Annotated in this window: 58 protein-coding genes and 1 pseudogene; 33 read left to right on the plus strand and 26 right to left on the minus strand. The window is 65.7% G+C overall.

From position 1 onward, the window contains the following. Positions 1–264 precede the first annotated feature (264 nt). Positions 265–810: a P-loop nucleotide/nucleoside kinase family protein gene (locus H7J73_RS33880; protein ID WP_353962007.1), complete on the minus strand. Its 546-nt coding sequence runs from the start codon at positions 808–810 to the stop codon at positions 265–267. Positions 811–1,088: 278 nt separating this feature from the next. Here H7J73_RS33880 and dapB point away from each other — a divergent pair, with 278 nt between their 5' ends. Genes dapB through H7J73_RS22920 form a run of 3 tightly spaced genes read left to right on the plus strand, consistent with a single transcriptional unit; the run spans position 1,089 to position 2,756 of the window. After that, positions 1,089–1,823, plus strand: coding sequence for a 4-hydroxy-tetrahydrodipicolinate reductase (gene dapB, locus H7J73_RS22910; RefSeq protein ID WP_264070010.1), 735 nt, complete (start codon positions 1,089–1,091; stop codon positions 1,821–1,823). Positions 1,824–1,854: 31 nt separating this feature from the next. Further along, positions 1,855–2,307: a hypothetical protein gene (locus H7J73_RS22915; protein WP_264070011.1), complete on the plus strand. Its 453-nt coding sequence runs from the start codon at positions 1,855–1,857 to the stop codon at positions 2,305–2,307. Beyond that, on the plus strand, positions 2,304–2,756 hold the full coding sequence (locus H7J73_RS22920; RefSeq protein ID WP_264070012.1) for a flavodoxin family protein: 453 nt from the start codon (positions 2,304–2,306) through the stop codon (positions 2,754–2,756). The genes H7J73_RS22915 and H7J73_RS22920 overlap by 4 nt, the downstream gene beginning before the upstream one ends. Before the next feature lie 106 nt (positions 2,757–2,862). Here H7J73_RS22920 and H7J73_RS22925 read toward each other — a convergent pair whose 3' ends face one another. Then, positions 2,863–3,903, minus strand: coding sequence for an NAD(P)/FAD-dependent oxidoreductase (locus H7J73_RS22925; protein WP_264070013.1), 1,041 nt, complete (start codon positions 3,901–3,903; stop codon positions 2,863–2,865). 230 nt (positions 3,904–4,133) lie between these two features. On the opposite strand from H7J73_RS22925, the gene H7J73_RS22930 reads away from it, so the two are divergent. Continuing rightward, positions 4,134–4,589: a hypothetical protein gene (locus H7J73_RS22930; RefSeq protein WP_264070015.1), complete on the plus strand. Its 456-nt coding sequence runs from the start codon at positions 4,134–4,136 to the stop codon at positions 4,587–4,589. On the opposite strand, the gene H7J73_RS22935 is transcribed toward H7J73_RS22930, so the two are convergent. After that, complete coding sequence (locus H7J73_RS22935) at positions 4,583–5,500, minus strand: HpcH/HpaI aldolase/citrate lyase family protein (RefSeq protein ID WP_264070016.1); 918 nt, start codon at positions 5,498–5,500, stop codon at positions 4,583–4,585. The genes H7J73_RS22930 and H7J73_RS22935 overlap by 7 nt on opposite strands. A 12-nt stretch (positions 5,501–5,512) precedes the next feature. Then, positions 5,513–6,253 carry an alpha/beta fold hydrolase gene (locus H7J73_RS22940; protein ID WP_264070017.1) on the minus strand — a complete coding sequence of 247 codons (741 nt, stop codon included), beginning with the start codon at positions 6,251–6,253 and terminating at the stop codon, positions 5,513–5,515. 42 nt (positions 6,254–6,295) lie between these two features. On the opposite strand from H7J73_RS22940, the gene H7J73_RS22945 reads away from it, so the two are divergent. Genes H7J73_RS22945 through H7J73_RS22955 form a run of 3 tightly spaced genes read left to right on the plus strand, consistent with a single transcriptional unit; the run spans position 6,296 to position 8,789 of the window. Next, positions 6,296–7,096 (plus strand): thymidylate synthase, encoded by an 801-nt coding sequence (locus H7J73_RS22945; protein WP_264070018.1) that lies wholly within the window; start codon positions 6,296–6,298, stop codon positions 7,094–7,096. Further along, the gene (locus H7J73_RS22950) at positions 7,093–7,572 is read left to right on the plus strand and encodes a dihydrofolate reductase (RefSeq protein ID WP_264070019.1); all 480 of its coding nucleotides are present in this window, start codon (positions 7,093–7,095) and stop codon (positions 7,570–7,572) included. The genes H7J73_RS22945 and H7J73_RS22950 overlap by 4 nt, the downstream gene beginning before the upstream one ends. After that, positions 7,569–8,789, plus strand: a complete 1,221-nt coding sequence (locus H7J73_RS22955; protein ID WP_264070020.1) for a winged helix-turn-helix domain-containing protein — start codon at positions 7,569–7,571, stop codon at positions 8,787–8,789. The genes H7J73_RS22950 and H7J73_RS22955 overlap by 4 nt, the downstream gene beginning before the upstream one ends. Positions 8,790–8,795: 6 nt before the next feature. On the opposite strand, the gene H7J73_RS22960 is transcribed toward H7J73_RS22955, so the two are convergent. Together H7J73_RS22960 and H7J73_RS22965 are read right to left on the minus strand one after the other, a co-directional pair. Continuing rightward, positions 8,796–10,193 (minus strand): APC family permease, encoded by a 1,398-nt coding sequence (locus H7J73_RS22960; protein WP_264070021.1) that lies wholly within the window; start codon positions 10,191–10,193, stop codon positions 8,796–8,798. 23 nt (positions 10,194–10,216) lie between these two features. Next, positions 10,217–11,113 carry a proline iminopeptidase-family hydrolase gene (locus H7J73_RS22965; RefSeq protein WP_264070022.1) on the minus strand — a complete coding sequence of 299 codons (897 nt, stop codon included), beginning with the start codon at positions 11,111–11,113 and terminating at the stop codon, positions 10,217–10,219. 84 nt (positions 11,114–11,197) lie between these two features. Between H7J73_RS22965 and H7J73_RS22970 the strand changes: the two genes are divergently transcribed. Further along, entirely contained in the window at positions 11,198–11,989 is a 792-nt protein-coding gene (locus tag H7J73_RS22970; protein ID WP_264070023.1) for a FadR/GntR family transcriptional regulator, read from the plus strand. 46 nt (positions 11,990–12,035) lie between these two features. Here the strand turns inward: H7J73_RS22970 and H7J73_RS33885 are convergent. Both H7J73_RS33885 and H7J73_RS22975 read right to left on the minus strand, forming a co-directional pair. Then, a pseudogene (locus tag H7J73_RS33885) lies at positions 12,036–12,167 on the minus strand (hypothetical protein); the annotation flags it as partial. 250 nt (positions 12,168–12,417) lie between these two features. Then, entirely contained in the window at positions 12,418–12,702 is a 285-nt protein-coding gene (locus tag H7J73_RS22975) for a hypothetical protein (RefSeq protein WP_264070024.1), read from the minus strand. 144 nt (positions 12,703–12,846) lie between these two features. On the opposite strand from H7J73_RS22975, the gene thyX reads away from it, so the two are divergent. The 3 genes from thyX (at position 12,847) to H7J73_RS22990 (ending at position 16,265) form a co-directional block, all read left to right on the plus strand. Next, positions 12,847–13,599, plus strand: a complete 753-nt coding sequence (gene thyX, locus H7J73_RS22980; protein WP_264070025.1) for an FAD-dependent thymidylate synthase — start codon at positions 12,847–12,849, stop codon at positions 13,597–13,599. Positions 13,600–13,740: 141 nt separating this feature from the next. Next, positions 13,741–14,589 carry a 4-hydroxy-tetrahydrodipicolinate synthase gene (gene dapA / locus H7J73_RS22985; RefSeq protein ID WP_264070133.1) on the plus strand — a complete coding sequence of 283 codons (849 nt, stop codon included), beginning with the start codon at positions 13,741–13,743 and terminating at the stop codon, positions 14,587–14,589. Further along, entirely contained in the window at positions 14,586–16,265 is a 1,680-nt protein-coding gene (locus H7J73_RS22990; protein WP_264070026.1) for a ribonuclease J, read from the plus strand. Before dapA ends, H7J73_RS22990 begins: the two co-directional genes overlap by 4 nt. Before the next feature lie 3 nt (positions 16,266–16,268). On the opposite strand, the gene H7J73_RS22995 is transcribed toward H7J73_RS22990, so the two are convergent. Beyond that, positions 16,269–17,474, minus strand: coding sequence for a cytochrome P450 (locus H7J73_RS22995; RefSeq protein ID WP_264070027.1), 1,206 nt, complete (start codon positions 17,472–17,474; stop codon positions 16,269–16,271). Between the two features lie 106 nt (positions 17,475–17,580). Here H7J73_RS22995 and H7J73_RS23000 point away from each other — a divergent pair, with 106 nt between their 5' ends. Continuing rightward, positions 17,581–18,207: a TetR/AcrR family transcriptional regulator gene (locus tag H7J73_RS23000; RefSeq protein ID WP_264070028.1), complete on the plus strand. Its 627-nt coding sequence runs from the start codon at positions 17,581–17,583 to the stop codon at positions 18,205–18,207. A gap of 24 nt (positions 18,208–18,231) precedes the next feature. Here H7J73_RS23000 and H7J73_RS23005 read toward each other — a convergent pair whose 3' ends face one another. Together H7J73_RS23005 and H7J73_RS23010 are read right to left on the minus strand one after the other, a co-directional pair. Continuing rightward, positions 18,232–19,035, minus strand: a complete 804-nt coding sequence (locus H7J73_RS23005) for a mycofactocin-coupled SDR family oxidoreductase (protein ID WP_264070029.1) — start codon at positions 19,033–19,035, stop codon at positions 18,232–18,234. A 1-nt stretch (position 19,036) separates the two neighbouring features. Continuing rightward, entirely contained in the window at positions 19,037–19,351 is a 315-nt protein-coding gene (locus tag H7J73_RS23010; RefSeq protein WP_264070030.1) for a putative quinol monooxygenase, read from the minus strand. A 210-nt stretch (positions 19,352–19,561) separates the two neighbouring features. On the opposite strand from H7J73_RS23010, the gene H7J73_RS23015 reads away from it, so the two are divergent. After that, on the plus strand, positions 19,562–22,123 hold the full coding sequence (locus tag H7J73_RS23015; RefSeq protein WP_264070031.1) for an FtsK/SpoIIIE family DNA translocase: 2,562 nt from the start codon (positions 19,562–19,564) through the stop codon (positions 22,121–22,123). Positions 22,124–22,181: 58 nt separating this feature from the next. Here H7J73_RS23015 and H7J73_RS23020 read toward each other — a convergent pair whose 3' ends face one another. After that, positions 22,182–23,075: an endonuclease domain-containing protein gene (locus H7J73_RS23020; RefSeq protein WP_264070032.1), complete on the minus strand. Its 894-nt coding sequence runs from the start codon at positions 23,073–23,075 to the stop codon at positions 22,182–22,184. 80 nt (positions 23,076–23,155) lie between these two features. Beyond that, complete coding sequence (locus H7J73_RS23025; RefSeq protein WP_264070033.1) at positions 23,156–23,677, minus strand: amino-acid N-acetyltransferase; 522 nt, start codon at positions 23,675–23,677, stop codon at positions 23,156–23,158. A gap of 54 nt (positions 23,678–23,731) precedes the next feature. Between H7J73_RS23025 and pgsA the strand changes: the two genes are divergently transcribed. The 5 genes from pgsA to pspM all read left to right on the plus strand — a co-directional run bounded on the left by pgsA (position 23,732) and on the right by pspM (position 26,991). After that, on the plus strand, positions 23,732–24,340 hold the full coding sequence (pgsA, locus tag H7J73_RS23030) for a CDP-diacylglycerol--glycerol-3-phosphate 3-phosphatidyltransferase (protein WP_264070034.1): 609 nt from the start codon (positions 23,732–23,734) through the stop codon (positions 24,338–24,340). Beyond that, positions 24,318–24,815 carry a CinA family protein gene (locus H7J73_RS23035; RefSeq protein WP_264070035.1) on the plus strand — a complete coding sequence of 166 codons (498 nt, stop codon included), beginning with the start codon at positions 24,318–24,320 and terminating at the stop codon, positions 24,813–24,815. The genes pgsA and H7J73_RS23035 overlap by 23 nt, the downstream gene beginning before the upstream one ends. 88 nt (positions 24,816–24,903) lie before the next feature. Next, entirely contained in the window at positions 24,904–25,230 is a 327-nt protein-coding gene (gene clgR, locus H7J73_RS23040; RefSeq protein WP_264070036.1) for a transcriptional regulator ClgR, read from the plus strand. A gap of 115 nt (positions 25,231–25,345) precedes the next feature. Continuing rightward, positions 25,346–26,158 carry a phage shock protein PspA gene (gene pspA / locus H7J73_RS23045; RefSeq protein ID WP_264070037.1) on the plus strand — a complete coding sequence of 271 codons (813 nt, stop codon included), beginning with the start codon at positions 25,346–25,348 and terminating at the stop codon, positions 26,156–26,158. Positions 26,159–26,187: 29 nt separating this feature from the next. Beyond that, entirely contained in the window at positions 26,188–26,991 is an 804-nt protein-coding gene (gene pspM, locus H7J73_RS23050) for a phage shock envelope stress response protein PspM (protein ID WP_264070134.1), read from the plus strand. Between the two features lie 6 nt (positions 26,992–26,997). Here the strand turns inward: pspM and H7J73_RS23055 are convergent, their stop codons facing one another. Continuing rightward, positions 26,998–27,426 carry a DUF5313 domain-containing protein gene (locus H7J73_RS23055; RefSeq protein ID WP_264070038.1) on the minus strand — a complete coding sequence of 143 codons (429 nt, stop codon included), beginning with the start codon at positions 27,424–27,426 and terminating at the stop codon, positions 26,998–27,000. Beyond that, positions 27,426–27,863: a limonene-1,2-epoxide hydrolase family protein gene (locus H7J73_RS23060; protein ID WP_264070039.1), complete on the minus strand. Its 438-nt coding sequence runs from the start codon at positions 27,861–27,863 to the stop codon at positions 27,426–27,428. Before H7J73_RS23060 ends, H7J73_RS23055 begins: the two co-directional genes overlap by 1 nt. A 42-nt stretch (positions 27,864–27,905) precedes the next feature. Between H7J73_RS23060 and H7J73_RS23065 the strand changes: the two genes are divergently transcribed. From H7J73_RS23065 to H7J73_RS23085, 5 genes are all read left to right on the plus strand, one after another. Further along, entirely contained in the window at positions 27,906–29,087 is a 1,182-nt protein-coding gene (locus tag H7J73_RS23065) for a glycosyltransferase (protein WP_264070040.1), read from the plus strand. A 10-nt stretch (positions 29,088–29,097) separates the two neighbouring features. Further along, entirely contained in the window at positions 29,098–29,292 is a 195-nt protein-coding gene (locus tag H7J73_RS23070; protein ID WP_264070041.1) for a DUF3046 domain-containing protein, read from the plus strand. A 168-nt stretch (positions 29,293–29,460) separates the two neighbouring features. Beyond that, positions 29,461–30,510, plus strand: a complete 1,050-nt coding sequence (recA, locus tag H7J73_RS23075; RefSeq protein ID WP_264070042.1) for a recombinase RecA — start codon at positions 29,461–29,463, stop codon at positions 30,508–30,510. After that, the gene (gene recX / locus H7J73_RS23080) at positions 30,479–31,000 is read left to right on the plus strand and encodes a recombination regulator RecX (RefSeq protein ID WP_264070135.1); all 522 of its coding nucleotides are present in this window, start codon (positions 30,479–30,481) and stop codon (positions 30,998–31,000) included. Before recA ends, recX begins: the two co-directional genes overlap by 32 nt. Positions 31,001–31,024: 24 nt before the next feature. Next, positions 31,025–31,849: a TIGR03560 family F420-dependent LLM class oxidoreductase gene (locus H7J73_RS23085; protein WP_264070043.1), complete on the plus strand. Its 825-nt coding sequence runs from the start codon at positions 31,025–31,027 to the stop codon at positions 31,847–31,849. On the opposite strand, the gene H7J73_RS23090 is transcribed toward H7J73_RS23085, so the two are convergent. From H7J73_RS23090 to H7J73_RS23115, 6 genes are read right to left on the minus strand one after another with little or no spacing between them, the layout of a single operon-like run. Beyond that, on the minus strand, positions 31,846–34,578 hold the full coding sequence (locus H7J73_RS23090) for an MGH1-like glycoside hydrolase domain-containing protein (RefSeq protein ID WP_264070044.1): 2,733 nt from the start codon (positions 34,576–34,578) through the stop codon (positions 31,846–31,848). The two genes, H7J73_RS23085 and H7J73_RS23090, sit on opposite strands and share 4 nt — an antisense overlap. Positions 34,579–34,614: 36 nt before the next feature. Continuing rightward, positions 34,615–35,538 carry a 2-hydroxyacid dehydrogenase gene (locus H7J73_RS23095; protein WP_264070045.1) on the minus strand — a complete coding sequence of 308 codons (924 nt, stop codon included), beginning with the start codon at positions 35,536–35,538 and terminating at the stop codon, positions 34,615–34,617. A gap of 17 nt (positions 35,539–35,555) precedes the next feature. Next, positions 35,556–36,446 carry an amino acid ABC transporter permease gene (locus tag H7J73_RS23100; protein WP_264070046.1) on the minus strand — a complete coding sequence of 297 codons (891 nt, stop codon included), beginning with the start codon at positions 36,444–36,446 and terminating at the stop codon, positions 35,556–35,558. Next, the gene (locus tag H7J73_RS23105; RefSeq protein WP_264070047.1) at positions 36,443–37,123 is read right to left on the minus strand and encodes an amino acid ABC transporter permease; all 681 of its coding nucleotides are present in this window, start codon (positions 37,121–37,123) and stop codon (positions 36,443–36,445) included. The genes H7J73_RS23100 and H7J73_RS23105 overlap by 4 nt, the downstream gene beginning before the upstream one ends. Before the next feature lie 21 nt (positions 37,124–37,144). After that, the gene (locus H7J73_RS23110) at positions 37,145–37,972 is read right to left on the minus strand and encodes a glutamate ABC transporter substrate-binding protein (protein WP_276031687.1); all 828 of its coding nucleotides are present in this window, start codon (positions 37,970–37,972) and stop codon (positions 37,145–37,147) included. A gap of 36 nt (positions 37,973–38,008) precedes the next feature. Then, on the minus strand, positions 38,009–38,737 hold the full coding sequence (locus tag H7J73_RS23115; RefSeq protein WP_264070136.1) for an amino acid ABC transporter ATP-binding protein: 729 nt from the start codon (positions 38,735–38,737) through the stop codon (positions 38,009–38,011). A gap of 130 nt (positions 38,738–38,867) precedes the next feature. On the opposite strand from H7J73_RS23115, the gene miaB reads away from it, so the two are divergent. After that, complete coding sequence (miaB, locus tag H7J73_RS23120) at positions 38,868–40,418, plus strand: tRNA (N6-isopentenyl adenosine(37)-C2)-methylthiotransferase MiaB (protein WP_435405564.1); 1,551 nt, start codon at positions 38,868–38,870, stop codon at positions 40,416–40,418. Further along, a complete protein-coding gene (locus H7J73_RS23125; protein WP_264070049.1) occupies positions 40,415–41,068 on the plus strand; it encodes an Rv2732c family membrane protein in 654 nt (217 codons plus the stop codon). The genes miaB and H7J73_RS23125 overlap by 4 nt, the downstream gene beginning before the upstream one ends. Positions 41,069–41,071: 3 nt before the next feature. Here the strand turns inward: H7J73_RS23125 and H7J73_RS23130 are convergent, their stop codons facing one another. Next, the gene (locus H7J73_RS23130; protein ID WP_264070050.1) at positions 41,072–42,442 is read right to left on the minus strand and encodes a DUF349 domain-containing protein; all 1,371 of its coding nucleotides are present in this window, start codon (positions 42,440–42,442) and stop codon (positions 41,072–41,074) included. A 224-nt stretch (positions 42,443–42,666) separates the two neighbouring features. Here H7J73_RS23130 and H7J73_RS23135 point away from each other — a divergent pair, with 224 nt between their 5' ends. The 5 genes from H7J73_RS23135 to hflX are packed head-to-tail and all read left to right on the plus strand — an operon-like array spanning position 42,667 to position 47,520. Continuing rightward, complete coding sequence (locus tag H7J73_RS23135; protein ID WP_264070051.1) at positions 42,667–43,563, plus strand: DMT family transporter; 897 nt, start codon at positions 42,667–42,669, stop codon at positions 43,561–43,563. Positions 43,564–43,574: 11 nt separating this feature from the next. Then, on the plus strand, positions 43,575–44,249 hold the full coding sequence (locus tag H7J73_RS23140; protein WP_264070052.1) for a class III extradiol ring-cleavage dioxygenase family protein: 675 nt from the start codon (positions 43,575–43,577) through the stop codon (positions 44,247–44,249). After that, complete coding sequence (gene miaA, locus H7J73_RS23145) at positions 44,249–45,175, plus strand: tRNA (adenosine(37)-N6)-dimethylallyltransferase MiaA (protein ID WP_264070138.1); 927 nt, start codon at positions 44,249–44,251, stop codon at positions 45,173–45,175. Before H7J73_RS23140 ends, miaA begins: the two co-directional genes overlap by 1 nt. A gap of 4 nt (positions 45,176–45,179) precedes the next feature. Beyond that, a complete protein-coding gene (gene dapF / locus H7J73_RS23150; protein WP_264070053.1) occupies positions 45,180–46,061 on the plus strand; it encodes a diaminopimelate epimerase in 882 nt (293 codons plus the stop codon). Positions 46,062–46,110: 49 nt separating this feature from the next. Beyond that, positions 46,111–47,520: a GTPase HflX gene (gene hflX, locus H7J73_RS23155; protein WP_264070054.1), complete on the plus strand. Its 1,410-nt coding sequence runs from the start codon at positions 46,111–46,113 to the stop codon at positions 47,518–47,520. A gap of 19 nt (positions 47,521–47,539) precedes the next feature. Here hflX and H7J73_RS23160 read toward each other — a convergent pair whose 3' ends face one another. Beyond that, entirely contained in the window at positions 47,540–47,698 is a 159-nt protein-coding gene (locus H7J73_RS23160) for a DUF6307 family protein (protein ID WP_264070055.1), read from the minus strand. Then, positions 47,695–48,879: a N(5)-(carboxyethyl)ornithine synthase gene (locus H7J73_RS23165; protein ID WP_264070056.1), complete on the minus strand. Its 1,185-nt coding sequence runs from the start codon at positions 48,877–48,879 to the stop codon at positions 47,695–47,697. Before H7J73_RS23165 ends, H7J73_RS23160 begins: the two co-directional genes overlap by 4 nt. 193 nt (positions 48,880–49,072) lie before the next feature. Here H7J73_RS23165 and H7J73_RS23170 point away from each other — a divergent pair, with 193 nt between their 5' ends. Then, positions 49,073–49,204 carry a hypothetical protein gene (locus H7J73_RS23170; RefSeq protein WP_264070057.1) on the plus strand — a complete coding sequence of 44 codons (132 nt, stop codon included), beginning with the start codon at positions 49,073–49,075 and terminating at the stop codon, positions 49,202–49,204. Positions 49,205–49,228: 24 nt separating this feature from the next. Here the strand turns inward: H7J73_RS23170 and H7J73_RS23175 are convergent, their stop codons facing one another. Continuing rightward, a complete protein-coding gene (locus H7J73_RS23175; protein ID WP_264070058.1) occupies positions 49,229–51,517 on the minus strand; it encodes a molybdopterin-dependent oxidoreductase in 2,289 nt (762 codons plus the stop codon). A gap of 150 nt (positions 51,518–51,667) precedes the next feature. Between H7J73_RS23175 and H7J73_RS23180 the strand changes: the two genes are divergently transcribed. Together H7J73_RS23180 and H7J73_RS23185 are read left to right on the plus strand one after the other, a co-directional pair. Then, entirely contained in the window at positions 51,668–52,825 is a 1,158-nt protein-coding gene (locus H7J73_RS23180) for an acyl-CoA dehydrogenase family protein (RefSeq protein WP_264070059.1), read from the plus strand. A 205-nt stretch (positions 52,826–53,030) separates the two neighbouring features. After that, positions 53,031–55,175: an LGFP repeat-containing protein gene (locus H7J73_RS23185; protein ID WP_264070060.1), complete on the plus strand. Its 2,145-nt coding sequence runs from the start codon at positions 53,031–53,033 to the stop codon at positions 55,173–55,175. Positions 55,176–55,193: 18 nt separating this feature from the next. Here the strand turns inward: H7J73_RS23185 and lexA are convergent, their stop codons facing one another. Further along, positions 55,194–55,892, minus strand: a complete 699-nt coding sequence (gene lexA, locus H7J73_RS23190) for a transcriptional repressor LexA (RefSeq protein ID WP_264070061.1) — start codon at positions 55,890–55,892, stop codon at positions 55,194–55,196. Positions 55,893–55,964 lie beyond the last annotated feature (72 nt).

A 55,964-nucleotide genomic window follows, 5' to 3' on the forward strand; every position in this document is an offset into this window, starting at 1 on the left:
ACGGCCGCGTCGACAGCATTGAGGGCGGCGAACACCGGATCCTCATGCCTGGTCACCACGATCGACGCCCTACTCGAACACTAGGTCGAACCACCGACATTTAGATTGAGTGAGCCAAGCGCTTCAATCCACCGGCCAGTCACCGCCAGCTTCGAACCTGACGCACCTACCCGACGGCGAGTCCTGATCTCCGGAGAGTGACGTGCGCAGCCCCTACCCCTGGGTCGCGTCATCCAAAAGACACCGGCACCGCGAACACCGGCGTTAGGGGTCAGAGGTGAACCGTGCGCGGATTGCGGCCACAATTTCGTCGGCCGCCTTCTCGGTCCCCGAAGCGGTGTCCACCCGCAGGACTGGCGCCTCCCACGGTTCATACTCCCGGTCCTGGACCTGTCTCCACGTCGGAACGATCAGCCCTTCCAAGTCCGACGTTCGCGCCTCAACTCTGCCACGGTGACACTCGACGTCGCGGCAAACGACTTCGACGTTCAGAGGTAACGCTCTAGCGCCGGTCGCTACATCCATCCAAGCGCGCCGAGTGATCTGCAGCGGGTTCACGCTATCGGCGATGACAATATGCCCGGCTCGCAACAGGTCAGCCGCGAGCCCGTACGCGACCCGGTAGCCCGCATCTGGGGCGCTGTCCCAACCGCCCGCCGCAGCAACAATTCCCGAATCAACCATCGCGGACTCGATCGTGTCGATCCGAAGATGCACCCCGCCAACGACACCACTCACCCTGCGAGCAACTGTGGTCTTTCCGACCCCAGGAAGCCCAGAAAGGATGACGAGCACACCAGATGCGGCCATCCCCGCATCCTAGGTTGGAATCCGGCCAGCGTTTCTTCAGTCACTTCAGGGCTTCGCCCCGATAGCCCACCCACGCCACGAAGTGCCACCCACCATGGATCCAGCCCAACCCACCTCGGCCAACGATGACCAGAAACCCCCACTGCCGACTCTTGACTCCGCTCAGGAACTCACAAGGCGGATCGCCTATGCGGCGGCCGCAGGCGGCCGGGTCGCCACATGAACGGTCAGTGTGACGCCTTCTCTGTCGGTGTACCCGCCGCGGCTACGCTACTTGCATGCGAGTCGCAGTTCTTGGAGCCAAAGGCAAGGTCGGTCAGACGATGGTCGCAGCGGTGCAGGCCGCCGACGATCTCACCCTGTCCGCGGAGGTGGATGCCGGCGATGCGCTCACCGAGCTGACGAGCAGCGGCACTGAGGTCGTGATCGACTTCACCCACCCGAGCGTCGTGATGGACAACTTGAAGTTCTTGATCGACAACGGGATTCATGCCGTCGTCGGCACCACTGGATTCACCGACGAGCGGCTGGCGCAAGTGCGGGAGTGGTTGGCGGCGAAGCCGGACGTGGCAGTGCTGATCGCGCCGAACTTCGCCATCGGCGCGGTGCTGTCGATGCAGTTCGCCAAGCAGGCGGCTCGCTTCTTCGAGTCCGTCGAGGTCATCGAACTGCACCATCCGCACAAGGCCGACGCCCCTTCGGGCACCGCCGCGCGCACGGCAAGGCTGATCGCGGAGGCTCGAAAAGGCTTGCCGCCCAGCCCCGATGCCACCAGCACGGGTATTGAAGGCGCCCGCGGTGCCGATGTCGACGGGGTGCGCGTGCACTCGGTGCGGTTGGCCGGCCTGATCGCGCACCAGGAAATCCTGTTCGGTACCGAGGGGGAGACCTTGACGATCCGCCACGACAGTCTGGACCGGACGTCGTTCGTGCCCGGTGTGCTGCTCGGGGTGCGCAAGGTGGCCGAGCGGCCGGGGCTGACAGTGGGTATCGAGCCTCTGCTCGACTTCTGATGAGCGCGTGCGCGAAGAGGCGACGGTTCTGATGAAAGCGGTTCGTGTCCAACTGCTGATCGGCCTCATGTGTGCGGCCATGCTCGGCTACTTCGTTCTGCTGGGTCGTGCCGCGGTGGTGATGATCTCCTCGGGCAAGGGTGCCGCGGTCGGGCTCGGTATTGCCGTGCTCATCCTGCCGTTCATCGGATTGTGGGCGATGGTGGCGACGTTGCGCGCAGGCTTCGCTCACCAGCGCCTGGCCCGGTTGGCCGCTGAGCAAGGGATGGACCTCGATGTCAGCGCACTGCCGAGGCGGGCGTCCGGTCGTATCGAGCGGCAAGCCGCCGATGCGCTGTTCGACACGGTGCGCACCGAACTCGACAACGATCCAGACAACTGGGTGCGCTGGTACCGGCTCGCCCGCGCCTACGACTATGCCGGTGACCGCAGCCGAGCGCGCGAAACCATGCGAAAGGCCGTCGCACTGCAGGAGGGCCGGTGAGAACTCTGCTGATCATTCACCACACGCCGTCCCCAGCGACCCATGAGATGTTCGAGGCGGTGCTCGCCGGTGCCACCGACCCGGAGATCGAGGGCGTGGAAGTGCTGCGCCGCCCGGCGCTCACTGTGTCGTCCGTCGAGATGCTGCAGGCCGACGGTTACCTGCTCGGTACGCCGGCCAATCTTGGTTACATGAGCGGTGCCTTGAAGCACGCCTTCGACCAGAGTTACTACCAGCTGCTCGACACCACCCGTGGTCGGCCCTTCGGTCTCTATATTCACGGCAATGAGGGCGCCGAAGGCGCTGAGCGTGGCGTCACCTCTATCACCACGGGGCTGGGCTGGGTCCGAGCTGCCGATCACGTGGTGGTCTCAGGCAAGCCCGGTAAGGCCGACCTGGAGTCCTGCTGGAACCTCGGCGCGACGCTGGCCGCGCAGCTGATGGGTTGAGTCGCGGGATCAGCTGCGATGACTTTCTGCACATCGCGACCTGGGTTCTGTTTCCCCGAGGCGTTGTCTGATCGCTGAGGTGTTCCCCGAACGGCGGCCCTCGGGCTCAGGCGAGGTCGCGGGCCACGCGCGCCCCAACCGCTCCGGCCAGAATGATCGCAGGGTGCGCGGCGGCCAGATAGAGCCCCGACACGCCCTCTGGCTTGCCCAGAAGAGGGCGCCCACCGCGCGGGACGGGACGGCCGGCCACTACCGCGCTGATCAGTTCGACCCGCTCACCACCGGAGAGCTGTTGTCGGATCGCATTCAGGGTGGGCTCGGCAAGTTCTCGAGCGTCGCCCCCGAATCCGAGCGGGACGTCCTCGGCCGCGATCAGCGTCGTGTCGTCCAGTTGCCGGAGCTCAAGATCTGGGGTGGAGAGGATCCCATTCACCAGCGGATGCGGCGTCGAGCAACGGATCAGGCAGCACGGTGAGGATTCGATCTCGGCCACGAGCCCGGCTGACGCTGCGAGCTCGGGGATCGCGGCACCTGCGGCGAGCACTGTGGTCGATCCATAGACCGGTCCATAAGGAGTCGCCACACCGGACACTCGCGTCCCCTCGGTGAGCAGCGAGAGCACAGAGTGCCCGGAATGCACCACGGCGCCGTGCTCCTGGGCACGTCGAAGGAGTGCCATAACGAAGGCGGCCGGATCAACTCCGGCGTCGTCCGACGCATACGCGGCGATCGTCGGGATCTTCCGTAGTCTCGGTTCACGAGCAAGGACCTCCTCCGCGCTCAGGAGCTCGAGCGGATGGCCCAGTAAGCGATGGGCGTTGTAGAACTCCCGCGTCGCCGCATCCGTCTTCTCCCACGTGATCGCGCCGCCGCGGCGCATACCGAAAGGCATAGCGAGATCACGCTGGAGACGGCCAAACTCTTCGGCAGCGCCCCGTCGAAATGGATCGGAGTAGGCCTCGGCCGAACTCTTTGCAAGGCCGACCCAGGCGAGAGAATTGCCGGTCACGCCACCGGCTGCGCAGTGCCGCTCCAACACCGTGACTCGGAGCCCGGCGCGTGCCAGGTGGTACGCGATCGAGGCACCGACGACGCCGGCACCGATCACCAGGATCGAGCCGTCATCTCGATCGTCTAATCGGGACATGTACGAGACGATATCCGGACCACCGTTCCGGCCTGTTGCTGTTTCGGTATCGGTATCGGTATCGCCTCTGCCGCAAGGGATCCTGATATCACCAGATCACGTCGCCGGCCCGCGCCTCCCGATGCTCGGCGTTGTCTGCACTGCGCACGGAACCCCGGGGATGTCTGGTATGGCACCGTGGACACGCTACGGTCATACCGGTGCTTGTGGACACGTAGAGGGGACACGTTATGGCCGGAGTCGCTGAATTCGCCCTTGGCGCCGCGCCGCTGGCCGGAGGCGCGCTGCTGGGTCTGGTCGCCGGCAATCTGCGCGGCCCCGATATCCGGGGGTTGATCAAGCAGGATATGGATCTGTTGGAGCGCATCCCGCCGGAGCAGGTTGAACGGCGAGCCGAACTGCAGCGGGTGATCGACCTGCGCATCGACGATATCGTCGCCTCCGTCGACAAGAATCGATCGCTGCTGGAGGTTGCGCAGTCCTACCGCGGCAACTGGCGCGATATCGTCGTTTTCGTCTGCGCGGTGCTGTTCACCATCGTCTGGTGGAACGTCAGCCACAGCAGGTCCAACTGGGAACTGATGTTCGTGGCGATGATCTTGCTGTCGATCGTCGCGGGCGTCTACGCCGGTCGCGGCATCTTCCGGGCAATCCGCACGATGCTGCGCCCGGACAAGAGTCAGTAGTGGTAGGTGTCGGACGGGGCGGCCACGTGCACCGGATCGTCTTCGAACTCCGACTTTTCGATGCCGTAGGCACGCGCGAGATCGAGGATCTTGTTGGCGCGGGCGATACGCGGTAGGTCCGAGCCGTTGCGGATCTCTCCGCCGTCGCGCTCGTATTCGGCGAAAAATTCTCTGGCCCAAGTGATTTCGTCCTGCGACGGGGACAGTCCTTCGTTGACCGCGGAGCACTGATCCGGGGAAAGGCAGATCTTGCCGGTCATCCCGAATTCGACGGAGACCGCCGACGCCTCGATGAGCTTCAGCGCGCTGGACCCGATGGTCGGCCCGTCGATCGCGCTCGGCAGATGCGCGGCCTTGGCTGCGATCGTGAACCGCGACCGTGCGTAGGCCAGCGTGGCCGGGTTGTCGCCGAACCCGGTATCGCGACGGAAGTCGCCGATTCCGAAGGCGAGCCGGAAGGTGCCCTTGGCCGCGGCGATCTCGGTGATGCGCTCGAGCCCTCGGGCTGTCTCGACGAGCGCCACGATGGGCACGCCAGGCAGACGTTTGGCGGTCTCGGTGATGTGGTCGACCGATTCGGCCATCGCCAGCATCACTCCGCCGACGGTGGAACCGGCCAGCGCATCGAGATCATCGGCCCACCAGGGGGTGCCGAATCCGTTGATCCGCACCCAATCGCTGTTGCCCGCACCCAGCCAGCGCGTCACGTTGTCGCGGGCAGTGACCTTGTCCTTGGGTGCGACGGCATCCTCGATGTCGAGGACGACGATGTCGGCGCGCGAACGCACCGCGGCGGCGAAACGATCTTCCTGCGCACCGTTGACCAGCAGCCAGCTACGGGCGAGAACCGGGTCGATTCGCGTCCCGGCTTCGGTGTGGTCAGGTTCGGCGGCGCTGGCCTGGTCATACATGCGCCTATGTTCTCAGGTGAGGTGCGCCCCGAAGAAATCGTTCATCGCGTTCCAGTGCCGCGCGGCCGCAGCCTCGTCGTATACCGCTTTGTGGTCGGTCACCGCGAACCCGTGGGCCGCGGGATAGAAGACGATCGTGTGCTCGACGCCGGCGGCCGTCAGCGCCTTGTCCAGGGTCTCGGCCGCCTCCGCGGTGAACGATGCGTCGTTTTCCGCGCCGGCCACGTAGACGGCGGCCTGGATCTTGTCCGCCAGCAGGTGCGGGCTGCCGGGGTCGTCGGACGCCAGGCCCCCACCGTGGAACGACATGGCTGCGGCGACGCGATCCGGGACCCGGCCTGCGACGACCAGCGAGGTCCGCCCGCCCATGCAGTACCCCGTCGTCCCGAACTTCTCGCCACTGACCTCGGGCCGCGCGGCCAGGTAGTCGAAGAAAGCCTCCGCGTCGCTGGTCATCTTGTCGGGGGTGACGCTGCCCATGAATGACATGACCCGCTTGCGTTCCTCCGGATCACTGAACGCGGTGTTCAGGTCGAACGGCGTCCACGGTGCATTGCGGTAGTAGATATCCGGTACCAGGACGGCGAAACCGTCGTCGGCCAACTTCTGGGCCATCGCGGTGAACGCTGGGCGCGGCCCGCCGGCGTCGGGGTACATGACAACCCCCGGCCAGGGGCCCGAGCCTTCCGGGGTCGCTAACGTTACGGAACAGGTGCCGTCGGGCGTGGTCACGGTGTCGGTGATGCTCGGCATGGCATCCGTTCTACTCCTCGCCGGTGCACGTAAACTGACGGCGTGCCGATCGACACTCCCTACGAGGACTTGTTACGCCTGGTGCTCGACTCCGGTACCCCGAAATCTGATCGCACCGGGACCGGTACCCGTAGCCTCTTCGGCCACCAGCTGCGTTACGACCTGGCAGCCGGCTTTCCCCTGATCACCACCAAAAAGGTGCACCTGAAGTCGGTCGTGTACGAGCTGCTGTGGTTCCTGCGCGGCGACTCCAACGTCCGCTGGCTGCAGGACCACGGTGTCACCATCTGGGATGAATGGGCCAGTGAGACAGGCGATCTGGGTCCGGTTTACGGCGTGCAGTGGCGGTCGTGGCCGACCCCGTCGGGTGAGCACATCGACCAGATCAGCGCTGCCTTGGAGCTGCTCAAGTCAGACCCGGATTCGCGTCGCAACATCGTCTCGGCGTGGAACGTCGGGGAGATTCCGCAGATGGCGTTGCCGCCGTGTCACGCGTTCTTCCAGTTCTACGTCGCCGACGGCCGGCTGAGCTGTCAGCTGTATCAGCGCAGCGCCGACCTGTTCCTCGGTGTTCCCTTCAACATCGCCAGCTACGCGTTGCTGACGCACATGATGGCTGCGCAGGCCGGTCTCGCTGTGGGGGAGTTCGTCTGGACCGGCGGTGACTGCCATGTCTACGACAACCACGTCGAGCAGGTGAACCTTCAGCTCAGCCGCGATCCCCGCCCATATCCGGAACTTGTTCTCGCGCATCGCGATTCGATCTTCGACTACGCCTACGAGGACATCGAGATCAAGAACTACGACCCGCACCCCGGCATCAAAGCACCTGTCGCGGTATGACGCTCAGTTTGATTTGGGCCCAGTCCTCCTCTGGTGTGATCGGCCGCGACAACACTATTCCCTGGCGCCTCCCCGAGGACATGGCGCGGTTCAAGGACTTCACCATGGGGCACACCGTGATCATGGGCCGGCTGACCTGGGAGTCGCTGCCGGCGAAGTTCCGGCCACTGCCGGGCCGCAGAAATGTCGTAGTGACCCGGCAAGCTGATTACATGGCTGACGGCGCAGAAGTGGTCCATTCGCTGCACGACGCTCCGCTCGACGACGCGTGGGTGATCGGCGGTTCGCAGATCTACGCGATGGCACTGCCGCTGGCCACCCGATGTGAGGTCACCGAGATCGATATCGACCTGCGTAGGGAGGACGACGACGCCCTGGCGCCGGTGCTCGACGAGGCGTGGGCGGGCACGGAGGGTGGCTGGCAGGACAGCACCGGTGGGCTGCGCTACCGGTTCTACAGCTACACACGTCGGTGAAGCTCACCGCGGACCAGGCGCGTCGCGTAGCCGTCGCGGCCCAGGGTTTCGCCGAGGCCAAGCCGAAAGGTGTCGTCGGCCGGTCGCATCTGCGGCGATTGATCTCGCGGATCCAGGTGTTGCAGCTCGATTCGGTGTCCGTCGCAGTGCGCGCACATTACGCGCCCGTGTTCAGCCGACTCGGGCCTTATGACCGTGCGGTACTGGAGCGTGCCGCATGGAGTCACAGCCCCAAATCGCCTCGCCTGCTGGTCGAGTACTGGGCCCACGAAGCCGCGCTGATGGCGGTCGAGGATTGGCCGCTGCTGCGCTGGCGGATGCGCGAATACCAAGGCGGTCGGTGGGGGACCGAAATAGTCAAGAACAACCCGCGCCTCCTCGACGACGTCGTGGCCGCGGTGACGGAGCTGGGGCCGAGCACCGCCGGGCAGATCGAGGCGCACCTGGCTACCGAACAGCGTGGGCGGAAAGGTCCATGGTGGGACCGCAGCGACACCAAATGGGTGGCCGAGGCGCTGTTCGCCGCCGGTGTACTGACCACCGCCACTCGGGTCGGCTTCGCCAGGCACTACGACTTGAGCGAGCGGGTGCTCCCGCCTGAGGTGCTGTCCCGCGAGATCGATGACGACGAGGCGATCCGCGAGTTGACGTTGCGCGCGGCGACCGCGCTCGGCGTGGGCACCGAGGCCGACATCCGTGACTACTTCCGACTCGGGGCAGGGCAGACCAAACCGGCCATCGCCAAGCTGATCGCCGACGGTGAGCTCGAGGCAGTCGAGGTCGACGGTTGGGCTGCACCGGGCTATCTGCGGGTCGGGCAGACGGTGCCGCGGTCCGACCGCGGGACGGCGCTGCTGTGCCCCTTCGACCCGCTGATTTTCTTCCGCGCCCGGATGGAGCGCGTCTTCGGTTTCCATTACCGCATCGAGATTTACACGCCCGAACCCAAGCGGCAGTTCGGCTACTACGTGTGGCCCTTCCTGCTGGACGGCAAGTTGGTCGGCCGGGTGGACATCAAAGCCGAGCGGGCGCGCTCAGACGGATCAACAGCCCTCCACGCGGTGGGTGCGTTCACCGAGGAGGGGGTGGACCGACGTCGCGTGGCGGAGGCGATGGCCACCGAACTACGCAGCATGGCGTCCTGGCTGGACCTGGCCGAGGTCACCGTGGGTGACCGTGGCGACCTGGTCAAGGAGTTGGCGCGGGCGCTGCGGTAGCACTGCTCACGCCTGGCTCTTCTCCTCGCTCAGTTCCGGTACGCCCCGGCCACGAAACACATTGACGCCGAACACAATCGCGCCGAGGACCAGCCACACCAGCCCGCCGATTTTGGCCGCGGGGTCGGCGTTGAACAGTACGTAGCCGATGATCACGAAGCCGAGGGTCGGAACCACCAGGTGCAGCAGGTAGTTCTTGGACTTCTGCTTCACCAGGTAGTACCAGATCACGGAGACGTGCAGCAGGCAGAAACCGAACAGTGCGCCGAAGTTGACCAGTGACGAGATCAGCCCGATCTGACCGACGAAGAACAAGACCAGCACGATGCTCAGTGCGCTGACGGTCAGCAGGGCCGCCTGTGGCACCTTTCTGGGACTGATCTTCGACAGGAAGGCCGGCAGCTGGCGGTCGCGGCTCATCGAGAACAGCAACCGGCTGGTGGCGGCCTGGGCGGCCATCGCATTGGCGAATCCGACAGCGAGGACGTTGACCGCGAAGAACGCGTTCATCCACCCGGTGTTCGATGCTGCCTGCACCAGGGTGAAGAACGCATTGCCCGCTTCGTCGTCGCTGAACGATTCGCGGCCGCCAGCGAGCAGACTGGCCAGCCAGGTCTGCGTCACGAACAGAAAGGCCACTACGAACAGCGCGATGATCATCGCCCGGCCCGCCGGATTGCGTTTACCGGTGGATTCCTCGGCGAGAGTGGAGATCCCGTCGAAGCCGAGGAAACTCAGCACGGCAATCGACAGGGCCGAGGCGATCAGCGGGGCACTGACCAGTTCTGGGTTCCAGATCGGCGTCGTGCTCCAGCCGACATTGGGCAGGCTCGCGCCGCTGATGGCCCGGACGGCGATGACGACAAAGATCACCACGAAAAGCAGTTCGACCGCCAGGAAGACGCGGTTGGCGATCTTCAGCGTGCCGACGCCGAGGAGGTTGATGATCGTGTTGACGATCACGAAGATGATGGCCCACAACCAGCGCGGGGTGCCCGGGAAGAGTCCGATCATGGATTCGGCGGCGAACACATAGAGCAACGTCGGGACCAGCAGGTAATCCAGCAGTATCGCCCAGCCCGCGAAAAATCCTGCGGCGGGGTGGATTCCGCGACCGACATAGGAGAACACCGACCCGGCCAGCGGAAAAGACTTCGCCATCTGCGAATAGGCCAACGCCGTGAACACCATCGCCACCAGCCCGATGACGTACACCAGCGGGACCATGCCCGACGCGCTGTTGTAGACGGTGCCGAAGATCGCCCACGGCGCGATCGGCACCATGAACACCAGCCCGTAGACGAGCAGGTCCAGTGTCGAGACGGAACGGTTGAGTTCCTGTTCGTAGCCGAATGATTCGAGTGTCGGTTGGCCGCCGGCAGCGGTCGACTCGGGTGATGCCATCTCAGATGTCCTCTCGGGGTGGGCTATTCGTGCGCCGCCAGGAATTCCGCGATGACGGCGCGGAACTCCTCGGGCTGCTCGAGGTGGGTGCAGTGGCTGGCGCCGGGAAACACGTGGCTGTGTGCGGCCGGGATCTGTTCGATGAAAGGCGCCCAGGTCGCCGGGGTGGCTTCGTCGAACTCTCCGGCGACCACCAGAGTGGGCGCCGTGATCTGCTGCAACCGGTCGATGACGCTCCAGCTTTGCAGCGTGCCGACGACGTGAAACTCGGTGGGACCGTTCATCGTGTAGTACACCGTCGGGTCTGCCAGCATTTGCTTTTCGGAGTCGACGAAATCCTGCGGCATCGGCTCGACGCGGCACACGTGGCGGCGGTAGAACACCTCGGTGGCCGCCGCATACTCGGGGTCGTCGAGGGTGTCGTTGGTCTCGTGCCGGTCGAGCGCGGCCCGGCTTTCCACGGGAAGCTGAGCACGCAGCTCGGCGGCGGCGGCCATCCACAGCGCCATCGAGGCGGGGGAGTTGCAAATTTCCAGCGATGCCAGCCCGGCGGGTTGCCGCACGGCGATTTCGGCGCCGAGCATCCCACCCCAGGACTGGCCCAGCAGGTGGTACTGCTCGATGCCCAGAGCCTCGCGGACAGTGTGGAATTCATCGACGAACAGCGATGGCACCCAGAAGTCGACGGGGGCCTCGGGCAGGTGGGTACTGCGACCGCAGCCGATCTGGTCGTAGTGGATGACCTGCCTGCCGGTCTCGTTGGCCAGAGCGGCGATGTTACGGACGTAGTCGTGTGCCATCCCGGGCCCGCCGTGCAGGACAAAGAGCGGCAGAGCGCCGGCGCGGGGAGAATCGGGGGTCGTGATCTGGACCCAGGTGTTGTTTCCACGGAACGGCACGAGGCGGGTTTGTTGCTGCACCCGATCAGCATGGGACCATAAAAGGTCTCGCAGCAAGACCATTTAACGCGATTTAACATGACTGTGACGACGGGAGGGACCGCGATGGCTCACATCGGCTCGCCGGCCGGGTTGCCGGTGCCGGCGGGTTTACTCGCCCGACAACTCGACTCACCGACGCGGGTCGACGAGATAGCCGACCGGTTGATCACCGCAATCGCCATCGGCGAGTACCTGCCCGGCACCCGACTACCCGTGGAACGAGAGCTGGCGCAGTCGCTAGGGGTCGGTCGGATGACGGTTCGGGCGGCGTTGGCCCGGCTCGTCGAGCAAGGACTCCTGGAGACCCGCCGCGGGCGGGGCGGGGGCTCCTACGTCGTAGACCAATGGTCGGCATCCTCGACAGGGGCGGTCGTTCGCACGCTGGGTACGCAGATGGGCGAACTACGGGACCGGTGCGACGCGATCTGCCGGTTACAGGGGTCGGTGGCCCGCGCCGCGGCGGAGTGCCGGACCGAAGCTGATGTGCGACTGCTGCGTGCGCGGTTCGAGGATTACCGCACCGCGGCGACGGGCCTGGCTGCACAACAGGCGGACAGCCAGTTCCACCTCGCGATCATGGACGCCGCCCACAACGACGTGCTCAAGCAGGTGCTGCTCGACCTCAAGTCGACGGTCAGCATCGGTGCGCCGGCTCATCTGTGGGGAGATCCGTCGACGATGCGCAGCAGGGAGCTGCGCGCCCTGGGCGACCATTCCGCTCTGGTCGACGCGATCGCCGACGGCCGTGGTGACGACGCCGACGCGCTGTCCCGTGCTCACGGGGCGATCGACTTCGAGGTGATCGTCGAGGCGATTCAGCGCGCGAACACGCGCGCTGAGCATCGTGCGCGCTGAAGGCCCGCACACTTGCGTGCATTCCCTGGGCATGGTCGCCGATGTTCGAGACGAACCGGGGCGATTGTGAGTTCCATTGTGTGACAAGGTCATTGAGGGCACCTGCAGATTCACCTGTCCAGCCCGCCACCGCAGAGGAGATCCTCGTGTTCGCCCTGGCGTGGCTGGTCTCCAGATCGTCACCGTGGCCGGTGACCTTGGTAGCGCACTGTGCGAGGGCGTCAGGATCTACGGAGAAAGTCGATGCGTGGCCCGAGGCGACTCAGGCCCGTTGCGAATGCTCGGTAATTCACCTCATCGGTCCGAATTGCCGAACTGTAGTTGTAGGTGCACGCGATAGCCACCACTCCATCATTCGTCGGGGTGATTTGGAGGACGTGGTTGCGCTAGGTGCCGAACCACCCAGCTATCGGGGAATCTGTCTCCGGTCACAGCGAGTCCTGGCCTGCTGGCGTGGTGAACGGTTGGTTGGGATCGACTGCCTTGGCGAAACCGGGATACAGGTACCGGTCGTCGCCTGTCACCCAGGCCAGCAGGTAGGACTCCATATGCGCCCGTACCGGTACCGCGGGCCCTTCGGTCAGATCGATGCCTGGTTCAGCGCTCCAGGCCATGCTGAAATCGTTCAACTCGGAGTGGTCAGTAACTGCTGAGAACACCGCGTGGATAGCGTCGGCGTCCCATTTGTCCAGATCCGCCAGTGACATGCCCACGGTCAGCGTCCCACCCGATCGTCAATCGAACAGTCTCCTGCCCCCGCAGGCGAGATTCTGGCACCGATGGTGACTCTGATCAGTTCAGCTGTGCCGCCCAACGCCGCGACGTGCTGATGCGGCCGGTCACGTTAGGCTCCACGAGTGGCCGAGACGGCGCCGCTGCGCGTGCAACTGATCGCCAGGACCGAGTTCCTGGCACCGCCTGATGTGCCGTGGAGCACGGACGGCGACGGCGGGGAGGCGCTGGTCGAGTTCGCCGGTCGCGCCTGCTATCAGAGCTGGTCCAAGCCCAATCCGCGCACCGCCACCAATGCCGGCTACATCGACCACATCATTGACGTCGGACATTTCTCCGTGCTCGAGCACGCGTCGGTGTCCTTCTACATCACGGGAATCTCCCGGTCCTGCACGCACGAGCTGATCCGTCACCGGCACTTTTCCTATTCGCAGCTGTCGCAGCGTTACGTGCCCGCCGACGACGCCGAAGTGGTGTTGCCACCCGGCTTCGAGGACGACTCTGAGCTGCAGGAACTCTTCCTGGCCGCCGCCGACGCCAGTCGCTCGGCGTACTTCGAACTGCTGACCAAGCTCGAAGCGAAGTTGGCCGATGTGCCGAATGCGACGCTGCGCCGTAAGCAGGCGCGGCAGGCAGCGCGGGCTGTGCTGCCCAACGCGACCGAGACACGCATCGTGGTCACCGGCAACTATCGGGCCTGGCGGCATTTCATCGCGATGCGCGCCAGCGAACACGCCGACGTGGAAATCCGCCGACTCGCGATCGCCTGCCTGCGGGAACTGACAGGCGTGGCGCCCGCGGTATTCGCCGATTTCGAGATCAACACGATGGCCGACGGTAGTGAAGTGGCGACCAGTCCACTGGCGACCGAAGCCTGAGCCGAGGAACGAGGCGAGGGCTTGCGGGTGCAATAGAGACAGCGACCGAGGCTTAAGCGCTTGGACTCGCGCGGTAACCTTGGGCGCGTGAGTACCAGCGGATTCGACGCCCCAGCACGCCTGGGCACCGTCTTGACGGCCATGGTCACGCCGTTCCACCCGGACGGCTCGCTGGATACAGCCATGGCGAAGAAGGTGGCCAACCATCTCGTCGACTCCGGCTGCGACGGCCTTGTGGTGTCGGGCACCACCGGCGAATCGCCGACCACCACCGATGATGAGAAGCGCGAACTGCTCGCCGCCGTTTTGGATGCCGTCGGCGACCGCGCCCGCGTCATCGCCGGTGCGGGCACCTACGACACTGCGCACAGCGTTCACTTGGCGAAGGCCGCCGCCGCCGAAGGCGCACACGGCCTGCTGGTGGTGACGCCCTACTACTCGCGGCCATCCCAGGCCGGCCTGCTCGCCCATTTCACCACCGTCGCTGACGCTACCGACCTGCCGGTGGTGCTCTACGACATCCCGCCGCGCTCAGTGGTGCCTATCGAGTTCGACACCATCCGGTCCCTGGCCGAGCATCCCAACATCGTCGGCATCAAAGACGCGAAGGGCGACCTGCACGGCGGCGGGCGGATCATCGCCGAGACCGGAATGGTCTACTACTCGGGCGATGACGCGCTGAATCTGCCCTGGCTGGCGATGGGTGCGATCGGATTCATCAGCGTCTGGGGGCATCTCGCCGCCGGCGCACTGCGAGATATGTTGTCGGCATTCGACTCCGGTGATCTGGCGACGGCGCGGAAGATCAACGGCGCCCTTGCGCCCCTCAATGAGGCGCAGACCCGCCTCGGTGGGGTAACCCTGGCGAAAGCGGGGTTGCGGTTGCAGGGCATCGACGTCGGTGATCCGCGGCTTCCCCAGCTACCCGCGACCGAGGCTCAGGCCGACGCGCTGGCCGCGGATTTGCGGGCAGCCGCGGTGCTCCGGTGAGCATCGAGCTCGTCCCGCCGGGGCCGCTGGCTCCCGGCGGGATCCGGGTGACCGCATTAGGCGGCATCAGCGAAATCGGCCGCAATATGACCGTTTTCGAGCATCTTGGTCGACTGCTGATCATCGACTGCGGGGTGCTGTTCCCGGGGCACGACGAACCCGGTGTCGACTTGATCCTGCCGGACCTGCGTCATGTCGAGGACCGGCTCGACGACATCGAGGCGCTAGTTCTCACCCACGCCCATGAGGACCACATCGGGGCGATCCCGCACCTACTCAAGCTGCGTTCCGACATCCCGGTTGTCGGGTCCAAGTTCACGCTGGCGCTCGTCGAGGCCAAATGCCGCGAGCACCGGATCAAGCCGAAGTTCGTGGAAATCGCCGAAGGCCAGAGCAGCAATCACGGCGTCTTCGATTGCGAATACTTCGCCGTCAACCACTCGATTCCGGATGCGGTGGCGATCGCCGTCTACGCGGGTGGTCAGACCATCCTGCACACCGGCGACGTCAAGCTCGACCAGCTGCCCCTCGATGGCCGACCGACCGACCTGCCTGGGATGTCGCGGCTCGGTGATGCTGGTGTGGATCTGTTCATGTGCGATTCCACCAACGCCGAGATCCCCGGAGTGGGCCCGTCCGAGAGCGAGATCGGCCCTAATCTGCATCGGCTGATCCGTTCGGCCGAGGGGCGCGTCATCGTGGCCTGCTTCGCCTCGAATGTCGCTCGCGTGCAACAGATCATCGATGCGTCGGTCGCATTGGGTCGCAAGGTGTCCTTCGTCGGGCGTTCGATGGTGCGCAACATGGGGATCGCCAAGGAACTCGGCTTTCTCACCGTCGCCGATGACGACGTGATCGATATCGGTGCCGCTGAACTGCTGCCCGCCGACCGCGTCACCCTGGTCACCACCGGTACCCAGGGGGAGCCGATGGCCGCGCTGTCGCGGATGTCGCGCGGTGAGCACCGCAGTATCACGCTGACCGACGGCGACCTGATCATCCTGTCCTCGTCGCAGATTCCGGGGAACGAAGAGGCGATCTTCGGTGTCATCGACGCGCTGGCCAAGATCGGCGCCCGCGTCGTCACCAATCAGCAGGTTCGCATCCACGTCTCCGGCCACGCCTATGCCGGGGAATTACTGTTTCTCTATAACGGGGTTCGCCCGCGCAACGTGATGCCTGTGCACGGGACCTGGCGGCATCTGCGTGCAAACGCCGCGTTGGCGGTGCAATCCGGTGTGCCGGCGGAGAACATCGCGCTGGCAGAGAACGGGGTCAGCGTCGACCTGGTTGGCGGTAAGGTGTCGATCGCCGGAGCCGTGCCGGTGGGCAAGATGTTCGTCGACGGTCTGGTGACGGGCGATGTCGGTGACGCCACCCTGGGCGAGCGCCTCGTGCTGTCGTCGGGCTTCATTGCCGTCACCGTGGTGGTGCATCGCGGTACCGGGAAGCTGGCTGCTCCGCCGCTGTTGCATTCCCGCGGCTTCTCGGAGGATCCGAAAGCTCTGGAACCCGCCGCCCAGCGGGTCGGGGCCGACCTGGAAAAGCTTGCGGCCGAACGGGTTACCGATGTCGCACGGATCGCGCAGGCTGCCCGCCGGGCCGTCGGCAAGTGGGTCGGTGAGGCATATCGTCGCCAGCCGATGATCGTCCCGACCGTGATCGAAGTCGACTGACGATTACCAGGTGACCGGCAGCTCCGTGACGCCGTAAATCTCTTTGTTGTTCAGGAAGCTCAGCTGCTGGGCCGGAACCGCCAATCGCAGCCCGGGCAGTCGGCGCGCCAAAGTGGTTAAAGTGACCTGCATTTCGACGCGGGCGAGGTTCGCCCCCAGGCATTGGTGCACGCCGAAGCCGAAGCCGAGATGCCCGCGGGTACCGCGAGTGCTGTCGAACAACTCGGGCCGCTCGACGAATGCCCCGTCATAGTTCCCGGCCGGCAGGTTCATCAGCACTGTCTCGCCGGCCCGGATCAGCTGGCCACCGATGGTCAGGTCTTCGGTGGCCACCCGGTCGATCAGGCTGTGCACGATCGTCAGATATCGCATCAACTCCTCGACCACCGCGGCGACAACCGTCGGGTCATCGGTGTTGCGCAGTCGGTCGAACTCGTCCGGATGATCAAGCAGCGCAAGGGTGCCCAGTGAGATCATGTTCGCCGTCGTCTCATGCCCGGCGGCGAGCATGATCACCCCGTTCATTGCGGCGGTCTCCCGGCTCAGCTGACCGGTGGCGACGTAGTCGGTGATCAACCTGCTCATCATGTCGTCCCCGGGTTCGCGCTCTTTGCGCGCCACCAGTTCGGTCATATACGTGAACAGCGCCAGGCTGGACTCCGCCTTCTGCTGCTCGGTGGCACTCGAATCGAGACTGGTGCTGCTCGCGCGCTGGAAGAAGTCGTGGTCCTGGTACGGCACGCCCAGTAGCAGGCAGATCACCAGCGAGGGCACCGGCAGCGCGAACGAGCGCACCAGGTCGGCAGGCGGTCCCGCGGCGATCATGTCGTCGAGAAATCGATCGACCAGCTCCTGGATCTGCGGTCTCATCGTTTCTGCGCGCCGGAAGGTGAAGTCCCTCGCCATCATTCGGCGCAGGCGATTGTGCTCGGGATCGTCGAGACGCGGGAAGATCGACGGGCTGCTCTGGTCGGCGGTCGTTTCGACGCTGTAGGCCATGGTGTTCGCGGACAGGCGCGGGTCGACCAGGGCATCCCTGATATCGGCGTAGCGGCTGATCATCCATACTTTTTTGCCCTGCCACAGTGCCTGCTGCAGGCCGTCGGATTCTCGCCACACCGCGAATTCGGCGGGGGGTGCCAGTGGGCAGCCCGCGGCGCGCGGAGCGGGGATGATCGGTAGGGCCGCAATCGGAGTGGGGTGGGTCATGGGCGCTCCTCAAGATGACGCTCGTGAGCTAATCGACAGTCGACTGTCACTTCTCTGAGCGTAAGTTCGGATGAACTGGCAGTCAACTGTCAGTTAGGCTGGCGTCGTGGAAAACGGGCAAGGTCGGCAACTGCGCACTGATGCCGCTCGCAATGCCGACCGCATCCTGCGCGCTGCCTACGAGGTGTACAGCGAGCTCGGTCCCGATGCGCCCCTCGATGCCATCGCTCGCCGTGCCGGAGTGGGGGAGCGAACGCTTTACCGCAGATTTCCCAGCAGGGCGGGCTTGGTGCGGGCTGTCCTGGATCAGCGGATTGCCGAGGGGTTCGCCCCCGCGATCGCGCAATCGTTGTCCACGAGCGACCCGCTGCAAGCGCTCTCCGAATTGATCGAGACAGCAACATCGTTCGGCGTCAGCGAGCATAATCTGCTCGCAGCGGCCCGGCGGTTCGATGCGTTGGCCGACGTCTCCGCGAATCTGGAAGCTGCCTTGGCCGAGTTGACCGGGCGGGCCCAACGGGCCGGACTTCTGCGTGCTGATCTGGTGGCCGACGACCTGACCCGGATCGTCATAATGCTCAACAGCGTGTTGTGGACGATGGATCCTGGCAGTGACGGCTGGCGTCGCTACGTCGCGCTCTTTCTCGATGCGATCTCCACCGGCGAGCGTCGGCCACTGCCCGCGGCCGTCCCGCTGCGGTACGCGGCCGCCTCGGAGAGTTGGCCCTTGTGAACGCCGGCTTCACCGGGTCCGGGGTCAGCGCCTGTTGACGTATCCGTCGTCGATCGGCAGCGTGACGCCGGAAATATGGCGGCCCGCATCGGAGACCAGCCAGGCCACCGTGTTGGCGATGTCCTCGGCTTCGACGGTCTCCATCTGGATGGAACTGGCGCCGCCTTCGTTGTTGGCCATGGCCTCCAGCCATGTACGGGTGAACTCGTTCTCCACCATCGGTGTCCGGACCCCGCCCGGATGGATGGAGTTCACTCGAATGTTCAGCGATCCGAGCAGATTGGCATAGACCCGCATCAATCCGACCAGGCCGTGTTTGGCGGCGGCATAACCGATGGAACCGGCCTGGGGTGCGGCCAAACCCACTAGTCCGGCGACCGAGCTTGTCAACACGATGGCTCCACCATTGCCGGCCTTGATCATCGGACGCATTCCCACGTCGACGGTGTGATAGACGCCGGTGAGGTTGACGTCGATCACGTCCTGCCACGCGTCCTCACCCGCCATCGGGGCGATGCCGGCGTTGGCGATGATGATGTCGAGACGGCCGAATTCGTCGACACCCTGTTTCAGTGCGGTCTTGAGCGCCGCGCGATCCCGAACGTCGGCCTGGTTCGCGACGATTCGTGCACCGGTGTCCTCGACCAGTTTCACCGTTGCGGCGAGATCGTCGGGCGTTGCCATCGGGTAGGGCACGGAGGCGATTTGGTCGCACAGGTCCACCGCGATGATGTCGGCGCCTTCGGAGGCCAATTTGACGGCGTGCGCGCGGCCCTGCCCGCGGGCGGCACCGGTGATGAAGGCGACTTTTCCCGTCAGTGATCCCATCTCAGTGGACGAGTTGACCCTTGGCGGGATCGCCGGCCGGAACCGGTTGCAGCATCTTGATATCCGGTGCTCCGTCGAGCAGGGGGCCGATCTCGCCGAACATGGCGGTGACTGCGGGTGCGGTGCTGTGGGTCTTCAGTGCGTCGGCGTCAGCCCACTGCTCGACGAACACGAATGTGCCGTCGGCCTGGTGCAGTGTGTACAACTGGCAGCCCGGCTCGTCATGGACGGCTTCGATCGCCCGCTTACACGCCTCACGCACGGCCTCGACGGACTCCGGCTTGGCCTTCATGGTGGCGACGACAACTACGGGCATGGGGAGAGCTCCTTCGGACGCTTCGCTGAGTCGGGTGCGGCGTGGATCACATTACCGAGCATCCTGTGACGCGAGCGGGCCACTGCCTAATGCCAGATCAAGTGAGGTACTGCTCCTCGTCGATGCGCCCTCAGAACGATGTATCGCAACCGAACTGTGACCAGTGTGGCTAATGGTGAAACTGTGACTGTTGCGACTAGTCTTACCCCCATGGCAAGTAAGACCGCCGCGCGCTCAGGAGCACGTTCGGGCAGCTCAAAGGCCCGGACACCCGCGAAGCGCCCTGCCGCGCCCCGGAAAAAGCCCGCGAAGGCCGCCCCGCGGCGCACCGGATCGCCGATCGCGTCTGCGGGCGTTGCCGTCGGCCGCGCTTCACGCGCCAGTTGGCTGATGTTGGCCAGGGGAGCGGGTAAGACAGCCCGGTCGGTCGGGCGCGCGCACGATATCGATCCCGGCCACCGTCGCGACGGTATAGCGCTGGCGCTACTCGGGGTCGGGGTGGTCATCGCTGCGAGTTCCTGGTTCGACGCGGCTCGTCCGGTCGGAGAATGGATCGACGGGGCGCTACGCAGCTTTGTCGGCGCCGGTGTCGTTTTGCTACCCATCCTGATCGCGGTGATCGCGGTGACGTTGATGCGGACCGAACCCAATCCGGAGAGCCGGCCGAGGCTGATCCTGGGTACCGCGATGATCGCGCTGCCCGCACTCGGGTTGTGGCATATGTGCAGCGGGTCGCCGGAGTCGCCGGTCGGTCGACAGCACGCGGCCGGCTTCGTCGGATTCGCGATCGGCGGCCCGCTGGCTGACGGTCTCAGCGTATGGATCGCCGCCCCACTGTTGTTCATCGCGGCGTTGTTCGGCGTGCTGCTCCTGACCGGGACGACCATCCGCGAGGTGCCGGAAACGTTGCGGACGATGTTCAGCACCGGAATGCTGCGCCGCGAATCCGACGATGATTACGACGATTACGATTACGACGACGAATCCCCCGACATTGCGGCGGGCGACGACTTCTCCGACGGTTACTACGACGACCCGATTTCCTATGGCGATGACGAGCCGCCGGTCTGGCCCGGTGGCACACCGCAGCAGAACTACCCGCTCGACGAAGATCTGCAGCTCCATGACGCGCCAACGATCCCGGAGCCGGCCGCGGAGCGGAAACCCAAGCGTCGCATCCCGAAAGCCGATGCGGTCCCGGTAGCCAAACCGGCAGCACCGAAGGAGGACACCCTTTCACTCGACCGCGTCGTCGAAGGACCGTACGTTCTGCCGTCGTTGGAACTGCTCGTCGCCGGCGATCCGCCCAAGCTGCGCAGTGCGGCAAACGACAAGATGGTCGAAACCATCCAGTCGGTACTGCAGCAGTTCAAAGTCGATGCGGTCGTAACCGGCTGCACCCGCGGCCCGACCGTCACCCGCTATGAGGTGGAGCTCGGACCCGGCGTCAAGGTCGAGAAAATCACTGCGCTGCAAAAGAACATCGCCTACGCGGTGGCAACCGAGAGTGTTCGGATGCTCGCTCCGATCCCCGGCAAGTCCGCCGTCGGTATCGAGGTACCCAACACCGATCGCGAGATGGTTCGCCTGTCGGATGTGCTGACCGCGCCGAGCACCCGCCGCGACCATCACCCGCTGGTCATCGGACTAGGCAAAGACATTGAGGGCGACTTCATCTCGGCGAACCTGGCCAAGATGCCCCACCTGCTGGTCGCCGGTTCGACCGGTTCCGGCAAGTCCAGCTTCGTCAACTCGATGCTGGTGTCGATCCTGGCGCGCGCCACCCCGGATGAGGTCAGGATGATCCTGATCGATCCCAAGATGGTGGAACTCACACCCTACGAGGGCATTCCGCACCTCATCACCCCGATCGTCACGCAGCCCAAGAAGGCCGCGGCCGCGCTGGCGTGGTTGGTCGAGGAGATGGAACAGCGCTACCAGGACATGCAGGCCAATCGCGTGCGCCACATCGATGTGTTCAACGAGAAGGTGCGCTCCGGTGAGATCACCGCGCCGTTGGGCAGCGAGCGCGTCTACAAGCCGTACCCCTACATTCTGGCGATCGTCGACGAGCTCGCCGACCTGATGATGACGGCACCGCGCGACGTCGAGGACGCGATCGTGCGCATCACCCAAAAGGCCCGCGCCGCCGGCATCCACCTGGTGTTGGCAACGCAGCGCCCATCCGTCGACGTGGTGACGGGCCTGATCAAGACCAACGTGCCGTCGCGTTTGGCGTTCGCGACCTCGTCGCTGACCGACAGCCGCGTCATCCTCGACCAGGCGGGCGCTGAGAAGCTGATCGGCATGGGCGACGGCCTGTTTCTGCCGATGGGCGCCAACAAGCCGATCCGGTTGCAGGGCGCCTACATCTCCGACGAGGAGATCCAGGCGGTAGTCGAGGCCACCAAGGCACAGGCTGAGCCGGAGTACTTCGAGGGTGTGACCGCGGCGAAGCCAGGTGGCGAGCGCACCGACGTCGACCCCGATATCGGCGACGATATGGATGTCTTCCTGCAGGCCGTCGAATTGGTGGTGTCGTCGCAGTTCGGGTCGACCTCCATGCTGCAGCGCAAGCTGCGGGTCGGGTTCGCCAAAGCGGGTCGGCTGATGGACCTGATGGAGACCCGTCAGATCGTCGGCCCCTCGGAGGGATCGAAGGCGCGCGAGGTGCTGGTCAAACCCGACGAGCTGGCCGGGACGTTGATGCTGATCCGTGGCGGCTCAGATGCCTCAGGGGCCAACGGCGGCGACGGGGAGCCCGATTTCTAGCCGTTGAGTGAGCGCTCAGGTCGCACATTTCGCGTCGGTGTGGAGCCTGAGCGCTCACTCAACCTGCGGCACAGCCAAGTCGGGATTCCCAGGCGCGGTGTACGCGGCCGATGATGTCAGCGCGTCGGTGATCGGCGAGGACTCGGATGACAATCCATCCCCTTGAGGCCAGGTATTCCAGCCGGACGACATCGCCGTAATAGCGTGCCCGGTCGGTCCGATGCTGCTCGCCGTCGTACTCGACGGCGAGCATGAGGTCGGGCCACCCCATATCCAGGTAGTACCACCGGCCCTCTGGCCGCGCGACCGCAATCTGTGTGTGGGGCGGAGGGAAGCCGGCGCCGATCAGGTCCAACCGAAGATAGGTCTCCCGCGGCGACTGAGCCCCGCCGTCGACGCTGTCCAGTCGGTCCGCCACGTGCCGCAATCCCCGAAGGTGCGGATGACGTCCAGCTATCGCGAATACCTCGCCGGTGGATAAGCGGGTCGCGTTGGCCAACGCATCGACGTCAGCGATCGCGCGGCGTCGGGGTCCGCGGCGCGACAGGTCGAATGCGGTCCTGGCCACCGTGGTCACCGGCAGCCCACCTCGGCGGCCGATCTCGCCGGCCGGCAGCGATTCGCGGCGCGTGATGATCCCGCGCGGACTCCGGTTGTTTCCGAAGTTCAGTTCGACCGGGACATCTGGATCAACCCATCGCGAGCCGTGCAGCGCCGCAGCAGCCTGACCGGTAACGATCGCAAGGCGACCAGACCACAACCAGGCGGCGACGGTACGGTCTTGCAAACTGAGCGGTCCGACCGGTGCGTAGACGTCGGGAAATACGCGCTGAAACTTCCGGCCGAGTTGATATCGGTTTACCTGCCCTGCCGCCAGCGCTTCACTGCCTCGGAAGACCCGCTTCACGCCCGGGAACGCTGCCAGTTCGAGTGGCTGCGGGTGCACACTCATGCACAACGCCGTTGAGTGAGCGCTGAGGTCCTAGTTCTAGCTCACATGTCGCGCGTGAGCGCTCAGTCGACTTCAGATCGTCACAGGATGCGCAGCATTCGGGAATTTCCCAGGATGTTGGGCTTCACGTACGACAAGTCGAGGAACTCGGCGACACCGATGTCATACGAGCGGCACATCTCCTCGTAGACCTCGGCGGTCACCGGGGTGCCGTCGATCTCGGTGAACCCGTGTCTGCCGAAGAACTCCGTCTCGAAGGTCAACACGAACAGGCGCTGAAGCTCCAGCTCGCGGGCGACGTCGAGCAGCTTGGCGACAATCGCATGCCCCACCCCGTGCCCTTTGACCTTCGGGTCTACCGCGACAGTGCGCACTTCGCCTAGATCGGCCCACAGCACGTGCAGCGCCCCGCAGCCGATGATCTCGCCGCGATAGTCGGCGACCCAGAATTCCTGGACCGCCTCATACAGCGTGACCAGGTTCTTTTCCAAGAGGATCTTGCCGGCGTAGGTGTCGACCAGACGCTTGATCGCCGGCACATCGGACGTGCGTGCGCGCCGCACCACCGGCTGTTCGACCTGTTCACCTACGCCCGTAGTCACGGCTGCACAGTATCGGCTGTGAGGCCGTCCAGTGCCAACCGATATTCTGTTGCGGTGACGGGATCCTCAGAAACACCGGGGACGACTCCACCCGCGGTTCCCCCCGTCTCCGTCTACAACCTGGCCAACGCGCTGACCGCGTTGCGATTGATCCTGGTCCCTGTGTTCCTGCTCGCCCTGTTCGCCGGCGACGGGCACGAAACTGCCAGCCGCGTCACTGCTTTCGCCGTCTTCGCCGTCGCGGTCATCACGGATCGGTTCGACGGCCAGCTGGCCCGCAACTACGGCATGGTCACCGAGTTCGGGAAGCTCGCGGACCCGATCGCCGACAAGATGCTGATCGGTGCGGCCCTGATCGGCCTGTCCATGCTCGGCGACCTGCCCTGGTGGGTCACTGTGCTGATCCTGGTCCGCGAACTCGGTGTCACTGTGCTGCGCTTCGCGGTACTGCGCAACGGCGTCATCGCCGCCAGCCGCGGTGGCAAGCTCAAAACCCTGGTCCAAGCCGTGGCCATCGGCCTGTTCATCCTGCCGCTGGCCGGTATCTGGCTGACCGTCGCGTGGGTGGTGATGGCACTGGCCATCGTGTTGACGGTGTTCACCGGCGCCGAATACGTCGTCTCGGCGGTGAGGGATTCGCGTGGACGACCCGCTGGTCAGTGACGAGGCGCGCAGCCTGGTCGCCGAGCTGACGGTGCGTCGGCAGACCGTGGCGACGGCTGAGTCGTTGACCGCGGGACTGCTGGCGGCGACGTTGGCCGGGGTACCGGGTGCCAGCGCGGTGTTGCTCGGTGGACTGGTGACTTACACCGAGGCCACCAAGATCACGCTTGCCGGTGTTGCGCCCGACCTGCTGGCCGCTGTCGGTCCGATAGCCGCACCGACAGCGCGGGCGCTGGCGGTCGGCGCGCAGCAACGTTGCAAGGCCAGCTGGGGCGTCGGCCTCACTGGTGCGGCAGGGCCGGAACCCCATGGCGGGCACCCCGTCGGCACGGTCTTCCTCGGTGTGGCGGGTCCGCCGGAGAGCAAGATCGCCGAGGTGGTTGAGCTGCATCTGAGCGGCTCACGCTGGGACATCCGGCGCGCGGCGGTGCAGGAGGCAATCGTTCGGCTGCGCGCACTGGTGGCCGCGAACTGAATCAGTTCGCCGACTGGGAACCATCCCGCCCGTCGGTGACGTTTATCTAGGGAATACTGCGCTTTACCCCAGGACAAAGGAGAGCACGATGGCGGCATTGCTGCGTGAGGTCATCGGCGACGTGCTGCGCCGTGCCCGGACGTCCCAGGCCCGCACTCTGCGGGAGGTTTCCGATTCGGCGCGGGTCAGCCTGGGTTATCTCTCCGAGGTCGAGCGCGGTCGCAAAGAAGCCTCGAGCGAGCTGCTCAGCGCCATCTGCTCGGCGTTGGAGATCCCGTTGTCGCGGGTGTTGACTGACGCCGGCGAGCGGATGGCGCGCCAGGAGAAGGTGACCTTGGCCGGCACCGGCGCGACCAATATCGACGCTGCGACGAAGGTCGTCATCCCGTCGACGGTCACGATGGCGGTTGCGTAAGTCCCTCGGCGATCAATTTCTGCCGGGGGTGTGGCGATCTGTGCGGACCCGATAAATTGGGCTACGAACATGTACATGCCAGGCAGAGTTCGACAACTTAAGGCGGAATGAATCCATGGCCAATCCGTTCGTGAAGGCATGGCGCTACCTGACGGCGCTGTTCAACTCGAAGATCGACGAGCACGCTGACCCGAAGATCCAGATTCAGCAAGCCATCGAGGAAGCGCAACGCACCCACCAGGCGCTGACCCAGCAGGCCGCCCAGGTGATCGGTAACCAGCGCCAGCTGGAGATGCGGCTCAACCGTCAGCTTGCCGATATCGAGAAGCTGCAGGCCAACGTCCGGCAGGCGCTGACACTGGCAGATCAGGCGGCCGCCACCGGGGATGCCGCCAAGGCCACCGAATACAACAACGCCGCCGAGGCGTTCGCGGCGCAACTGGTCACCGCCGAGCAGAGTGTCGAGGACCTCAAAGGTCTGCACGATCAATCGTTGCAGGCCGCCGCTCAGGCCAAGAAGGCTGTCGAGCAGAACGCGATGATGCTGCAGACGAAGATCGCCGAGCGCACCAAACTGCTCAGCCAGCTGGAGCAGGCCAAGATGCAAGAGCAGGTCAGCGCGTCGCTGCGGTCGATGAGCGATCTCGCCGCTCCGGGTAACACGCCCACCCTCGACGAGGTTCGCGACAAGATCGAGCGGCGCTACGCCAACGCGATGGGCGAAGCGGAGCTCGCGCAGAACTCGGTGCAGGGCCGCATGCTGGAGGTCCAGCAGGCCAGTGTGCAGATGGCCGGCCATTCCCGTCTCGAGCAGATCAAAGCGTCGATGCGTGGCGACGCACTTCCTGCAGGCGGCGCGCCGACGGCCACTCCGGCCACCCCCGCTGTAGCTGCCGAGGCCACTCCCGAGAACCCGCTCGGCCAGTAATCCGGAAGAAGGTCCCTTTGGCGACGAAGATGGCGGCTCGGCAGTGGCATGGGTTGGTCCAACGCGGGATCGACTCCGCCAGCGAAGCCGCCGAGGTAGTGGCCCACAAGCTCAGCGCGGTCGCCGACCCGCGGGCGCGGCAGCTGCGTAAGCGCAAATGGGCGCTGCGGCTGGGGTTGTTCTTCGGCTTCTCGTCGTTGTTCTGGGTGTTCGTCACCGGGCTGCTGGCAACCTGGAGTGTCCCGGTATGGGGCCTGCTGATCACCGGACTCATTGCCGCCGGTGCTGCCTTCCCCGCGACCCTGCTGTTGCTGCGCTACCGGTGGCTGCGGGCCACCCCGCTGCCGGCGCAACGCCCGGGCATTGCCCGCAGGCTGCCGCCGCCGGGTTCGGCTGCGCGCCCGGCGATGTCGGCCCTCGGTGCTTCGGAACGAGGATTCTTCTCGTTACTGGGCGTGATGGAACGCACCAAACTGCTACCGGCTGAGGAGATTCGCGAGCTGACGCTCGCGGCCAACCGGAGTTCGTCGACCATGGCCGCCACGGCCGCCGAGGTGGTATCGATCGAACGCGCAGTCCGCGCCACCCCGCACTCGCAGGCCTACCTGGTGCCCAGCATCAACGCATTCACCGCACAGCTGGGCAACGGCGTCCGACAGTACAACGAAATGGTCACTGCCGCAGCACATCTGGTATCCGCGGCGACGGGCGGATCGATGCCGGTTTCGCCCATGTCGCAGCAGCGTTACCGCGATGAGCTGACCGGCGCGACCGATCGGCTGCTCGGCTGGGCGCAGGCCTTCGACGAACTGGGCGAGCTACGTAGGGCTTGAGGGCGCTCAGATATCGCTGCTGGAGGCCGGGCCGTCCCGCGGGCCGTACTTGTCGATGTATGCCTGATGGATATGGGCGTTCTTCTGGCGTGAGATTTCGTCGACCAGAGCCGGGTCGAGCCCGTGTAGCCGCAGCATGTGGCGGCGCCAGATCTTGTTGAGCGCGTGCGAGAAGTACACAAACGGAATCAGGATCGGCACCGTCATCGACAGGTGAACGTACAGCGTCGTCGGGATCAGCCAGAACGGCGACAGGATCACGAACGCCGGGATGAAGACCCGGATCATCACCCGCCGCGTCGCACCCGGGCCGGCCAGGTCGTTGCGGACCCAGTCGAGCATCGAGTCCGGCAGGCGGCGGCTGAAATAGCAGTAGCCGATCAGCTGCCACAGACTCGGCTTGGTGCGGCCGGCTGCCGCGACTGGACCCGTCATCAGAACTTCCGCTGCAACGACGGAACGGCGATCGCCGCCACCCCGCGCACCAGTGCCTTGATGAAGTCGAAGTTGTCGAAGTAGTCGCGCCACAACGTGATTCGGCCCTCGTGAACCTCGAAGATGCCGCACACCCAGAAGTTGAGCCGCAGCGGCCCGAAGATCAGCGCGTCGGTCCGTTCGGTGAGCACGGAATCACCTTCTGCGGCAGCCCGGTGGATCTTGACGTCGAACCCGACGCTGGGCCGCTGCATACCGGCGAACAGCTTCATCGCGCGCCGAGAACCGCGGATCGTCGGGAATCCGACATTCTGGTAGACCAGATCTTCGGCCAACAGTGCGCCGGCGGTATCGAGGTCCTTGTCGCGCAGCGCCCCGAGGAACTTCTCCACGGTCGCGGTATTGGCATCCGTACTCACATCGGTCTGCTCCGTCATGGCCACCAGCCTAGTTCGCACCAGCTGTGACAGGGTATGGCGATGCGTGTTGCCGTGGTCGCCGGCCCTGATCCTGGGCATGCATTTCCCGCGATCGCGCTGTGCCTGCGATTCTTGGGCTCCGGGGACGTTCCGACCTTGTTCACCGGCATGGAATGGCTCGACACCGCTGCGGCGGCGGGCATCGACGCGGTCGAACTGCTCGGCCTGGACCCCACCGCGGCCGACGATGACGCTGATTCCGGAGCCAAGATCCATCAGCGCGCAGCCCGGATGGCGGTGCGCAACGTCCCCGTGCTGCGCGAACTGGCGCCCGATCTGGTGGTCTCCGATGTCATCACCGCCTGCGGGGGGATGGCCGCGGAGCTGCTCGGCATCCCGTGGGTCGAGCTCAATCCCCACCCGCTCTACCGGCCGTCGAAGGGCCTTCCGCCGTTGGGCAGTGGGCTTGCGCCGGGTACCGGCATCGGCGGGCGGCTGCGGGACACTGTGATGCGGTCGCTGACGGCCCGGTCATGGCGCAAGGGACTGCAGCAACGTTCGGCGGCCAGGGTGGGGATCGGCCTGCCTGCCGTCGATCCAGGGCCGGTGCGACGGCTGATCGCCACGCTGCCCGCCCTCGAGGTCCCGCGCCCGGACTGGCCCCGCGAGGCCGTCGTGGTGGGGCCACTGCATTTCGAGCCGACCGAGGCGGTGCTGCAGATACCGCCCGGTGATGGCCCGGTGATCGCGGTGGCGCCATCCACGGCGACGACGGGGACGACGGGACTTGCCGAGCTGGCGGTGCAGTGTCTGACGCCGGGGGAGGTGCTGCCCGAGGGCGCGCGCGTGGCAGTGTCTCGCCTCGGTGGCGAGCACCTGTCCCTGCCGCCTTGGGCGGTCGCCGGCCTGGGCCGGCAGGACGAACTGCTGTCCCAGGCTGACGTGATGGTCTGCGGCAGCGGGCACGGAATTGTCGCCAAAACTCTGTTGGCGGGTGTGCCACTGGTGGTGGTTCCCGGTGGGGGCGATCAATGGGAAATGGCCAATCGCGTTGTGCGCCAAGGTAGTGCACGACTCATCCGGCCTCTGACGGCTGAGGCTCTGGTGACCGCGGTGCGTGAGGTGTTGTCGGTGCCCGGCTACCGGGAGGCGGCCCGGCGGGCTGGGGCGTCGCTGTCGGAAACCGGCGGTGTCACCGATCCGGTACGGGTGTGCCATGAGGCACTGATGGAGGCTGGGTAAATTGGGTGGCGTGCGGCTGACTGAATTCCGTGAGCTCGTCGACGGGCAGTTCGGCGCGGTGCGGGGGGCTTCGTTGCTTGTCGACCACGTGTTGACCAGCATGGGTGGCCGCACCGCGGCGCAGGCCATCGAGGATGGCGCGGAACCGCGCGATGTGTGGCGCGCACTGTGCGCAGATTTCGACGTACCCCGCGATCAGTGGTGACTTTTCGGGTCGTCTGACCCCGCGGCGTGTCGGTCCTTGTCTTCGAACATCTGTTCGTTATTGTGGTGAGCGTTCGACGCGGCGACTTTTGTCGGTGGGCAGTCCTAACCTCTGGACCAACCGACTGGAACACCGGTCACCGAACACGACTACCGGAGAGGCACCACCATGGCGCAAGCCCCTGATCGCGAGAAAGCTCTCCAGCTTGCCCTCGCGCAGATTGAGAAGAGTCACGGCAAGGGCTCGGTCATGCGCCTCGGCGACGAGATACGCCAACCGATCTCGGTCATCCCGACGGGATCCATCGCTCTGGATGTGGCGCTGGGCATCGGCGGACTGCCTCGTGGCCGCATCATCGAGATCTACGGCCCGGAATCCTCCGGTAAGACCACTGTCGCATTGCACGCGGTGGCCAATGCGCAGGCTGCCGGCGGTATCGCGGCGTTCATCGACGCCGAGCATGCACTCGATCCCGATTACGCCAAGAAGCTCGGTGTCGACACTGATTCGCTGCTGGTCAGTCAGCCCGACACCGGTGAGCAGGCACTCGAGATTGCTGACATGCTGATCCGGTCCGGCGCGCTGGACATCCTGGTTATCGACTCGGTGGCCGCACTCGTGCCACGCGCGGAGATCGAGGGCGAGATGGGCGACAGCCACGTCGGCCTGCAGGCTCGCCTGATGAGCCAGGCGCTGCGCAAGATCACCGGTGCGCTGAACAACTCGGGCACTACCGCGATCTTCATCAACCAGCTGCGCGAGAAGATCGGCGTCATGTTCGGCTCGCCCGAAACAACAACGGGTGGAAAGGCTTTGAAGTTCTACGCCTCCGTCCGCCTGGATGTGCGCCGCATCGAGACGCTCAAGGACGGCACCGACGCGGTGGGTAACCGCACTCGCTGCAAGGTCGTCAAGAACAAGATGGCGCCCCCGTTCAAGCAGGCCGAATTCGACATCCTCTACGGCAAGGGCATCTCCAGGGAGGGCTCGCTGATCGACATGGGTGTCGAGCACGGCTTCATCCGCAAGTCCGGCTCCTGGTTCACCTATGAAGGTGAGCAGCTTGGTCAAGGCAAGGAGAACGCCCGCAACTTCATGATGGAAAACCCCGAAGTTGCCAACGAGATCGAGAAGAAGATCAAGGAAAAGCTCGGTATTGGTGCAGTGGTGACCGATGACGCGACCAATGGCGTTCTCCCAGCCCCAGCCGACTTCTGAGCCATCGCGCGAGGAGCAGGCGCGGGCAGTATGCCTGCGCCTGCTCACCGCGCGAGCCCGCTCCAGGGCCGAGCTGGCGGGGCAGCTGGAGAAGCGGGGATACCCCGATGACGTCAGTGCCCGGGTGCTCGACCGGTTGGCCGATGTCGGCCTGATCGACGACGTGGACTTCGCTGAGCAATGGGTGCGGGCCCGACATGTCAACGCAGGAAAAGGTAAGCGCGCGTTGGCTGTTGAGCTGCGAAACAAGGGTGTCGACGGTGACGTGATCACCGCGACCCTGGAGAGTATCGACGCCGGAGCCGAGCGGGAGCGAGCCGAGCAGCTGGTGCAGGGCAAGCTGCGGCGCGAGGCGCTGACCGGTGACGATGATGACAAGATCATGCGGCGACTGGTGGCGATGCTGGCCCGCCGCGGCTACAACCAGAGCATGGCGTTCGACGTCGTTCGCACCGAATTGGCAGCGGAGCGGGACCGCCGGAGGGTCTAGCAGTTTCTGTTGCAGAATGGGCGCATGCTGCTCTCCGCCAAGCTGGCGCCCACCTTCGACTACCCGGTGCTGGAGGAATTCTGGCGCAACACTGACGAGCTGGGTTTCCATTCGGTCGCCAACTATGACCACTTCTACGGGCTGGGCGAGCCAGCCACGCCCACCTTCGAAGGCTGGACGACGTTGGCCGCGATGGGATCAGTGGTGCGTCGGGCGCGGATCAGCTGCCTGGTATCCGGCGTGACCTATCGCCATCCCGCCGTATTGGCGAAGATGGCCGTCACGGTGGACCACATCAGCGGGGGTCGGCTGGATTTCGGTATCGGGGCAGGGTGGCACGAGCGTGAGCACCGCGGCTACGGTATCGAATTCCCCAGCGCGGGCACACGTGTCGCCATGCTCGATGAGGCGTTGACCGTGATCCGTCGGCTGTGGACCGAGGAGTCGGTGACGTTTACGGGTCAGTTCTACACGCTGACCGAAGCGTTGTGCGAGCCCAAACCGGTGCAGCGTCCGCATCCGCCGATCGTGATCGGTGGCGACAAGCCACGGATGCTGCGCGTGATCGCCCGCCACGCCGACGAGTGGAACGCGACCAGCATCGGCGATGTACAAGTGTGGGCCGAGACCAGCGCGCGGCTCGACACTGCCTGCCGGGACGCCGGCCGTGACCCGGCGCAGATTCGCCGCTCCGTCCAGCTGTTCCTGTATCCCACTCAGGAGGGTCAGATCGACGAGCAGCTGGCCCGGTTGCCCGAGTTCGAGGCGGCCGGCTGTGCGCATGCGGTGCTCTCGTTCTATCAACCGCCGACGGTGGCCCAGCTTCAGCGGATCGCGGAGCTGGCCTAGTCGGACCTGTTGCGGCGGCTTGCCATCACTTCGGAGAACACCTCGGACATCGGCGGAACGGCGCCGTGTCTGCGCCGGATCACATCGGCCACCAGTCCGGTCCAGCCGGTCTGGTGACTGGCGCCCAGGCCGGTGCCGTTGTCACCGTTGAAGTACTCGTGGAACAACAGATTGTCCCGCCACCGCGGATCGGTCTGCATCCGCTGTGAGGCGCCGAAACACGGCCGGTTGCCGTCTGCACCGACCAAGAACAGTGACACCAGTCGGCCTCGGAGGTCATCGGCGACGACGTCGAGGGTGACCTCGTTACCCGAACCGGTCGGATACTCGATGACGAGCTCCTGACCGCAGAAATGATAGAAGCGCTCCAGGGCTGAGGCCACCAGGAAGTTCAACGGAAACCACACCGGCCCACGCCAATTCGAGTTTCCGCCGAACATGCCGGTGGTCGACTCGGCCGGCTCGTAGTCGATGCCGGCCTGCAGGCCGTTCACGTTCAGCACGTACGGGTGTTCGCGGTGATAGGCCGATAACGAGCGCAGGCCATGCGGTGAGAGGAATTCCGCTGGGTCGAACAGGGTGCTCATCATCCGGCGGACCCGGTCCATCCCGATCACGCCGAGTAGAAGGCGCTGTTGGCCGTCCTGCAACCGCAGCACTTCGGTGTCCGTCTTTTCGGTATCGGCAAGCCCGCGCCGGCGCAGGTAGTCGGCGAAACGCTTGCCGACCGCCAGCGACTGTTCCAGGACGTCCTCGTCGATGACTGCGGTGGCCAGCAGCGGGATCATCGCCACCATCGAATGCACGCGCACCGGTATGACCGTGCCGTCGGGCAGCACGATCCGGTCGTAGAACATGCCGTCGGCTTCGTCCCACACCCCGACGGTGTCCAGCGCGTCGGCGATCAGGGCGAAGTGTTCGACGAACTTCTGCACCAGATCCAGCGCGGGCCGATACCCGGTGCCATGCAGGATCGCCGCGATCTGAGCCATCGCCAACGCATAGGTGGCCATCCAGCCCGTCGCATCGGACTGCTCCAGAATCCCCTCGAACGGCAGCTCCGATCGGTTCAGCGGGCCGATGTTGTCCAGCCCCAGGAAGCCACCTTCGAAGAGATTGGAGCCGTCGGCGTCCTCGCGGTTGATCCACCACGTGAAGTTGACCAAAAGCTTGTCGAAGATCCGGCTGAGAAAGTCCATGTCGCGGCCGTTGTCGATCGCGAAGACCTCCAGGGCTGCCCACGCCTGGACCGGCGGGTTCAGGTCGCTGAAATTCCACTCGTAGGACGGCAACGCCCCGTTGGGATGCTGAAACCACTCCCGGCACAGCAGGGACAGTTGATATTTCGCGAACGCGGGGTCGACATGGGCCAGGGCCACACACTGGAACGCCAGATCCCACGCGGCGAACCACGGGTACTCCCAGGTGTCCGGCATGGACATCACATCGAACGCCTGGAAGTTGCGCCACCGGTCATTGCGGATGAACTGCCGCTGTGGCGGTGGGGCGGGCTGGCCGGGGTCGCCATCGAGCCATCGCGCGACGTCGTAGTAATAGAGCTGCTTGCTCCACAACATGCCGGCGAACGCCTGCCGCATCACCGCGGCTTCGTCAGCCGATGCCGCCGGCGGCGTGAGCTCGGCGTAGAACTCGTCGGCATCGGCCTTGCGTTCGGCCGAGATATCGGTGAAGTCGTCACCGAGCGCACCTGCCTGCGTCACACCGGCGGGTCGTAGGCGTAATCGTAGTTCGACGGACTGTCCTGACTTGACCGAAAGCTGATACCACATGGCACATTTGGAGCCGGTCATGGCCGGGTTCACTGTCGCGGCGCCGGTGACGACATGGTCGTTGATGCCGTCGGCGGGATAGCGGGAGAGCGGATCCTGGTTGTAGAGGCGAGCGACGTTGGTGACGTTGTCGCAGAACAGCAGCTGCGGCTGGTCCCCGTCGGGCGCTGGGCCGCACAGCAATTCGAGATCACCGAGGAACGGATGGGTGGTGGTGACGGCGCCCTCGGGAGTCCCCGAAATGGTCGGCGCATCAGTCGGTTCACCCCAAGACCACGTATTGCGGTACCACAGGGTGGGCAGCACATGCAGGGTGGCGGTATCGGGGCCGGCGTTGGTCACGGTGACCGTCATCAGGATGTCGGTGGGATCGGCCTTGGCGTAGTCGACGTCGACGACCCAGTACCGGTCGTCATCGAAGACTCCGGTGTCCAGCAGTTCGTACTCCGGTTGGTCCTTACCGCGACTCTGGTTCTCCTGCAACAGTTTCTGATATGGATAGCTCTTTTGCGGATAGTGGTAACGCCATCTGTTGGAAGCGTGGCTGGGTAGCGCGTCGAGATACCACCAATACTCCTTGACGTCTTCGCCATGGTTGCCTTCGTAGCTGTTCACCCCGAACGCCCGCTCTTTGAGGATCGGGTCGTTGCCGTTCCACAGTGCCAGCGCCAGGCACAGCCGTTGCTCGATATCGCAGAACCCGGCCAGGCCGTCCTCGCCCCACCGGTAGGCCACGGAGCGGGCATGGTCATGCGGCAGATAGTTCCAGGCGTCACCGTCGGCGCTGTAGTCCTCCCGCACGGTGCCCCACTGCCGCTCGCTCAGATACGGCCCCCAGAGGTACCAGTCGCTGGCGTGCCGCAGTCCCTGGTCGAGCCGCCCGAAGCTGTCGACCCGGCCGCGTTCGGCGCCGACCTGCTCAGCGGTGCGGTGTTTCATAGCCGTTAACCTAACGTCCGGCGTGTCCGGGAGCTGTCAGGCGCCAGGGCCGGCGACCAGGTTCGGTGGTGTGCCGCCGTCGGCGAAAGTCTCGATCTGGTGCAGCGCCACCGCGTACGCCCGTCGCCACGCCCCGGAGGTGTCGCCGGCGATGTGCGGTGTCAGCAACAGGCCGGGCGCCGACCAGAGCGGATGGCCGGCAGGCAAAGGCTCTGGGTCGGTGACGTCGAGTGCGGCACGCAGCCTGCCGGCGACGAGTTCGGCAAGCAGAGCATCGGTGTCGACCAGCGCGCCCCGGCCCGCGTTGACGACGATCGCGCCGTCGCGCAGACGGGCAAGGAAGTCGGCGTCGACGATGTGTCGGGTCGTCTCGGTGTTCGGTAGCAGGGCGACCACCGCGTCCGCCTCGGGCAGGAGTGTGTCCACCTCGGTCAGCGCCACTACGCCTGGTCTGGCTGTCCGGCCCGCCAGGGTGACCTCGGCTTCGAACGGCGCGAGCCGTGCGGCCAGGTTGACGGCCAGGTCGCCTGCCCCGAGAACGACGATCCGCTTTCCGAGGAGCGTTTCGGTTTCACGGGGGTCCCAGACGCCGTCGGCTTGGCGCTGCGCGAAAAACGGCAGATCCCGGTAGATGGCGAGCAGCGCGGCGACCACCCATTCGGCCGAGGAACCGCCGTGGGCGCCACGGCCGTTGGACAGCAGCACGCCGGCCGGCAGGTGGGGGAGCCACTGATCGAAGCCGGCGTTGAGGGTCTGCAGCAGCCGTAGCCCGGGCAACTCGGCGAACCTGGCCCCCGTCTCCTTGGCGTGGTCATAGTCGACGACGACGACCGTCGCATCCAGGTGTTCCGGGGGAAACGGGTCACCGGGCACGTACCGGATCGCCTCGATACCCGGTGTGCTGCTGAGTGCTTTGACGCCGAGGTCGTCGGGGACAAGGACTTTCAGGGGATGGGCCACTGCGACAACCTAGAGGCTCAGTCGGCCTGCTGCACCCGGGCGCCGGGCGCACCCTCCTGCTCGATGGCCTGCGCATCCAGCGGACGTGGCGCGCGGCTGGACCGGCGAAGGCGTTTCTCCACCCTGACGGCTGCCGCGGACAGCGCGAAGTTGACGCTGATCATCAGGATCGCGATGACGATCAACGCCGGCACGTAGTTGCCGTAGGCCGAGCCGACCTGGGTGCCCTGGCGGACCATTTCCACGAACGTGATCTGATATCCGATCGCGGTGTCCTTGAGGACCACCACGAGCTGTGAGATCAGCACCGGCAGCATCGAGGTGATCGCTTGTGGCAGCAGGATCGCGCGCATCGTCTGACCCCACCGCAACCCGAGCGCGGAAGCCGCTTCGGCCTGGCCGCGCGGCAATGACGTGACCCCGGCTCGGACGATCTCGGCGATCACCGCGCCGTTGTACAACGTCAGTCCCGTCACCACACCGGCCAGCGCCAGCTGCTTGGACGGGAAGACGTCGTACAGCGCGTACAGGGCGAATGCGAAGATCATCATGATCAGTACCGGAACGGCGCGGAAGAACTCGACGAACACCGAGCAGAACCAGCGGATCGGCCCGTTGTGCGACAACCGTCCGACACCGAGGGCGAAGCCGAGGATCATCGCCAGCACGATCGAGATGGCCGCCGCGGTCAGAGTGCCCTGGATGCCAGGAAGTACGTACGTCTTCCACAGGTTGCCGGTGAGGAACGGCTCCCATTTCGCCGAGGTCAGCTGGCCCTTGGCCGACAGCTTGCCGTAGATCACCCACAGGACGAGAGCCAGGAAGACGAGGGTGATCGCCGAGACCACCCGGTTGCGGACCCGCGCCCGGGGTCCCGGCGCGTCGAAGAGCACGGATGCGGTGCTCATCTGGCCACGGCCAGCCGCTTGCCCAGCCATCCGAACACCAGCCCCAGCGGCAGGGTCAGGATGACGAACCCGGCCGCGAAGATGCCACCGATCAGCAACAGCGCGGCCTCGTTCTCGATCATCTTCTTCATCAACAGCGCCGCCTCGGCGACGCCGATAGCCGAGGCGATTGTGGTGTTCTTGGTCAACGCGATCAGCACCGAGCCCAGCGGGATGACCACTGCGCGAAAAGCTTGTGGCAGCAAGATGATTCGCAGGTTCTGGCCGAACGTGAAACCGAGCGACCGGGCCGCTTCGGCTTGGCCGAGCGGCACGGTGTTGACACCGGAGCGGATGGTCTCGCAGACGAACGACGCGGTGTAGACCGTCAGGCCGAGCACCGCCAGCCGAAAATTACTGTCGTCGATGGAGGTCAGCGAGTTCGCGTCGACCAGGGTGATGCCCAGGGTCTGGGACAACCCGAACGAACAGAACAGGATGATCAGCGTCAACGGGGTGTTGCGCAGGATGTTGACGTAGGTGCTGCCGATCCAGTTCAGCATCGGCACCGGTGCCAGCCGGAATCCGGCCAGCACCGTGCCGAGGATGAGCGCGCCGATACCCGAGCAGACCGTCAGTTTGATGGTGATCCAGAACGCCGCAAAAATCTCGTCCTGGTACTTGGTGAAGATCTCCACAGACAGCTACCGGGTGTCCGCTTAGCAGGGGTCGAGCGTCGGCGGAGTGGGTGCGGGCAGGCCGGCGGGACCGAGGTTCTTGTCCCACGCGGCCTTCCATGCGCCGTCGGTCTCCATCTTCTTGAGCGCGTCGGTGACCTTGGTGCAGAACTCGGTGTCGCCCTTCTTCAAGCCGATGCCGTAGTTCTCCGTCGAGAACGGCTCGCCGACGATCTTGAACGTCCCCGGGCTCTGGGCGGCGTAGCCGGCCAGGATGACCTCATCGGTGGTGACGGCGTCGATCGCACCGTTCTTCAACGCCTCGATGCAGGCCGAGTAGGTGTCGTACTGCTGCAACTGCACGCCGGGGTACTTGTCCTTGATGCGCTGAGCGGGCGTCGAGCCCGACACCGAGCACAGCTTCTTGTTGTTCTGCAGCGAATCCGCGCCGGTGATGTCGGTGTTATCGGCCTTGACCAGCAGACTCTGCCCGGTGACCAGGTACGGCCCGGCGAAGCTGACCTTCTCCTTGCGGGCATCGGTGATCGAATACGTGGCGGCGATGAACTTGACCTGATCGTTCTGGATCAGCGTCTCGCGCTGCGCCGACGGCGATTCCTTCCATTCGATCTTGTCGGGGGCGTACCCCAGTTCCTTGGCGACATAGGTCGCGACGTCGACGTCGAAACCGCTCATCGTGCCGTCGGGATTCTTCAGTCCGAGGCCGGGCTGGTCGAACTTGGTGCCGATGACGATGGTGTCGCCGGAGCTGCTGCTGCCACCGCCGCAGGCAGTCGCTGACAGCGGGAGGGCGACGGCGAGCGCGACCGCCGCGGCCACCCGGAATCTCCGGGATCTACTTCTCTTCAGAAACGACACTGTGGTGTTTCCTTCCCGCCAGAGGCGTTAGTGGTTGAGGATCTTGCCGAGGAAGTCTTTGGCGCGTTCGCTCTTGGGGTTGTCGAAGAAGTCGGCCGGGGTGGTGTCTTCGACGATGGCGCCGTCGGCCATGAACACCACGCGGTTCGCGGCCCTGCGCGCGAATCCCATCTCGTGGGTGACCACCAGCATCGTCATCCCCTCTTCGGCCAATCCGGTCATGACCGCGAGAACTTCGTTGATCATCTCGGGATCCAGCGCGCTGGTGGGTTCGTCGAAGAGCATCACCTTCGGTTCCATTGCCAGTGAGCGGGCGATCGCCACCCGCTGCTGCTGGCCGCCGGAGAGCTGGGCCGGGTATTTGTCGGCCTGATTGGCGATACCGACCCGGTCCAGCAGCGCCATCGCCCGCTCGCGCGCCTCGTCCTTGGACACCCCGCGCACCTTCACCGGTGCCAGCGTCACGTTCTCCAGGATTGTCTTGTGCGCGAACAGATTGAACGATTGGAAGACCATGCCCACATCGGAACGCAATTGGGCCAGTTTGCGTCCCTCGGCGGGCAACTCTTCACCGTCGATGGCGATATGACCCGAATCGATGGTCTCGAGGCGGTTGATGGTGCGGCACAGTGTCGATTTGCCCGAACCGGATGGACCGAGGACGACGACAACCTGGCCGCGGGCCACCTCCAGGTTGATGTCCTTGAGCACATGAAGGCTGCCGAAATGCTTGTTGACGTCCCGGATTGCGATCATCGGCGTATCTGCACCGGGGTTCATGGCCTCCGACCCTACCCAGGAAACTCACAGTCCGCCGGTAAGTGGGCAATCATGATCGATCTGCGGAGTTTTGGGTGCTGCCTGCGCCGTCCGTACCATGGTGCGCGTGACGTCGACGGTGCCGCAGGCTGAGATGACGGGGGTGGCCGACCCGGCTGGCCCGGTGCTGCATGCCCGCACCTACGAGGTGCGTACCTACGGCTGCCAGATGAACGTCCACGATTCGGAGCGGTTGGCCGGCCTGCTGGAGGCGGCGGGATATCGCAAGGCCGCCGACGGATCCGACGCCGACGTGGTCGTGTTCAACACGTGCGCTGTCCGGGAGAATGCTGACAACAAGCTGTACGGCAACATCAGCCACCTGGTTCCGCGGAAACAGGCCAATCCCGATATGCAGATCGCGGTCGGTGGGTGCCTGGCCCAGAAGGACCGGGAATCAGTCCTGAGCCGCGCGCCCTGGGTGGACGTGGTGTTCGGCACGCACAACATCGGGTCCCTGCCGGCTTTGCTGGAGCGGGCCCGGCACAATCAGGTGGCCCAGGTCGAAATCGCGGAATCCCTTGTCGAATTCCCGTCCGCGCTTCCCGCTGCCCGCGACTCCGCCTATGCGGCATGGGTTTCCATCTCGGTGGGCTGCAACAACACCTGCACGTTCTGCATCGTGCCCGCGTTGCGTGGCAAGGAGGTCGACCGCAGCCCAGGGGACATCCTGGCCGAGGTCAACTCACTCGTCGAGCAGGGTGTCCTCGAAGTGACCCTGCTGGGGCAGAACGTCAACGCCTACGGAGTGTCGTTCGCCGATCCCGCTGGAGGCCGTCGGCGCGACAGAGACGCTTTTGCGTCGCTGTTGCGGGCCTGCGGAAAAATCGACGGCCTCGAGCGGGTCCGGTTCACCTCGCCGCATCCGGCCGAGTTCACCGACGACGTGATCGAGGCGATGGCCGAAACCGCGAATGTCTGTCCGGCACTGCACATGCCGTTGCAGTCAGGCTCCGATCGCATGCTCAAGGCGATGCGCCGGTCTTATCGCGCCGATCGTTATCTCGGCATCATCGACCGGGTGCGGGCCGCGATGCCCGACGCGGCGGTCACCACCGACATCATCGTCGGCTTCCCGGGTGAGACCGAGGAAGATTTCGCGGCCACCCTCGATGTGGTGCGCCAGGCCCGATTCGCCAGCGCCTTCACCTTCCAGTACTCGAAGCGACCAGGGACCCCGGCCGCAGAATACCCCGATCAACTCCCGAAAGACGTTGTGCAGGAGCGCTATATGCGGCTGATCGCGCTACAGGAGGAGATCTCCTGGGCTGAGAACAAGGCGCAGATCGGAAACACGGTGGAACTGCTCGTCGCCGCAGGCGAAGGACGTAAGGACACACAGACCGCCCGGATGAGCGGCCGCGCCCGCGACGGCCGGCTGGTGCACTTCGTGCCCGGTACCCAGCTGGTACGCCCGGGCGACGTGGTGACCACCGTCGTCACCGGCGCGGCGCCGCACCATCTGATCGCCGACGGAGCAGTGCTGACACACCGACGCACGCGTGCGGGTGATGCCCACGAGACCGGACAGAAACCCCGCACCATCGGTCTTGGCATGCCGGCGCTCGGCATGGCCGCACTGCCCACCCCAGCGCCGGTCGGCGGGTGCTCACGATGACCGAACCAGCTGCGCAGCCGCCCGAGGGTTTCGAGAACTTCAAAGCCGATCTCGAAGCGGCCGAGCGCCGGGTGGCGGGCGAAATCGATCCGGGGCCTAGGGCTGTGGTGGTCGCCGTGCTGGTTTTCGTGCTGCTGGTGTCGTTCATCCTGCCGCACACCGGTGCGGCCAGGGGCGTCGACGTGGTGATGGGGGACAATGCCGCGATCGGCGTCGGTATCGCGTTGCCGTCGCGGGTGTTTTGCTGGCTCACGCTCGTTTTCGGTGTCGGATTCTCGATGCTCGCGCTGCTGACCCGGCGTTGGGCGCTGGCGTGGATTGCGTTGGCCGGTACGACACTGGCCAGCTTCACCGGGCTGCTCGCAGTCTGGTCGCGGCAGACCGCCACCATCGGCCACGCCATGGGACCAGGTATCACGCACCCCGGTCCGGGCTACGGCCTGATCCTGGCGTGGATCACGGTCATCCTGCTGGCGTTCCATTGGGCGCGCGTGGTGTGGACGCGGACCGCGGTGCAGTTGGCTGCCGAGGAACAGCGCCGCCGGGCCGCGGCCGTCGACCAGTCCACGAGCCTGCTCGACCGCCTGGGGAAGCCGGCCAAACCCGGAAAAACGCCGCCGAAGCCAGACTCCGGCGCCCCCCGCAGTTAGCTCTCAGCGCCTCTTGCTCAGTGCGCTGGCCGCCGCATCGGCCCACTCCCGCCACTGCTGAGCGTTGGCCTGTGCCGCTTCGGCGTCTTTGGTCTTACCCGCGGCGGCGGCCTTCGCGGCCTGCTTTTCGTACTGCTCTGCGCGGGCGCGGAACTGCTCGGCCCTGGCCTGTGCCTCGGGGTCAACCCGCTCGGCATCGACCGCGTCGCGCACCTTCTTCTCGACCGCCCGCAGCCGGCGCTCCAGATCAGCGGTCCGTTCCTTCGGCACCTTGCCGATCGCGTCCCACTTGTCGGTGATCGACCGCAGCGCCGCGCGGGCGGCGTCGAGGTCGGTCGCGTTGATCTTCTCGGCCTCGGCCAGCAGCTTTTCCTTCGCAGCGGCATTGGCCTTGAACTCATTGTCGCGCTCTGCGGTGATCGCGTTCCTGGCGGCGAAGAACGTGTCCTGCGCGGCCTTGAACCGTTGCCACAGTGCGTCGTCGACCTCCTTGGCGGTGCGCCCCGCGGCCTTCCATTCGGTCAGCAGGTCGCGGAACGTGGCGCTGGTGGGGCCCCAGTCGGTGGAACCGGACAGTGCCTCGGCGCGCACACACAGCGCTTCCTTGGCCTGCCGTGCGCCCGCCCGTTCCCGGTCCATCTCCGCGAAATGTGAGCCACGCCGCCGGTTGAACGTCTCCCTGGCCGCCGAATACCGCTTCCACAACGCGTCATCGGTCTTACGGTCGAGCCCGGTGATGGTTTTCCACTCGTCGAGGATGTCGCGCAGCCGATCGCCGGCAGCCTTCCACTGCGTGGCATTGGCGGCCAGATCCTCGGCTTCGACCGCCAGCGCTTCTTTACGGGCGGTCTGGGCGGCGCGTTGTTCGTCACGCTTGGCGCGTTCGGCCGTCGCGGCAGCGTCGGCATGCTCGCTGATTGCGGTCAGACGGGCCGCCAATGCGTCCACATCGCCGAGCACGGTGGCCGTCGGTAGCGACTCGGCCAGCGTTGCGGCCGCAGCTTTGATCTTGCGGGCGTCACCGGTACCGGACTCCAGCCGGTGCTCCATCAGCGCGACCTCGGTGGACAGATCGTCGTAGCGGCGGCCGAAATGCGTGAAAGCGGCTTCGTTGTCGCCGGCCTGCCACGAACCGATGGTCCGCTCACCCGCGGAGCTGATCAACCACACGGTGCCGTCGTCGTCCACCCGCCCGAAGCGGTGCGGATCACTGCTGGGGGCGGCGGCGACCGGCGCGGTGGGTTTCGCGGCGGCGGGGCGGGGGCCCGGTCTCGGACCCGGCGTGGGGCCCGGCCTTGGAGAAGGAGCTTGCCCTGGAACGGGTCCAGGGGTCGTCCCTGCAGTCGTTGGCTGCGTCGTATCGTCTGTAGTCATCAGTTACCCCGTACCTAACCCTCCGCGCGGCGGTCCGCGCACTGCCGCGCAACGCGGCGCCTGTTGGCCGTCCACGCTATCGGAGACGTTCCGGTAGCTGTTCGCAGGACGTTTCTAAACTGTTCTGCAGGTATTGAAGCAGGTCGCGGCGCGACGCGCGGCCACGTTTGCGTTGCGGAATCGCTGTCAGTTGCGTCTACTGGCCTAAATGACTGAGGAGTTGGATGGCTAAGGCGGATATCGCCGCGCTGCTCGCACTGGGTGCAGCACTGTTCATCGCCATCGGCGACGTCATGCATCAGCGGTCAGCTCACGAGGTCACCGAGGACAAGGTCGGGCATCTCGAGCTGTTCCTGCGCCTACTCAAGGACACCAGCTGGTGGCTGGGCAGCGCGATTGCGGCAATCGGCTTCACACTGCAGGCCGCCGCGCTCGGCTTCGGTTCGGTGCTGCTGGTTCAGGCCCTGCTCGTCACATCGCTGCTGTTCGCCCTGCCGATCAGCGCCCGGCTGTCGCACCGCACGGTGACGCGCTGGGAGTGGACGTGGGCGGCCCTGCTCGCCGCCGCGGTCGCCGTGATCGTCATCGTCGGTAACCCGACCGAAGGTCACTCCCGCGCCTCCCTTGAGACCTGGACGCTGGTCATCGCCGTGCTGGGCCCGCTGATGGTCCTCTGTGTCGTGGCCGCGGGCATGCTGTCGGGACGACCGATCAGCGCGGTCCTGCTGGCCGTGGTCTCGGGAACACTGTGGGGACTGTTCGCGGTCCTCACCAAAGGCGTCGTAGATCTGCTCGACCACGGCCTGTGGCACCTGATTCGCGCCCCCGAGCTCTACGCGTGGGCGGCCGTGGGCGTCGCAGGCACGGCGTGGCAACAGTCGTCGTTCCGGGCCGGTGCGCTGACGGCCTCACTGCCCACCATGACGATCACCGAGCCCATCGTCGGGTCCGTGCTCGGTGTCGTCGTGCTCGGGGAGACCCTGCGCCCCGGTGAAGCGGGATGGTTCACCCTGGCGGTGGCCGTCGTGGTGATGGTGGTCTCCACCGTGGCCCTGGCCCGCGGTGAGGCCGTCGCCAGCTCTTCAGCGGCTGCTTCGCACCAGGATCCGCCCGGGCATTAGCGTTACCTCTCGTGTTGACGGCCGTCGCGATCATCCCGTCGGCACCCGTGCTGGTTCCTGAACTCGCGGGTGCCGCCGCCGAGGTCGCCGATCTGCGCGCGGCGGTACTGCGGGCGGCGGCGAGCCTGCCCCAGCGCTGGCTCGCGGTGGGAGTCGGCGCCCCGGGTGTGCGGGTCGGGCCGGACGCGGCAGGCACTTTCGCGGGTTTCGGGGTCGACGTGCCGGTTGCGCTGTCACCGCGGTCGCGAGAAGCGACACAGCTGCCGCTGTGCGCGCTGATCACCGGCTGGGTGCGGGGGCAGGTCCAGCCGGGGGCCGTCGCGCAAGTGCGGTGCTACGCGGCCGGCGATCCTGCCGCCACCGAGGCCGGCCGGGCGTTGCGCGCCGAACTCGACGCCGGCCTCGAGCCGGTCGGCGTTCTCATCGTCGCCGACGGCTGCCACACCTTGACCCCGTCGGCGCCCGGCGGCTACGAACCGGCGAACGTCGCGGTGCAGGACGATCTCGACAACGCGCTCGGGCGGGGCGACGTCTCGGCCCTCACCGCGCTGCCCGCGGCCGTCGTGGGCCGGGCAGCGTTCGGTGTGCTGGCCGGGCTGACTGCAACGGCCCCGCCCAGCGCCGCGGAGTTCTACCGGGGAGCGCCGTACGGTGTCGGATACTTCGCCGGCGTCTGGCTGCCGTGATCGTGCGACCGATCGCGGTCGTCGGCCCCACCGGCACCGGTAAATCCGCGCTGGCCCTCGATATCGCCGAGCGGGTGGGCGGCGAAATCGTGAACGCCGATGCGATGCAGCTCTACCGCGGAATGGATATCGGCACCGCCAAGCTTTCCCCCGACGAGCGGCGCGGGATCCCGCATCACCAACTCGACGTCCTCGACATCGCCGAGACCGCGACAGTCGCGAACTACCAGCAGGGTGCCGCCGCCGATATCGAGGCGATCGCCGCGCGCGCGGTGGTGCCTGTCATCGTCGGCGGTTCGATGCTCTACATCCAGTCACTGCTGGACAACTGGGCGTTCCCGGCGACCGACCCGGAGGTCCGCGCCGCGTGGGAGGAACGCCTGGCGCAGGTGGGTGTCGCGGCCCTGCACGCCGAACTCGCCCGGCGCGACCCCGCCGCCGCCGCGACGATCCTGCCGACCGACGGGCGGCGCATCGTCCGCGCGCTGGAGGTGGTCGAGCTGACCGGGCAGCCGTTCGCGGCCTCGGCGCCGACCATCGGCGCTCCGCGTTGGGACACTGCCATCATCGGATTGGATTGGGACACCGAACTTCTCGATGAACGCCTGACCCGGCGGACCGATGCGATGTTCGATACCGGTCTGGTCGAGGAGGTGCTGGGGCTGCTCGACATCGGGCTGCGTGACGGTGTCACTGCCGCGCGCGCTCTGGGCTACGCGCAGGTGATCACGGCACTCGACGCGGGCGGAACCGACGAGCTGCTGGCCGAAGCCCACACCCTGACGTTCACCGGCACCCGCCGCTACGTCCGTCGCCAGCGGTCGTGGTTTCGCCGCGATCACCGGATCCGCTGGCTCGACGCCGCCGCCCTGAGTGCCCGCGAACTTGCGGACGAAGCCCTCGGCATCTGGCGGCACGTATCCTGAACAGGTGAATTTCGCCAAAGGGCACGGCACGCAGAACGACTTCGTGCTGCTGCCCGACCTGTCCGCCCGCCTGAGCCTGGCTCCGGCCGCGGTGGCGGCGCTGTGCGACCGGCGCCGCGGACTGGGCGCGGACGGTGTGCTGAGGGTGACCACGGCGGGTGCCGCGCAGGCCGCGGGCGTTTTCGAGCGTCTCGCCGGCGACCTGCCTGAAGGCGTCTCTGCCGACGATTGGTACATGGATTACCGCAATGCCGACGGGTCGATAGCCCAGATGTGCGGTAACGGTGTCCGGGTGTTCGCCCACTACCTGCGGGCCAGCGGGTTGGAGAACCGCAGCGAATTCGTCGTCGGGTCGCTCGCCGGCCCACGACCGGTGACCCTGCACAGCTTCGACGATGTACGGGCCGACGTCACCGTCGACATGGGCAAGGCCAACCAACTCGGCATCGGTACCGCCACTGTCGGCGGCCGGACATTCACCGGGTTGGGTGTCGATGTCGGTAACCCCCACCTGGCCTGCGTGGACGCCGCACTGACCGTCGACGACCTCGCCTCGCTCGATGTGGCCGCGCCCGTGCACTTCGATCCCTCGCAGTTTCCCGACGGCGTCAACATCGAGGTGCTCACCGCTCCCGTCGAAGGTGTTGTCACCATGCGGGTACACGAGCGTGGGGTGGGGGAGACCCGATCCTGCGGGACCGGCACGGTGGCCGCGGCCGTAGCCGCTCTGCGGCACCTCGGCAGCGACACCGGCGCACTGGCGGTGCGCATCCCCGGCGGGCAGGTCACCGTCACCGTCACAGATGCCACCAGCTACTTGCGCGGACCGGCCGAACTCGTCGCTCACGGAGAACTGTCCGACGACTGGTGGAGTCGACAGGCTTGATAATCGGATGCGGGCCGGCCTGCACGCGTGACACCATCGGAGACCGCCCATGACTTATCCCGAACACCCTTCCTCTGCCCCGACCGCCGGTGAGCTCGCCCTCGACGACCGCTCGGCACTACGTCGCGTCCACGGCCTGTCGACCGAGCTCACTGACGTCTCCGAGGTCGAATACCGCCAGCTGCGGCTGGAACGCGTCGTGCTGGTCGGGGTCTGGACCGATGGCACCGCCGCCGACGCCGAGGCCAGCATGGCCGAGCTGGCCGCACTCGCCGAGACCGCCGGATCCGAGGTTCTCGAAGCGCTGATGCAGCGTCGCGACAAACCCGATCCGTCGACCTATATCGGGTCAGGAAAGGCCGCCGAACTGCGCCAAGTGGTCATCGCCACCGGCGCCGACACCGTCATCTGCGACGGCGAGTTGTCTCCGGCGCAGCTCAACGCACTGGAGAAGGCCGTCAAGGTCAAGGTCATCGACCGGACCGCGCTGATCCTCGACATCTTCGCCCAGCACGCCACCAGTCGAGAAGGCAAGGCGCAGGTCGCTTTTGCCCAGATGGAATACATGCTGCCGCGCCTGCGCGGTTGGGGTGAGTCGATGTCGCGCCAGGGTGGTGGCGCCGGTGGTAGCGGTGGCGGCGTGGGTACCCGTGGCCCCGGTGAGACCAAGATCGAGACGGACCGCCGCCGGATTCGTGAGCGGATGTCCAAGCTGCGACGCGAGATCAAGGAAATGAAGAAGATCCGCGACACCCAGCGCAGCGGCCGGGTCCGTAGCGCTGTGCCGTCGGTTGCGATCGTCGGCTACACCAATGCCGGTAAGTCGAGTCTGCTCAACGCGCTGACGGGAGCCGGAGTGCTGGTCCAGGATGCGCTGTTCGCCACCCTCGAACCGACCACGCGCCGTGGCGAATTCGATGACGGCCGACAGTTCGTGCTGACCGACACCGTCGGCTTCGTCCGGCATCTGCCGACCCAGCTGGTTGAGGCGTTCCAGTCGACGCTGGAGGAGGTGACCGGCGCCGATCTGCTGGTCCACGTCGTCGATGGCTCCGACGTCAACCCGCTGGCGCAAATCAGCGCGGTGCGCCAAGTGGTCGACGAGGTGATCGCCGACCACAACGCCACACCGCCCGTGGAACTGTTGGTGGTCAACAAGATCGACGCAGCAGATGATCTGGCACTGGCGAAACTGCGCCGGGCGCTACCGGATGCGGTGTTTGTCTCCGCCCACACCGGCGAAGGCCTGGACCGGCTACGGGAGAAGATGAGTCAGCTCGTCGAACCGACCGACATCAGGGTGGACGTGACGATTCCCTACGGCCGTGGAGATCTGGTAGCCAAGGTGCACACCGAGGGGCGCGTCGATGCGACTGAGCACACCGACGGCGGCACCCGGATCAAGGGTCATGTGCCCGCAGGCCTGGCGGCCAGCCTGCGGGACTTCGTGACGGACTAGCTGGATCCGGCGGGACTAGCTAGCGGACCTTCTCGGGGATCGAGTCCAGCGCGTGCAGGATGTGTACTGCTGCGCTGCTTGCTGTTTCGGCGTCGATCGAGGAGTGCTCGATCAGCACATTCTCGACGAGCTTGAGCCGGTTCTCGTACGGGGACAAACGGGCGATGGTGGCAGTCATGTTGGGATTCCTATTCGGTTGGTGGTTTCCAGCAGAGGTTCTTCGGTGAGCCCGATCGCGTGGGGATAGTTCGGTGACCGGTGTTGGAACGTCAGGACGTTCGGATTGAGCACGACGCCGTCGCGGATCTCGATGGCACGCCGGATCGTCTGGTCCCGGTTCCAGCTTTCACGGCCGCTGAGTACCGGGCGCAGGAAGGGGATCAGCGCCTCGCTGATCTCCCAGGTGGCCGAGTTCCAGAGGTACGACGGGCTGTGGTCCACGGCGTAGTAGGTGATGTTGTCGCCGACGGTGAACACCGGTGCGTCGAACGACGTGGGCTTGGCCCAGCTGAAACCCATTGCCTCGTCGCAGGACACGTCGATGATCAGGCTGCCCGGCCGGAACGCCGCCAGGTCGTCGTCGAACAGGAACATCAGTGGCGCATCGGTGTCCTGCAGCGCGCAGTTCACCACGATGTCGTGCTCGGCGAGGAAATCCGCCAGCGGAACCTCGCCGTCGTCGGTGACCGCCGGGCTGCCGGGCAGATCAGTCATGAAATGGACTATTCGGGCCGAGTGGATCGGCGAGGCGACCGCAGACACGTCGCGGTTGGTCAGGATGTCGATGTCATGGATGCCATGCGCGTTCAGCGCAGTGACCGCACCCCGGGCGGTCGCGCCGAAGCCGATCACCGCGGCGCGCAGTCGTCGGCCGTAGGTGCCCGTCGAGCCGATGAGCTCCAGCGCGTGCAGCACCGAACAGTAGCCGGCCATCTCGTTGTTCTTGTGAAAAACGTGCAGTTTGAACGAGCCGTCGGCACGCCAGTGATTCATCGCCTCGAACGCGATCAGGGTCTGGTGCCGGTCGATGGCCTGCTGCGCCAGCTTCCGGTTCTGCACACAGTGCGGCCAGCCCCACAGAACCTGATCGGTGCGCAGTTCGGCCAGGTCAGCCGGCTCGGGTTTGGCGAGCAGAATGACATCGCATTCGGCGATCAGCTGGTCCCGGGGGACTATTCCCGCGACCGAGGAGGCCAGGTCAGCGTCCGGTACCCCGAAGTGGTCGCCGTAGCCGTCCTCTAGGTAGATGCTGTCCTGCAGGTCGGCGTCGAGGCGGTCAAGATGAAGGGGGTGGATAGGCAGTCGATGCTCGTTCTCTTTGCGAGTCCGCGAGATGACGCCGAGTTTAAGAAGAGGCATGGGGCGCCCCGAGCATGTTCGTCATCGAAGCACCGTTGTTTCATTGTCTGGCTGCGCAGCCTCTCGGGCCGCACGCCTTCAGGGTAGCCCTATTTGCGCTGGACCCCGACCACTTCTGTCCGACCGAACCATCACGCTCAGGCGTATGGTGAGTCGATCGGGACCAATCAGGCCCCCAACTCAAGGGGTCCGGATGTCCGACAAGTCTCCTCGCCAAGCGATGACCAAGAAGTCCGGCAAGTCGCTCAAGGACAAGCGTGCGGCCAAGCACGCCAAGACCGATCAGAGTTCGGCCACCGAGATCGCGATCAACAAGAAGCGTTAAACCACGGCGGTTTTCGCGACGACGTCACCTCGTCGCGAATGGTGGAGGTTCGTGTGCGCGGATAGGCGGCGCGGGGGCGCTGAACTTCTCCACCTCGACCAGTACGTGGGCGCCCGTGCAGCCGCGGGCCAGCGAGGACGTGCCGATGTCGTCGGTCAGCACATTCGGATTGCCGTGTACGCACATTGCATCGGGATCGGCTGGATCTTCCGGGTCGTACCAGGCGCCGGTGGACAATTGCACCACCTCGGTGCGTAGCCCCTCGTCGAGCACCAGGCCGGCCAGGCATGAGCCGCGGTCGTTGAACACCCGCACCAGATCGCCGTCGATCAGACCGCGTGCGGACGCATCAACAGGATGCATTCGAATCGGTTCTCGCCCTTGGACTTTCGAGTTCTGACTAGTGGCACCGCCGTCGAGTTGGCCATGCAGCCGGGTTTTGGGCTGGTTGGCGACCAAGTGCAGGGGGAACCGCTGGGCGCGGTCGCCGCCGAGCCACTCGGTCGGCTCATACCAGCGGGGATGGCCGGCACAGTCGGCATAGCCGAAACCGTCGATATCGGCGGAGAAGATCTCGATGCGCCCGCTGGGCGTGGTCAGGCGGTGGGCCTGCGGATCGGCCCGGTAGTCGGCCAGCAGTGTCAGGCCGTCTTCGACGGGCAGTCGGATCTGACCTGCCGCCCAGAACTCGTCGAACGTCGGGACGATTAAATCCAATTCGGCCGACCACTTTTCGTACATCGCGGACAGCCATTCGCGATCGGTACGGCCCTCGGTGAATGTCTCGCCGAAGCCGAGCCGGTAGGCCAGCGCGGCGAACGTCTCGTAGTCGTTGCGGGATTCGGCGTAGGGCGCGGTCAGCGCGGGCATCGCGACCAGCAGCGGATCGTTGCGTGACCCGGAGAAGTCGTCACGTTCGAACGCCGTCGTCGACGGGACGACGATATCGGCGTGGTGGGCCATCGCCGTCCAGTACGGGTCGTGTACGACGACGGTGTCGACGCGGGCCAGCGCCCGCCGTAGCCGCGGCAGATTCTGGTGGTGGTGGAAGGGATTGCCGCCGGCCCAGTACACACACCGGATGTCGGGGAATCGCAACGTCTGGCCGTTGAAATCGTAGGACTCGCCGGGATGTAGCAACATGTCGCTGACCGCGGCCACCGGGATGAAGGTCGTCACCGGATTCGCCCCCTGCGGGAAGACCGGTAGTCGACACGTGATCGGTGACAGGCCCGGCTCGTTCATCGAGCCGTAGCCGTGGCCGAAACCGCCACCGGGTAGCCCGATCTGGCCGAGCATCGCGGCCAGCGTGAGCCCCATCCACGGCGCCTGCTCACCGTGGCGCACCCGCTGCAGCGACCAGCTGACGGTCACGATGGTGCGGCCGGCCGCCATCTGCCGGGCCAGCTCGCGCAATGTCTGGGCGGGCAGTCGGCAGATATCAGTAGCCCACTCCGGCGATTTCGGCTCGCCGTCGTCGGTTCCGAGCAGATAGCGTTCGAAGCGGTCGTAGCCGGTGCAATAGGTCTGCAGGAAGGCGCGGTCGGCCAAATCTTCGGTGGCCAGTACGTAGGCCAGTGCCAGCATGATCGCGACGTCGGTGCCGGGCACCGGAGCCAACCACTGGCAGTTACCCTCGACATCGTCGCGCAGGGGACTGAAGGACACGATCTGGCCGCCGCGGTCACGGAATCTCGCCAGCGCATCGCGCGCCGGATGTGCCGTTGTACCACCGTGATTCACGCCGGTGTTCTTAAGGCCGACGCCGCCGAAACAGACCAGCAGGTCGGTGTGTGCGGCGATGACATTCCAGTTCGTGGATCGCTTAAACAGATCGTCGTGGGTACCGACCACCCGCGGCATGATCACCCCGGTTGCTCCGAGGCTGTAGGAATGGCGGGAAGACGTATAGCCGCCGAGCAGTTTCAGGAACCGGTGCACCTGGCTCTGGGCGTGATGAAACCGGCCCGCGCTGGCCCAGCCGTAGGACCCGCCGTAGATGGCCTCGTTGCCGTGGGTATCGATGACCCGGCGCAGCTCGGTCGCGAGCAGCTCGGTCAGTTCGTCCCAGGAGACGGCCACGAACTCGTCGGCGCCGCGGCGATCGGTAGGCCCCGGCCCGTTGTCGAGCCAGCCCCGGCGCACCGCTGGGCCGGCGACCCTGGACCGATGGCGCACCGAGCCTGGCAGGTTGCCGAGCAGCGGGGATGGGTCGGTGTCGCCCTCTAGCGGCGTGATCTCGGCGATGTCGCCGGACTCGATGCGCGCACGGAATGCGCCCCAGTGCGTGAGGCTTGCCGGTGCTGGGCTCATCGAGCAAGTCTACGGAGAGCGGCAGCGCACCCCGCACCCAACCAACCAGCCGGTTGATATATCTTCGAAGGTAAGACCGTGCGCCTGTGCGCCACCTGATCCCGAGACCGCTGCCTATCCACAGTCCCCATACCTGAAGGAGGTCTCCCAGTGGGAGTCGTCAAATTCGAGCGCACCCTGTTCGAGCCCGAGCACGATCTTTTCCGCGAGTCCTACCGCGCATTCCTGGACCGCCACGTGGCGCCGTTCCACGAGCAGTGGGAAAAAGACAAGATCGTCGACCGCTCAGTGTGGATCGAGGCCGGTAAGCAGGGCTTCCTCGGCACGCAGGTCCCCGAGGAATACGGTGGTGGAGGCAACCCGGACTACCGGTATAACGTCATCCTCACGGAGGAGACCACCGCCGGGCGCTACAGCGGCCTTGGCTTCGGTCTGCACAACGACATCATCGCGCCGTACCTGCTGAAGCTGACCACCGAAGAGCAGAAGCAACGTTGGCTGCCGAAATTCTGCACCGGCGAGATCATCACCGCGATCGCGATGACCGAGCCGGGCACCGGCAGCGATCTGCAGGGCATCAAAACCCGCGCCGTCAAGCAGGGTGACCACTACATCCTCAACGGCTCCAAGACCTTCATCACCAACGGCATCAACGCCGATTTGGTGATCGTCGTCGCGCAGACCGACCCCGACAAGGGCGCGCAGGGTTTCTCGCTGCTCGTCGTCGAGCGCGGCATGGCGGGATTCGAACGCGGTCGGCATCTGGACAAGATCGGCCTCGACGCCCAGGACACCGCGGAACTGTCGTTCACCGATGTCGTGGTTCCTGCCGAAAACCTGCTTGGCGAAGAGGGACTCGGCTTCATCTACCTGATGCAGAATCTGCCGCAGGAACGCCTCAACATCGCCGTGATGGCGGCGACGGCGATGGAGACGGTGCTCGAGCAGACCTTGCAATACACCAAGGAACGCAAGGCATTCGGCAGGCCGATCGGCAGCCAGCAGAACAGCCGTTTCCTCCTGGCCGAGCTCGCCACCGAGGCCACTGCGGTACGCATCATGGTCGACGAATTCATCCGGCTGCACCTCGACGAAAAGCTCTCTGCCGAACAGGCCGCGATGGCCAAGTGGTGGACCACCGAAGCGCAGGTGCGCCTGGTCGACCGGTGTCTGCAGTTGCATGGCGGGTACGGGTACATGCGCGAATATCCCGTTGCGCGGGCATATCTGGATGCGCGGGTGCAGACCATTTACGGTGGCACGACGGAGATCATGAAGGAGATCGTCGGCCGTTCGCTCGGGGTCTGAGACTCGGGTCGCCTCCCGGGCTGCCCGGCAGTCCGCGGTGATCAAACCGGCGCGCGTGTCGTCGCGGCTGCACGTCATTTCGGTTTCGGGTCGGTATTGTCTCCGAAATGACGGCGAAATGGGCTATAAGCGTTGATTTCTGCCGTAAAGATGACGGGCGCGCCAGTTTGCGGGCACAACGCCGGAAACCGCGGGGAGTGTGTGCATGACGACGCAACGAAATCCATTCCGATGGGCTTTCGGTTGGACCAAACCAGCTTGGACCAAACCGGTCCGGCTGACGTTGGGCCTGGTGGCTGCGACGGCCCTGGTGACGCTGATGTCACCCATCGCGAACGCCGATCCGCAGAGCGATGCAGACGACGCTATCAACGCTGCCTGGACCGCGGCCGGAGGCGATACATCGCAGCTCGGCCCGAAAGACGGTGGCGTGTACCCCGTCGGCGCCGGGTTCGGGCAGAACTTCGCCGGCGGTGCGGTGTACTTCACCCCGGCCACCGGAGCCAGGGCGATGTTCGGGGCGATCCTCGACAAATACCGTGAGCTCGGCGGACCGGCCGACAGCGATCTGGGCTTCCCCAACATCGACGAAGGCCCGGGGAAGGTCAGCCCGGACAGTCGCAACACCACGTTCAGCGCCGGCGACAACCCGGTCATCTTCTGGACCCCCGAGAGCGGTGCCTGGGTGGTCCGCGGCCCGATCAACGCGGCCTGGGACAAGCTCGGCGGCTCGGCGGGCGTCCTCGGTGTTCCGACCGCCGACGAGACCTATAACGGCGCAGTCGTCTCGCAGACGTTCACCGGCGGGCAGCTGTCCTACGACATGGACACGAAGCAGTTCACCTCGGACCCGCCTGATCTGGCCGGGCAACTCGCCGACCTGAACATTCCGACCGACCCGGCGTCGGCCATCAACACTGCGTGGCGTGCCGCCGGGAGTGCCGCGGGCCCCCTCGGCCTCAAACAGGGCGATCAGAAGGTCATCGGCGATGGCGCCGAACAGGACTTCGCCGGCGGAAAGGTGTTCTTCTCACCCGCCACCGGCGCCCACGTCGTCAGCGGCGCGATCCTGGCCGAGTACGAATCTTTGGGCGGCCCGACCGGTGAACTCGGCTTCCCGAGCGCAAGCGAAGCGGACGGCGGCGTGCCGGGCAGCCGGGTCAGTGCCTTCGCCGGCGTTGGTGGTCCGGTCATCTTCTGGACCGCTGATCACGGCGCAGTCCCCGTTCGCGGGGCGATGAAGGCGGCCTGGGACAAGTTGGGCGGGGCGGCGGGCGCAATCGGTGTCCCGGTCGCCGAGCAGAACACCGACGGTGACGTCACCACCCAGAAGTTCAGCGGCGGACAGGTCTCCTTCGACAGCAAGAAGAACACGTTCAGCACCGATCCCAAGGAGTTGGCCGACCAATTGGTGGGCCTGCAGGTACCGCCGCAGAGCGCCGCGCCGGATACCTCGGCGGCATCGGCGCCGGAGGCCAAGAGCGACAACAAATTCCGCTACCACACCTGGTGGTTGTGGTGGATCGTGCCGCTGGGTGTGCTGCTGCTGGCATCACTTGCCGCCTTTGCCGTGATGTTGGTTCGACGACGTTCCACTCGTGCCGAAGCGGACTACGACGACGAAGTTGACGACCATGTCACGGACGATCAGGAGCATTGGGCGTCCCCCGAGGTCGACGACGTCGAAGGCCGGGCTCGTTTCGTCGATCCGGATGCCGAAAACGCCTATGTCTCCTCGGGCGCCGGATGGCCGGATCAGGACGTGGCCGAAGCGCCGGAGCGGCGTTGGGGCGACCCGGCCCCCACCATCGACAGCGATCAGACCTCGGCCATCGGGATGTTCACGCCCCACGGCGTGCACGAGTCCGATGCGGTGGACGACGCGCTGGACGCCGACGAAGATCCCGACAGTGTCGATACTGCGCCGACTCGCATCCAGGACGTCGAGGGCTCGCAGTCGGGGCGCCATGCCGCCCTGAATCCCGATCCAGGCAGGTCGGTGTGGACCGCACCCGACGAAGAGTCGTATCTGCCCGGGCCGCAGTCGTTGTTCGCACCCGTTTACGGCGCGGCGCCGCCACCCGAGCGGGAAGAACCAGAGTGGGACGGCTCGGACAGCAGCGCGCAGGTAATGGAGCCTGATATCGACGAGGAGATGGTGGCGCCGCCGGCCATCCACCTTCCCCTAGACGATCCGGACGAGGCGCCGGAGGGTTATCCGATCAAGGGCAGCATGCGCACGGGGAAATACCACACACCGGGCACTGCCGGCTACGACGATACGGTGGCTGAAATTTGGTTCGCCACTGAGCAATTGGCCCAGGCGAACGGATTCACCAGGTCTGATTGAGCGGTGGCGCCCGCTCGATCAGACCTTGCGGATGACGGTGACGACCTTGCCGAGGATGGCCGCGTCGTTGCCCGGGATGGGGTCGAAGATCGGGTTGTGCGGCATCAGCCACACCTGGCCGCCCGTACGTTTGAAGGTCTTCACCGTGGCTTCGCCTTCGATCATCGCAGCGACGATATCGCCATTCTCGGCAACGTTCTGCTGACGTACCACCACCCAGTCGCCGTCGCAGATTGCGGCGTCGATCATCGATTCACCGACGACCTTGAGTAGGAACAGAGACCCTTCGCCGACGAGCTCGCGGGGCAGCGGGAAGACGTCCTCGACGGCCTGCTCTGCCAGAATCGGGCCACCGGCGGCGATCCGGCCCAGCACCGGTACATAGGTCGGCTCGGGTAGGGCATCGGAACCCGCGACGTCGGTCACGACGGTCGGCGTGGCATCGTCGGCTCCTCGGACATCGACGGCCCGTGGCCGATTCGGGTCCCGGCGGAGGAAACCTTTGCGTTCCAGCGTGCGCAGCTGATGCGCCACTGACGACGTCGACGTCAGGCCGACTGCATCGCCGATCTCGCGGATGCTCGGCGGATAACCGCGGGTGGTCACCGAAGACCGGATGACGTCCAGAATCGTGCGCTGCCGCTCCGTGAGTGTGGTGTCACGGGGACCACTAACGGCATTGTCGGTACTCGTCGAGGTGTCCTTGGTGTCGCCCATGCAGGCGAATCTAGTCGCCGAGCCCTCCAGAATCAAACATGTGTTCGACGCGTGTCGCGCCCGGTGGGCCGC

The organism is Mycolicibacterium komossense, from assembly GCF_025822605.1.
GTDB lineage: Bacteria > Actinomycetota > Actinomycetes > Mycobacteriales > Mycobacteriaceae > Mycobacterium > Mycobacterium komossense.

Coding starts and splice junctions, on each gene's coding strand:
- H7J73_RS33880 (WP_353962007.1), bottom strand. CDS start 810: ATGGCCGCATCTGGTGTGCTCGTCATCCTTTCTGGGCTTCCTGGGGTC.
- H7J73_RS22915 (WP_264070011.1), top strand. CDS start 1,855: ATGAAAGCGGTTCGTGTCCAACTGCTGATCGGCCTCATGTGTGCGGCC.
- recX (WP_264070135.1), top strand. CDS start 30,479: ATGGCGTTCTCCCAGCCCCAGCCGACTTCTGAGCCATCGCGCGAGGAG.
- H7J73_RS23100 (WP_264070046.1), bottom strand. CDS start 36,446: ATGAGCACCGCATCCGTGCTCTTCGACGCGCCGGGACCCCGGGCGCGG.
- H7J73_RS23005 (WP_264070029.1), bottom strand. CDS start 19,035: ATGGGATCACTGACGGGAAAAGTCGCCTTCATCACCGGTGCCGCCCGC.
- recA (WP_264070042.1), top strand. CDS start 29,461: ATGGCGCAAGCCCCTGATCGCGAGAAAGCTCTCCAGCTTGCCCTCGCG.
- H7J73_RS23170 (WP_264070057.1), top strand. CDS start 49,073: ATGTCCGACAAGTCTCCTCGCCAAGCGATGACCAAGAAGTCCGGCAAG.
- pspA (WP_264070037.1), top strand. CDS start 25,346: ATGGCCAATCCGTTCGTGAAGGCATGGCGCTACCTGACGGCGCTGTTC.
- clgR (WP_264070036.1), top strand. CDS start 24,904: ATGGCGGCATTGCTGCGTGAGGTCATCGGCGACGTGCTGCGCCGTGCC.
- H7J73_RS23125 (WP_264070049.1), top strand. CDS start 40,415: ATGACCGAACCAGCTGCGCAGCCGCCCGAGGGTTTCGAGAACTTCAAA.
- lexA (WP_264070061.1), bottom strand. CDS start 55,892: ATGGGCGACACCAAGGACACCTCGACGAGTACCGACAATGCCGTTAGT.
- pspM (WP_264070134.1), top strand. CDS start 26,188: ATGGCGGCTCGGCAGTGGCATGGGTTGGTCCAACGCGGGATCGACTCC.
- H7J73_RS23115 (WP_264070136.1), bottom strand. CDS start 38,737: ATGATCGCAATCCGGGACGTCAACAAGCATTTCGGCAGCCTTCATGTG.
- H7J73_RS23055 (WP_264070038.1), bottom strand. CDS start 27,426: ATGACGGGTCCAGTCGCGGCAGCCGGCCGCACCAAGCCGAGTCTGTGG.
- H7J73_RS23090 (WP_264070044.1), bottom strand. CDS start 34,578: ATGAAACACCGCACCGCTGAGCAGGTCGGCGCCGAACGCGGCCGGGTC.
- H7J73_RS23015 (WP_264070031.1), top strand. CDS start 19,562: ATGGCAAGTAAGACCGCCGCGCGCTCAGGAGCACGTTCGGGCAGCTCA.
- H7J73_RS22995 (WP_264070027.1), bottom strand. CDS start 17,474: ATGACCCACCCCACTCCGATTGCGGCCCTACCGATCATCCCCGCTCCG.
- H7J73_RS22935 (WP_264070016.1), bottom strand. CDS start 5,500: ATGTATGACCAGGCCAGCGCCGCCGAACCTGACCACACCGAAGCCGGG.
- H7J73_RS23065 (WP_264070040.1), top strand. CDS start 27,906: ATGCGTGTTGCCGTGGTCGCCGGCCCTGATCCTGGGCATGCATTTCCC.
- H7J73_RS23020 (WP_264070032.1), bottom strand. CDS start 23,075: ATGAGTGTGCACCCGCAGCCACTCGAACTGGCAGCGTTCCCGGGCGTG.
- H7J73_RS23010 (WP_264070030.1), bottom strand. CDS start 19,351: ATGCCCGTAGTTGTCGTCGCCACCATGAAGGCCAAGCCGGAGTCCGTC.
- H7J73_RS23085 (WP_264070043.1), top strand. CDS start 31,025: ATGCTGCTCTCCGCCAAGCTGGCGCCCACCTTCGACTACCCGGTGCTG.
- H7J73_RS23130 (WP_264070050.1), bottom strand. CDS start 42,442: ATGACTACAGACGATACGACGCAGCCAACGACTGCAGGGACGACCCCT.
- H7J73_RS23160 (WP_264070055.1), bottom strand. CDS start 47,698: ATGACTGCCACCATCGCCCGTTTGTCCCCGTACGAGAACCGGCTCAAG.
- H7J73_RS23135 (WP_264070051.1), top strand. CDS start 42,667: ATGGCTAAGGCGGATATCGCCGCGCTGCTCGCACTGGGTGCAGCACTG.
- dapA (WP_264070133.1), top strand. CDS start 13,741: ATGGTCACGCCGTTCCACCCGGACGGCTCGCTGGATACAGCCATGGCG.
- H7J73_RS23185 (WP_264070060.1), top strand. CDS start 53,031: ATGACGACGCAACGAAATCCATTCCGATGGGCTTTCGGTTGGACCAAA.
- H7J73_RS22950 (WP_264070019.1), top strand. CDS start 7,093: ATGACGCTCAGTTTGATTTGGGCCCAGTCCTCCTCTGGTGTGATCGGC.
- H7J73_RS22970 (WP_264070023.1), top strand. CDS start 11,198: ATGGCTCACATCGGCTCGCCGGCCGGGTTGCCGGTGCCGGCGGGTTTA.
- H7J73_RS22930 (WP_264070015.1), top strand. CDS start 4,134: ATGGCCGGAGTCGCTGAATTCGCCCTTGGCGCCGCGCCGCTGGCCGGA.
- dapB (WP_264070010.1), top strand. CDS start 1,089: ATGCGAGTCGCAGTTCTTGGAGCCAAAGGCAAGGTCGGTCAGACGATG.
- H7J73_RS23175 (WP_264070058.1), bottom strand. CDS start 51,517: ATGAGCCCAGCACCGGCAAGCCTCACGCACTGGGGCGCATTCCGTGCG.
- H7J73_RS23060 (WP_264070039.1), bottom strand. CDS start 27,863: ATGACGGAGCAGACCGATGTGAGTACGGATGCCAATACCGCGACCGTG.
- H7J73_RS22960 (WP_264070021.1), bottom strand. CDS start 10,193: ATGGCATCACCCGAGTCGACCGCTGCCGGCGGCCAACCGACACTCGAA.
- hflX (WP_264070054.1), top strand. CDS start 46,111: ATGACTTATCCCGAACACCCTTCCTCTGCCCCGACCGCCGGTGAGCTC.
- H7J73_RS23165 (WP_264070056.1), bottom strand. CDS start 48,879: ATGCCTCTTCTTAAACTCGGCGTCATCTCGCGGACTCGCAAAGAGAAC.
- H7J73_RS22925 (WP_264070013.1), bottom strand. CDS start 3,903: ATGTCCCGATTAGACGATCGAGATGACGGCTCGATCCTGGTGATCGGT.
- H7J73_RS22940 (WP_264070017.1), bottom strand. CDS start 6,253: ATGCCGAGCATCACCGACACCGTGACCACGCCCGACGGCACCTGTTCC.